Annotated in this window: 51 protein-coding genes and 10 pseudogenes (1 of these 61 cut by a window edge); 19 read left to right on the top strand and 42 right to left on the bottom strand. The window is 62.1% G+C overall.

The annotated features are described in order from the left end of the window. Positions 1-40: 40 nt before the first annotated feature. From ACVWXD_RS13050 to gspG, 12 genes and pseudogenes are all read right to left on the bottom strand, one after another. Positions 41-185 (bottom strand): annotated as a pseudogene (locus tag ACVWXD_RS13050) (type II secretion system protein GspE); the annotation flags it as partial. Positions 186-396: 211 nt separating this feature from the next. Further along, a pseudogene (locus ACVWXD_RS13055) lies at positions 397-552 on the bottom strand (type II secretion system protein GspE); the annotation flags it as partial. A gap of 226 nt (positions 553-778) precedes the next feature. Then, a pseudogene (locus ACVWXD_RS13060) lies at positions 779-923 on the bottom strand (type II secretion system protein GspE); the annotation flags it as partial. 217 nt (positions 924-1,140) lie between these two features. Continuing rightward, positions 1,141-1,293: pseudogene (locus tag ACVWXD_RS13065) on the bottom strand (type II secretion system protein GspE); the annotation flags it as partial. A gap of 226 nt (positions 1,294-1,519) precedes the next feature. Then, a pseudogene (locus ACVWXD_RS13070) lies at positions 1,520-1,664 on the bottom strand (type II secretion system protein GspE); the annotation flags it as partial. A gap of 226 nt (positions 1,665-1,890) precedes the next feature. Then, positions 1,891-2,035, bottom strand: a pseudogene (locus ACVWXD_RS13075) (type II secretion system protein GspE); the annotation flags it as partial. 217 nt (positions 2,036-2,252) lie between these two features. Then, positions 2,253-2,405, bottom strand: a pseudogene (locus ACVWXD_RS13080) (type II secretion system protein GspE); the annotation flags it as partial. A 139-nt stretch (positions 2,406-2,544) separates the two neighbouring features. Beyond that, positions 2,545-4,851, bottom strand: coding sequence for a type II secretion system secretin GspD (gspD, locus tag ACVWXD_RS13085; protein WP_122755896.1), 2,307 nt, complete (start codon positions 4,849-4,851; stop codon positions 2,545-2,547). Next, positions 4,848-5,360, bottom strand: coding sequence for a type II secretion system protein GspM (gene gspM / locus ACVWXD_RS13090; RefSeq protein WP_122681462.1), 513 nt, complete (start codon positions 5,358-5,360; stop codon positions 4,848-4,850). The genes gspD and gspM overlap by 4 nt, the downstream gene beginning before the upstream one ends. Further along, positions 5,353-6,423 (bottom strand): type II secretion system protein GspL, encoded by a 1,071-nt coding sequence (gene gspL / locus ACVWXD_RS13095; protein ID WP_181644539.1) that lies wholly within the window; start codon positions 6,421-6,423, stop codon positions 5,353-5,355. Before gspL ends, gspM begins: the two co-directional genes overlap by 8 nt. Further along, positions 6,420-7,298, bottom strand: a complete 879-nt coding sequence (gene gspK / locus ACVWXD_RS13100; protein ID WP_163034928.1) for a type II secretion system minor pseudopilin GspK — start codon at positions 7,296-7,298, stop codon at positions 6,420-6,422. Before gspK ends, gspL begins: the two co-directional genes overlap by 4 nt. 8 nt (positions 7,299-7,306) lie before the next feature. Then, positions 7,307-7,756, bottom strand: a complete 450-nt coding sequence (gene gspG / locus ACVWXD_RS13105; RefSeq protein ID WP_032885405.1) for a type II secretion system major pseudopilin GspG — start codon at positions 7,754-7,756, stop codon at positions 7,307-7,309. 148 nt (positions 7,757-7,904) lie between these two features. Here gspG and gspI point away from each other — a divergent pair, with 148 nt between their 5' ends. Beyond that, positions 7,905-8,270 carry a type II secretion system minor pseudopilin GspI gene (gspI, locus tag ACVWXD_RS13110; RefSeq protein ID WP_032885406.1) on the top strand — a complete coding sequence of 122 codons (366 nt, stop codon included), beginning with the start codon at positions 7,905-7,907 and terminating at the stop codon, positions 8,268-8,270. On the opposite strand, the gene ACVWXD_RS13115 is transcribed toward gspI, so the two are convergent. Continuing rightward, positions 8,257-8,688, bottom strand: a complete 432-nt coding sequence (locus tag ACVWXD_RS13115) for a type II secretion system protein N (RefSeq protein WP_032885407.1) — start codon at positions 8,686-8,688, stop codon at positions 8,257-8,259. The genes gspI and ACVWXD_RS13115 overlap by 14 nt on opposite strands. 93 nt (positions 8,689-8,781) lie before the next feature. Here ACVWXD_RS13115 and gspH point away from each other — a divergent pair, with 93 nt between their 5' ends. Both gspH and ACVWXD_RS13125 read left to right on the top strand, forming a co-directional pair. Further along, positions 8,782-9,234 carry a type II secretion system minor pseudopilin GspH gene (gene gspH / locus ACVWXD_RS13120; protein ID WP_032885408.1) on the top strand — a complete coding sequence of 151 codons (453 nt, stop codon included), beginning with the start codon at positions 8,782-8,784 and terminating at the stop codon, positions 9,232-9,234. Next, a complete protein-coding gene (locus tag ACVWXD_RS13125) occupies positions 9,231-9,833 on the top strand; it encodes a type II secretion system protein GspJ (protein ID WP_122752800.1) in 603 nt (200 codons plus the stop codon). The genes gspH and ACVWXD_RS13125 overlap by 4 nt, the downstream gene beginning before the upstream one ends. 967 nt (positions 9,834-10,800) lie before the next feature. Here ACVWXD_RS13125 and ACVWXD_RS13130 read toward each other — a convergent pair. From ACVWXD_RS13130 to ACVWXD_RS13140, 3 genes are read right to left on the bottom strand one after another with little or no spacing between them, the layout of a single operon-like run. Continuing rightward, positions 10,801-11,727 (bottom strand): FecR family protein, encoded by a 927-nt coding sequence (locus ACVWXD_RS13130; RefSeq protein ID WP_122752921.1) that lies wholly within the window; start codon positions 11,725-11,727, stop codon positions 10,801-10,803. Positions 11,728-11,764: 37 nt separating this feature from the next. Next, positions 11,765-12,310 carry an RNA polymerase sigma factor gene (locus tag ACVWXD_RS13135; RefSeq protein WP_032888437.1) on the bottom strand — a complete coding sequence of 182 codons (546 nt, stop codon included), beginning with the start codon at positions 12,308-12,310 and terminating at the stop codon, positions 11,765-11,767. Then, positions 12,307-12,951: a secretin and TonB N-terminal domain-containing protein gene (locus tag ACVWXD_RS13140; RefSeq protein ID WP_032888435.1), complete on the bottom strand. Its 645-nt coding sequence runs from the start codon at positions 12,949-12,951 to the stop codon at positions 12,307-12,309. The genes ACVWXD_RS13135 and ACVWXD_RS13140 overlap by 4 nt, the downstream gene beginning before the upstream one ends. Positions 12,952-13,168: 217 nt before the next feature. Between ACVWXD_RS13140 and ACVWXD_RS13145 the strand changes: the two genes are divergently transcribed. Next, complete coding sequence (locus ACVWXD_RS13145; RefSeq protein WP_032888433.1) at positions 13,169-13,480, top strand: hypothetical protein; 312 nt, start codon at positions 13,169-13,171, stop codon at positions 13,478-13,480. A gap of 221 nt (positions 13,481-13,701) precedes the next feature. Continuing rightward, on the top strand, positions 13,702-14,265 hold the full coding sequence (gene mntP, locus ACVWXD_RS13150; RefSeq protein WP_032888431.1) for a manganese efflux pump MntP: 564 nt from the start codon (positions 13,702-13,704) through the stop codon (positions 14,263-14,265). 137 nt (positions 14,266-14,402) lie between these two features. Here the strand turns inward: mntP and ACVWXD_RS13155 are convergent, their stop codons facing one another. After that, positions 14,403-15,470 (bottom strand): NAD(P)-dependent alcohol dehydrogenase, encoded by a 1,068-nt coding sequence (locus ACVWXD_RS13155; RefSeq protein WP_181644476.1) that lies wholly within the window; start codon positions 15,468-15,470, stop codon positions 14,403-14,405. A gap of 148 nt (positions 15,471-15,618) precedes the next feature. Between ACVWXD_RS13155 and ACVWXD_RS13160 the strand changes: the two genes are divergently transcribed. Next, complete coding sequence (locus tag ACVWXD_RS13160; protein WP_457371103.1) at positions 15,619-16,437, top strand: alpha/beta fold hydrolase; 819 nt, start codon at positions 15,619-15,621, stop codon at positions 16,435-16,437. Positions 16,438-16,480: 43 nt separating this feature from the next. Here ACVWXD_RS13160 and ACVWXD_RS13165 read toward each other — a convergent pair whose 3' ends face one another. Further along, positions 16,481-16,867 (bottom strand): DoxX family protein, encoded by a 387-nt coding sequence (locus ACVWXD_RS13165; protein WP_457371104.1) that lies wholly within the window; start codon positions 16,865-16,867, stop codon positions 16,481-16,483. Positions 16,868-16,941: 74 nt separating this feature from the next. Next, positions 16,942-17,817: a LysR family transcriptional regulator gene (locus ACVWXD_RS13170; protein WP_032888423.1), complete on the bottom strand. Its 876-nt coding sequence runs from the start codon at positions 17,815-17,817 to the stop codon at positions 16,942-16,944. 112 nt (positions 17,818-17,929) lie between these two features. On the opposite strand from ACVWXD_RS13170, the gene ACVWXD_RS13175 reads away from it, so the two are divergent. The 3 genes and pseudogenes from ACVWXD_RS13175 to ACVWXD_RS13185 all read left to right on the top strand — a co-directional run. Beyond that, entirely contained in the window at positions 17,930-19,156 is a 1,227-nt protein-coding gene (locus ACVWXD_RS13175) for a YbfB/YjiJ family MFS transporter (RefSeq protein WP_457371105.1), read from the top strand. Continuing rightward, a complete protein-coding gene (locus ACVWXD_RS13180) occupies positions 19,153-20,151 on the top strand; it encodes an NAD(P)H-quinone oxidoreductase (protein WP_122681475.1) in 999 nt (332 codons plus the stop codon). The genes ACVWXD_RS13175 and ACVWXD_RS13180 overlap by 4 nt, the downstream gene beginning before the upstream one ends. Positions 20,152-20,285: 134 nt before the next feature. Continuing rightward, positions 20,286-20,477: pseudogene (locus ACVWXD_RS13185) on the top strand (zinc-binding dehydrogenase); the annotation flags it as partial. Positions 20,478-20,600: 123 nt separating this feature from the next. Here the strand turns inward: ACVWXD_RS13185 and ACVWXD_RS13190 are convergent. From ACVWXD_RS13190 to ACVWXD_RS13200, 3 genes and pseudogenes are all read right to left on the bottom strand, one after another. Beyond that, the gene (locus ACVWXD_RS13190) at positions 20,601-21,725 is read right to left on the bottom strand and encodes an alkene reductase (RefSeq protein WP_095186011.1); all 1,125 of its coding nucleotides are present in this window, start codon (positions 21,723-21,725) and stop codon (positions 20,601-20,603) included. A 77-nt stretch (positions 21,726-21,802) separates the two neighbouring features. Then, the gene (locus ACVWXD_RS13195) at positions 21,803-22,480 is read right to left on the bottom strand and encodes a type 1 glutamine amidotransferase domain-containing protein (RefSeq protein WP_457371106.1); all 678 of its coding nucleotides are present in this window, start codon (positions 22,478-22,480) and stop codon (positions 21,803-21,805) included. After that, a pseudogene (locus tag ACVWXD_RS13200) lies at positions 22,477-23,104 on the bottom strand (TetR/AcrR family transcriptional regulator). The gene ACVWXD_RS13195 and the pseudogene ACVWXD_RS13200 overlap by 4 nt, the downstream one beginning before the upstream one ends. A gap of 173 nt (positions 23,105-23,277) precedes the next feature. On the opposite strand from ACVWXD_RS13200, the gene ACVWXD_RS13205 reads away from it, so the two are divergent. After that, positions 23,278-24,222 carry a GlxA family transcriptional regulator gene (locus tag ACVWXD_RS13205; protein ID WP_457371107.1) on the top strand — a complete coding sequence of 315 codons (945 nt, stop codon included), beginning with the start codon at positions 23,278-23,280 and terminating at the stop codon, positions 24,220-24,222. Here the strand turns inward: ACVWXD_RS13205 and ACVWXD_RS13210 are convergent. Beyond that, a complete protein-coding gene (locus tag ACVWXD_RS13210; RefSeq protein ID WP_032888441.1) occupies positions 24,200-24,706 on the bottom strand; it encodes a GNAT family N-acetyltransferase in 507 nt (168 codons plus the stop codon). The genes ACVWXD_RS13205 and ACVWXD_RS13210 overlap by 23 nt on opposite strands. A gap of 178 nt (positions 24,707-24,884) precedes the next feature. Between ACVWXD_RS13210 and ACVWXD_RS13215 the strand changes: the two genes are divergently transcribed. Further along, entirely contained in the window at positions 24,885-25,760 is an 876-nt protein-coding gene (locus ACVWXD_RS13215) for an undecaprenyl-diphosphate phosphatase (protein WP_122763606.1), read from the top strand. 1,213 nt (positions 25,761-26,973) lie between these two features. Here ACVWXD_RS13215 and ACVWXD_RS13220 read toward each other — a convergent pair. The 4 genes from ACVWXD_RS13220 to ACVWXD_RS13235 are packed head-to-tail and all read right to left on the bottom strand — an operon-like array spanning position 26,974 to position 30,444. After that, the gene (locus ACVWXD_RS13220) at positions 26,974-27,798 is read right to left on the bottom strand and encodes a sugar phosphate isomerase/epimerase family protein (RefSeq protein ID WP_095186014.1); all 825 of its coding nucleotides are present in this window, start codon (positions 27,796-27,798) and stop codon (positions 26,974-26,976) included. Position 27,799: 1 nt separating this feature from the next. After that, on the bottom strand, positions 27,800-28,999 hold the full coding sequence (locus tag ACVWXD_RS13225; RefSeq protein WP_457371108.1) for an NAD(P)/FAD-dependent oxidoreductase: 1,200 nt from the start codon (positions 28,997-28,999) through the stop codon (positions 27,800-27,802). 2 nt (positions 29,000-29,001) lie between these two features. Next, positions 29,002-29,322: a MocE family 2Fe-2S type ferredoxin gene (locus tag ACVWXD_RS13230; RefSeq protein WP_032888397.1), complete on the bottom strand. Its 321-nt coding sequence runs from the start codon at positions 29,320-29,322 to the stop codon at positions 29,002-29,004. 27 nt (positions 29,323-29,349) lie between these two features. After that, the gene (locus ACVWXD_RS13235) at positions 29,350-30,444 is read right to left on the bottom strand and encodes a fatty acid desaturase family protein (RefSeq protein WP_095186016.1); all 1,095 of its coding nucleotides are present in this window, start codon (positions 30,442-30,444) and stop codon (positions 29,350-29,352) included. Positions 30,445-30,605: 161 nt separating this feature from the next. On the opposite strand from ACVWXD_RS13235, the gene ACVWXD_RS13240 reads away from it, so the two are divergent. Then, positions 30,606-31,655, top strand: coding sequence for a LacI family DNA-binding transcriptional regulator (locus ACVWXD_RS13240; RefSeq protein ID WP_181644484.1), 1,050 nt, complete (start codon positions 30,606-30,608; stop codon positions 31,653-31,655). A 116-nt stretch (positions 31,656-31,771) separates the two neighbouring features. Here ACVWXD_RS13240 and yghU read toward each other — a convergent pair whose 3' ends face one another. Together yghU and ACVWXD_RS13250 are read right to left on the bottom strand one after the other, a co-directional pair. Beyond that, a complete protein-coding gene (gene yghU / locus ACVWXD_RS13245) occupies positions 31,772-32,605 on the bottom strand; it encodes a glutathione-dependent disulfide-bond oxidoreductase (RefSeq protein ID WP_179179210.1) in 834 nt (277 codons plus the stop codon). A gap of 44 nt (positions 32,606-32,649) precedes the next feature. Continuing rightward, positions 32,650-33,885: an MFS transporter gene (locus ACVWXD_RS13250; protein WP_181644485.1), complete on the bottom strand. Its 1,236-nt coding sequence runs from the start codon at positions 33,883-33,885 to the stop codon at positions 32,650-32,652. Between the two features lie 100 nt (positions 33,886-33,985). Between ACVWXD_RS13250 and ACVWXD_RS13255 the strand changes: the two genes are divergently transcribed. Genes ACVWXD_RS13255 through ACVWXD_RS13265 form a run of 3 tightly spaced genes read left to right on the top strand, consistent with a single transcriptional unit; the run spans position 33,986 to position 36,092 of the window. Next, the gene (locus ACVWXD_RS13255; RefSeq protein ID WP_457371589.1) at positions 33,986-34,948 is read left to right on the top strand and encodes a cupin domain-containing protein; all 963 of its coding nucleotides are present in this window, start codon (positions 33,986-33,988) and stop codon (positions 34,946-34,948) included. Then, entirely contained in the window at positions 34,945-35,457 is a 513-nt protein-coding gene (gene mug, locus ACVWXD_RS13260) for a G/U mismatch-specific DNA glycosylase (RefSeq protein WP_260366551.1), read from the top strand. Before ACVWXD_RS13255 ends, mug begins: the two co-directional genes overlap by 4 nt. A gap of 38 nt (positions 35,458-35,495) precedes the next feature. Continuing rightward, positions 35,496-36,092, top strand: coding sequence for a glutathione S-transferase (locus ACVWXD_RS13265; protein WP_457371109.1), 597 nt, complete (start codon positions 35,496-35,498; stop codon positions 36,090-36,092). 137 nt (positions 36,093-36,229) lie between these two features. Here ACVWXD_RS13265 and ACVWXD_RS13270 read toward each other — a convergent pair whose 3' ends face one another. Further along, positions 36,230-36,997, bottom strand: a complete 768-nt coding sequence (locus tag ACVWXD_RS13270; protein WP_032888373.1) for an SDR family NAD(P)-dependent oxidoreductase — start codon at positions 36,995-36,997, stop codon at positions 36,230-36,232. Between the two features lie 137 nt (positions 36,998-37,134). On the opposite strand from ACVWXD_RS13270, the gene ACVWXD_RS13275 reads away from it, so the two are divergent. Then, positions 37,135-38,283 carry an aldose epimerase family protein gene (locus ACVWXD_RS13275; protein ID WP_122681465.1) on the top strand — a complete coding sequence of 383 codons (1,149 nt, stop codon included), beginning with the start codon at positions 37,135-37,137 and terminating at the stop codon, positions 38,281-38,283. Between the two features lie 355 nt (positions 38,284-38,638). On the opposite strand, the gene araH is transcribed toward ACVWXD_RS13275, so the two are convergent. From araH to ACVWXD_RS13310, 7 genes are read right to left on the bottom strand one after another with little or no spacing between them, the layout of a single operon-like run. Further along, complete coding sequence (gene araH / locus ACVWXD_RS13280; RefSeq protein WP_122681215.1) at positions 38,639-39,607, bottom strand: L-arabinose ABC transporter permease AraH; 969 nt, start codon at positions 39,605-39,607, stop codon at positions 38,639-38,641. A gap of 9 nt (positions 39,608-39,616) precedes the next feature. Then, complete coding sequence (gene araG / locus ACVWXD_RS13285) at positions 39,617-41,119, bottom strand: L-arabinose ABC transporter ATP-binding protein AraG (protein WP_095186530.1); 1,503 nt, start codon at positions 41,117-41,119, stop codon at positions 39,617-39,619. Further along, on the bottom strand, positions 41,116-42,102 hold the full coding sequence (locus tag ACVWXD_RS13290; protein ID WP_095186531.1) for a substrate-binding domain-containing protein: 987 nt from the start codon (positions 42,100-42,102) through the stop codon (positions 41,116-41,118). Before ACVWXD_RS13290 ends, araG begins: the two co-directional genes overlap by 4 nt. Positions 42,103-42,140: 38 nt before the next feature. After that, positions 42,141-43,004 carry an SMP-30/gluconolactonase/LRE family protein gene (locus ACVWXD_RS13295; protein WP_181644511.1) on the bottom strand — a complete coding sequence of 288 codons (864 nt, stop codon included), beginning with the start codon at positions 43,002-43,004 and terminating at the stop codon, positions 42,141-42,143. Between the two features lie 16 nt (positions 43,005-43,020). Continuing rightward, positions 43,021-44,601 carry an aldehyde dehydrogenase (NADP(+)) gene (locus ACVWXD_RS13300; RefSeq protein ID WP_181644510.1) on the bottom strand — a complete coding sequence of 527 codons (1,581 nt, stop codon included), beginning with the start codon at positions 44,599-44,601 and terminating at the stop codon, positions 43,021-43,023. A 10-nt stretch (positions 44,602-44,611) separates the two neighbouring features. Then, on the bottom strand, positions 44,612-45,601 hold the full coding sequence (araD1, locus tag ACVWXD_RS13305) for an AraD1 family protein (protein WP_032885422.1): 990 nt from the start codon (positions 45,599-45,601) through the stop codon (positions 44,612-44,614). Between the two features lie 15 nt (positions 45,602-45,616). Then, complete coding sequence (locus ACVWXD_RS13310; protein ID WP_032885423.1) at positions 45,617-46,939, bottom strand: MFS transporter; 1,323 nt, start codon at positions 46,937-46,939, stop codon at positions 45,617-45,619. 191 nt (positions 46,940-47,130) lie between these two features. On the opposite strand from ACVWXD_RS13310, the pseudogene ACVWXD_RS13315 reads away from it, so the two are divergent. Both ACVWXD_RS13315 and ACVWXD_RS13320 read left to right on the top strand, forming a co-directional pair. Next, a pseudogene (locus ACVWXD_RS13315) lies at positions 47,131-48,872 on the top strand (IlvD/Edd family dehydratase). A 48-nt stretch (positions 48,873-48,920) separates the two neighbouring features. Continuing rightward, positions 48,921-49,643 (top strand): FadR/GntR family transcriptional regulator, encoded by a 723-nt coding sequence (locus ACVWXD_RS13320; RefSeq protein ID WP_032885425.1) that lies wholly within the window; start codon positions 48,921-48,923, stop codon positions 49,641-49,643. Between the two features lie 123 nt (positions 49,644-49,766). On the opposite strand, the gene ACVWXD_RS13325 is transcribed toward ACVWXD_RS13320, so the two are convergent. Further along, positions 49,767-51,893: a TonB-dependent siderophore receptor gene (locus ACVWXD_RS13325; RefSeq protein WP_457371110.1), complete on the bottom strand. Its 2,127-nt coding sequence runs from the start codon at positions 51,891-51,893 to the stop codon at positions 49,767-49,769. Between the two features lie 190 nt (positions 51,894-52,083). Next, positions 52,084-53,175 carry an NADH:flavin oxidoreductase/NADH oxidase gene (locus ACVWXD_RS13330; protein WP_099603349.1) on the bottom strand — a complete coding sequence of 364 codons (1,092 nt, stop codon included), beginning with the start codon at positions 53,173-53,175 and terminating at the stop codon, positions 52,084-52,086. Between the two features lie 89 nt (positions 53,176-53,264). Between ACVWXD_RS13330 and ACVWXD_RS13335 the strand changes: the two genes are divergently transcribed. Next, positions 53,265-53,564 (top strand): ArsR/SmtB family transcription factor, encoded by a 300-nt coding sequence (locus ACVWXD_RS13335; protein WP_032885428.1) that lies wholly within the window; start codon positions 53,265-53,267, stop codon positions 53,562-53,564. 7 nt (positions 53,565-53,571) lie between these two features. Here ACVWXD_RS13335 and ACVWXD_RS13340 read toward each other — a convergent pair whose 3' ends face one another. The 3 genes in view from ACVWXD_RS13340 to ACVWXD_RS13350 are tightly spaced (at most 11 nt apart) and all read right to left on the bottom strand, a layout consistent with a single transcriptional unit that may run on beyond the window. After that, on the bottom strand, positions 53,572-54,030 hold the full coding sequence (locus ACVWXD_RS13340) for a metallophosphoesterase family protein (RefSeq protein ID WP_181644508.1): 459 nt from the start codon (positions 54,028-54,030) through the stop codon (positions 53,572-53,574). Further along, on the bottom strand, positions 54,027-55,073 hold the full coding sequence (locus ACVWXD_RS13345) for a GGDEF domain-containing protein (protein ID WP_099603346.1): 1,047 nt from the start codon (positions 55,071-55,073) through the stop codon (positions 54,027-54,029). Before ACVWXD_RS13345 ends, ACVWXD_RS13340 begins: the two co-directional genes overlap by 4 nt. Before the next feature lie 11 nt (positions 55,074-55,084). Continuing rightward, positions 55,085-55,799 carry the 3' portion of a hypothetical protein gene (locus ACVWXD_RS13350; protein ID WP_457371111.1) on the bottom strand. The gene runs 137 nt beyond the window's last position, so 715 of the gene's 852 nt are visible here — the last part of the coding sequence; the start codon falls outside the window, past its right edge; its stop codon occupies positions 55,085-55,087.

Genomic DNA, 55,799 nt, shown 5'->3' on the forward strand with positions numbered 1-55,799 from the left:
CCGGCTGCTGCCCCCCCCGGAATCGCCTTCTTCACCTGCTCAATCCGCGACTGGCCGAACTGGCGCTGCACTTCGCTGATCGACCAGCCGGGAGTTGAGGGGCAGACGGTCAGCAACATGCCGTCCTCGCCGGGGCGCAGGAGGATGCGTTGGGATTTGGCCCAGGCGTAAGGGAGAAGGCTCACAAGGTATCCTCCTGACCGAGCACGGTCCAAATGTGGGAGGGGGCTTGCCCCCGATAGCGTTGGGTCAGTGTGTACATCTGTGGCTGAAACACCCTCATCGGGAGCAAGCCCCCTCCCACATTCAAATCTTCATTTGGATTCATGGCCGTGCACCTACAGGTACAGCCCGAATCACCGCCCTCGGCCCCGGCTGCTGCCCGCCCGGAATCGCCTTAACCTGCTCAATCCGCGACTGGCCGAACTGGCGCTGCACTTCGCTGATCGACCAGCCGGGGGTTGAGGGGCAGACGGTCAGCAACATGCCGTCCTCGCCGGGGCGCAGGAGGATGCGTTGGGATTTGGCCCAGGCGTAAGGGAGAAGGCTCACAAGGTATCTTCCTGACCGAGCACGGTCCAAATGTGGGAGGGGGCTTGCCCCCGATAGCGGTGGGTCAGTGTGTACATCTGTGGCTGAAACACCCTCATCGGGGGCAAGCCCCCTCCCACATTCAAATCTTCCTTTGGATTCATGGCCGTGCACCTACCGGTACAGCCCGAATCACCGCCCTCGGCCCCGGCTGCTGCCCCCCCCGGAATCGCCTTCTTCACCTGCTCAATCCGCGACTGGCCGAACTGGCGCTGCACTTCGCTGATCGACCAGCCGGGAGTTGAGGGGCAGACGGTCAGCAACATGCCGTCCTCGCCGGGGCGCAGGAGGATGCGTTGGGATTTGGCCCAGGCGTAAGGGAGAAGGCTCACAAGGTATCCTCCTGACCGAGCACGGTCCAAATGTGGGAGGGGGCTTGCCCCCGATAGCGGTGGGTCAGTGTGTACATCTGTGGCTGACACACCCTCATCGGGAGCAAGCCCCCTCCCACATTCAAATCTTCATTTGGATTCATGGCCGTGCACCTACCGGTACAGCCCGAATCACCGCCCTCGGCCCCGTCTGCTGCCCGCCCGGAATCGCCTTCTCCACCTGCTCAATCCGCGACTGGCCGAACTGGCGCTGCACTTCGCTGATCGACCAGCCGGGGGTTGAGGGGCAGACGGTCAGCAACATGCCGTCCTCGCCGGGGCGCAGGAGGATGCGTTGGGATTTGGCCCAGGCGTAAGGGAGAAGGCTCACAAGGTATCTTCCTGACCGAGCACGGTCCAAATGTGGGAGGGGGCTTGCCCCCGATAGCGGTGGGTCAGTGTGTACATCTGTGGCTGAAACACCCTCATCGGGGGCAAGCCCCCTCCCACATTCAAATCTTCCTTTGGATTCATGGCCGTGCACCTACCGGTACAGCCCGAATCACCGCCCTCGGCCCCGGCTGCTGCCCCCCCCGGAATCGCCTTCTTCACCTGCTCAATCCGCGACTGGCCGAACTGGCGCTGCACTTCGCTGATCGACCAGCCGGGAGTTGAGGGGCAGACGGTCAGCAACATGCCGTCCTCGCCGGGGCGCAGGAGGATGCGTTGGGATTTGGCCCAGGCGTAAGGGAGAAGGCTCACAAGGTATCCTCCTGACCGAGCACGGTCCAAATGTGGGAGGGGGCTTGCCCCCGATAGCGGTGGGTCAGTGTGTACATCTGTGGCTGACACACCCTCATCGGGAGCAAGCCCCCTCCCACATTCAAATCTTCATTTGGATTCATGGCCGTGCACCTACCGGTACAGCCCGAATCACCGCCCTCGGCCCCGGCTGCTGCCCCCCTCGGAATCGCCTTCTTCACCTGCTCAATCCGCGACTGGCCGAACTGCCGTTGCACTTCGCTGATCGACCAGCCGGGGGTTGAGGGGCAGACGGTCAGCAACATGCCGTCCTCGCCGGGGCGCAGGAGGATGCGTTGGGATTTGGCCCAGGCGTAAGGGAGAAGGCTCACAAGGTATCCTCCTGACCGAGCACGGTCCAAATGTGGGAGGGGGCTTGCCCCCGATAGCGGTGGGTCAGTGTGTACATCTGTGGCTGACACACCCTCATCGGGGGCAAGCCCCCTCCCACATTCAGATCTTCATTTGGATTCATGGCCGTGCACCTACCGGTACAGCCCGAATCACCGCCCTCGGCCCCGGCTGCTGCCCGCCCGGAATCGCCTTCTCCACCTGCTCAATCCGCGACTGGCCGAACTGGCGCTGCACTTCGCTGATCGACCAGCCGGGAGTTGAGGGGCAGACGGTCAGCAACATGCCGTCCTCGCCGGGGCGCAGGAGGATGCGTTGGGATTTGGCCCAGGCGTAAGGGAGAAGGCTCACAAGGTATCTTCCTGACCGAGCATGGTCCAAATGTGGGAGGGGGCTTGCCCCCGATAGCGGTGGGTCAGTGTGTACATCTGTGGCTGACACACCCTCATTGGGAGCAAGCCCCCTCCCACATTCAGATCTTCATTTGGATTCATGGCCGTGCACCTACCGGTACAGCCCGAATCACCGCCCTCGGCCCCGGCTGCTGCCCGCCCGGAATCGCCTTCTCCACCGAAGGCAACTGCGGCGCCTGCACATCCGGCATCGCCCAACTGTGTTCCGGCTGCAACCCACCCTGCGCCCGGCGCATAAACTCATAGCGGTTCAAGGTAATACTGCGCCCCGCCCCACTGTCGCGAATGATGTAAGGCCGCAAAAACACCATCAAGTTGGTCTTGCTCACACTGCGCTTCTCATTGCGAAACAACGCCCCCAACCCCGGAATGTCCGATAGCCACGGCACCGCGTCGTTGCTCTGGCTATAGCCATCCTGCAGCAACCCACCCAGCACCATGATCTGCCCGTCATCCAGCAGAATGCTGGTATCAATCGCACGTTTGTTGGTCACCGTCCCCGCCGCCACCGACGCCCGGGAATCCACACTGCTGACTTCCTGATAGATATCCAGCTTCACTGTGCCACCCTCGGAGATCTGCGGGCGCACGTTCAGCTTGAGCCCCACTTCTTCGCGCTGCACGGTCTGGAACGGGTTATTGCTGGTGCCCCCGCCGCCGGTCACATAACTGCCGGTGACAAACGGAATCGTCTGCCCCACAAAAATGCTCGCCGCTTCGTTATCCAGGGTCAGCAGGTTGGGCGTGGACAGCACGTTGGTGCCGCCCTTGCTCTTCAAGGCGCGGGCCAGCACCTTGAGGTCGAGCACCTTGCCGATCCCTGGAATATCCACGGTGCCGTTGACCAGACCGATGTTCAGGCCCTTGGGCAACACATCAATGCTGGTGGGACTGGTGGGCGTGCCATTCACACCGCTGCCGCCGAGGTTGACACCGCCAAACCCGCCTTTGCCCGCTAGGTTGCCGGCCTGCCATTGCACGCCGAATTCCGTGGCGTCGTCCTCGCCAACTTCGACGATCAGGCTTTCGATCACCACTTGGGCGCGGCGTTGATCGAGCATGTCGATCACTTCCCGCAGGTTGCGGTACAGCGGGTCCGGCGCGGAGATCAGCAAGGTGTTGGTGGTGGCGTCGGCCTGGATGGTTACGCCGCCGGCGCTGAACGCAGTGTCCTGATCCTTGGACGGGCTGGCGGTGGAGGGTGAATCCTGGCCATAGCTCGATTGCACCCCACTGCCGGTGGGCGTACCACTGCTGTTCTGCGCATTGCTGGCTGGGGTGGTGTTCTGGCCATTGCCGCCCATGGCGCTGAGTTTGCTGCGCGCCTCGTCGCTGACCCCGGCGTCACTCTCGCCGGTCAGCAACCCGCGCAGCGACTGGGCCAGCTTGCCCGCCTGGGCGTTGCGCAGGTACACCACGTGCATGTTGCTGGGGTTGCTTTGGGCGTTGTCGAGCTTGTAGATCAAGTTGCGCGCCAGCTCCGTGCGCTCGGGGCTGCCGGAGCGAATGATGATGGAGTTGGAACGCGGATCGCCAATCACATTGATCTTCTGGGTCTGGTCGGCCCCTTGGGTTTCCAGGAGCTCGGCGACCATGGCCGCGATATCGACAGCAATGCCGTTCTGGATCTGCACCACGTCAGTGTCGATGGCGCTGGGTGTGTCGATGCCACTGATGATCTGCGCGACCCGCGCGAGGTTTTCCGCGTAGTCGGTGATGACGATGCTGTTGTTACCGGGATAGGCGTTGATCGGGTTGTTTGGCGACACGATGGGGCGCAGCACCGGGATCAGGTTCACCGCGTTTTCGTATTGCAGCCGAAAGGTACGGGTCTGCATGCCGCTGCTGCCGGCGCTGTAGATCGGCCCGCCGAGCAACTTGGCATCGGCCTCCGGCACCACCTGGGCCACGCCGCCGACATCAACCACGCTGAACCCCTGCATGCGCAGCGCCGCCAACAGCATGTCGTAGGCCTGATGCGCGGGGACCTGGCCTTCGCTGACCAGGGTCAGGTTGCCTTTGACACGTGGGTCCACCAGGAACTGCTGACCGGTAGCACGGGACAGTGCGCGCACCACGGCCTGAATATCGGCGTCGACAAAGTTGAGCTGCACCGGTTGGTCGCCCAGCGGATTACGTGCCTTGACGGTCGTCGGGGCCTGGCCTCGGGCGCTGTTGGTCACCCGGTGCTGTATGGCAGGTTTGGGGACAAGTTCGCGCTGGCGATCCAGCACGGTATCGCCGCCGCGGCGGGTCTCGGCCAACGGCTGGCCGAGTTCGCTGTCCACCAACAACGGCTTGGTGGCCTGCTGGGTGCTGCACGCACTGAGCGCCAGCAACAGCAGTGGCGCGGCCATACGAAAAGGGGGGACTGACCACTTCATGAAGCTTCCTTAGCGCCAAGCGCCTGATCCATGCGAACGGTCCCGGACACAGTGCCGGCCGAAGTGTCGACGGTGTCCGGGGCACGCTGCAAACGTGCCTCGGACACTTCCAGAGAAAAGGTTCGGGGATTGCCCAACAACCAGCCCACCACAGCGTCCGCCGGGGCGTTGTCGAAGGTCAGGCGCCAACCGCCAGCATCCAGCGCCTGCAACTGGTAATGCTCGCGCAGACCGGCGCTGTCCAAGGCCTGGCGCAGCGCAGCTTCGTCGGCGGGCCGAGGTGCTGTGACGTCCTGCAACAGCACCTGCAACGCGGCAGCCTGGGCGCGCAGCTTGGGGGTTTCGGCTTGCCAATAGTCGATCTTTTTAAGCGCGGGCTGGACCAGAATCAGCCAGGTCAACAGGCTCGCCAGCACCAGACCGGCCCCCACCAGCATGCGTTTTTCACGCAGGGCCAGGCCGTTCCAGAACACATGGGTCTGGCTGCGTACGCGGTGCCATTTATTCATCGCCGGCTCCAGGTTTTTCCGCGATCTGGGCGGGCGCAATGCTCCACCCACGGTCGTCCCGTGTGGCGGCAAAACCTGCCTGGGCCAACGCGGCTTGCCACTCGCCCTCGGCCGCCGGGCTGCGGCTGTCAGCCAGCAGTTCCAGGTGCAATCGCCCCTGCTCGAAGGTCAGGGTGTCGACGCTGCCCACCATAAACGGCAGATGGCTGCCCACCAGTTGCAGCAGGCTGGGAAAGCGCTGGCCGGGGTCGGCGGCGGCGCCAGTCTGGCGTGCAGTCAGTTGCTGACGGGCCTGCTGCAACGGGTTGAGCACCACCGGCAATTCAGGAAACGCCTGGCGTACCTGCTGGCTCATCAACGCCTTGAGCCGCTGGCCTTCATCCGCCTGGCGGGCGGCGTACAGGTTGAGGCCGACCGTCCACACGACGGCAGCCAACGCGACACAGCCCAGCGCCCTGCCCCAGCCACCGCTGGACGCTTGGCTGAGACGCGCGTGCAGGCCCCAGCTCGGCACGGCACCGGCCCAACGCTGCGCCGCGTCCACCAGCGGCACATCGAGCGCCTGCAAACCCAGCGGGTGCACCGCTGCTTGTTGCAGGCTGTCGCGCGTCAACAAATAGCCTTCATCCAACGCCGCAGCCCCTACCGGCAAGGCATAGGGCGCGGGATACAGGCCGCGCAGTTTGAGTGGCGCCTGCGCCAGGACCTGGCTGAGTCGCTCCAGCCCAGCCTTCGGCACCCAACCAACCTGCACGCGGCCATCGCTTTCGCGCGGGCCGTGAGCCACTTGCATCTGTTCCACTGGGCCGAGGATCAACGCCTGGGCCGCGCAGGCCACGGCGGCATGGGTTTTGGCGGCAGGCAGTGGCGGCAATTCGAGGCTTGTCAGCAGGCTGTCGCAGGGGTGCAGAAAGCAGTCCACCGCGTGGCGGCCCTTGCCCAATTGCGCCAGGCTCTCATGGCCTTCAGAGGCCACCGTGCCACGCTCCCACCAGGCCCATTTCACCCGGCTGTCCACACTCAATTCAGCCAGCGGCGGCAAGGCAATGCGCAAGCGTTTCATACGCCCACCCGCGACCAGATCACCTGGGGCCGGCGGTTTTCCGGACGGTGCAGCAGCGCGTCGAGGGTCACCCGACGTTGCTCCTGCCGCGCCTGGCCTTGCAGGCGAAACCACTCGCTGGTGATGCCGACCTGCACTGAGTCCACCGCCACCTGGGGCAAGTGCAGGCGATTGACGAAATCCCCCCGGTTGATAAACCAATGCCCGCCGTCACGCTCAGCCACCAGCGCCTGGGCCTGGGACAGACTCAGTTGGGGCACCACGGCGCTGAGCACTTCGGCGCGGGCGGTGTTGCCGTTGACCCAAGTCATGTCGGGCAGCACGCTGATATAGGTCTGCATGCGCTGCAACACCGCGGCGTCGAGGCCTTCCACACCGCTCAAGTCATCCAGGCTGCGCAGCATCGGGTACTTGGCGGGCGTATCGAGTTGCGCATAGGACGCGATGACCCGCTGGCTGATACGCCGGCTCACCGCCGGGTCAACGCCGATCAGGCGGCACAGGCGTTCAAAACTCTGCAGTTGCTCGGCATCCACCCGCTGGCGATTGACCAGGTTGCGCAGGTTGAACTTGCCCTGCTCGTCTTCAACCCGACCTTCGAATGTGCCGCCCTGAGCGCGGGCCCAAGGTTGGTCAAGGCGGGTCAGCACGTCTTTCTGGCGCGCCTCCCACAGCATCTGTCGGCTGCGCTCAAGCCCTCCCTGCAACAGCCACTGGCCCTGCGTGCGCATCTGCTCGGCTTCCAGGCTGCGGGTAAACACGGTCTGGCGCGTGAGCATGGCGCCGGCGATCACCGCGACCACGGCGGCGATCAGCAACGCGCTGATAATCGCCATGCCGCGCTGCTTCGCCGCTGGGGGCGAATACTGTTTCATGGCGCGCCTTACAACTGCCAGGAGCCAATATCGGCATTCACGCCATCGCCATCCGGCTGGCCATCGGCGCCGAGGGAGAACACATCGACTTCACCATTGGCGCCCGGGTTGAGGTAGTGATACGGGTGGCCCCACGGGTCATTCGGCAATCGGTCAAGGTAGGCGCGCCAGGTGTTGGTCTTGGCATCCGCCGGGCGTTCCACCAGCACTTTCAGGCCCTGGGTCATGTTCGGGTAAGTGCCGTGGTCGAGGCGGTAGAGTTTCAGCGCCTGCATCAAGCCGCCGATGTCCTGCCTGGCCGCCGTGGCCCGCGCCTGGTCCGGCCGGTCGAGCACCTTGGGCACCACCATCGCCGCCAGAATCCCGAGGATGACCACCACCACCATGATCTCGATCAAGGTAAAGCCACGCTGGCCGCGAGGGCCTGGCAATGGGGACGTTAGGCGCGCGATATCCATCTCGACATTCCTTGGGTTGGGTGCATTTCGTGGCGCAGTGTTGCAAGAACATATGTCAGTCGTATTGAAAATCCTCGGGAGGTTCGGTCGCCAATCGGTCAACTCGCGGCGCTAGTCTGCGGGCCTGTTTACGGGCTTTGAGAGCGCCATGTACGGCCATCGCAACGAGCAAGGATTTACCCTGATTGAAGTGCTGGTGGCGCTGGCGATCATTGCCGTGGCCATGGCCGCCGCTGTGCGTGTGGCCGGATTGATGACCCAGAGCAACGGGCTGCTGCGGGATAAGTCGATGGCGTTGCTGGCGGCCCAAAGTCGCCTGGCGGAGGTGCGCCTGGAGGGCGGCCTGCGCAGCGGCAAGAAGACCTTCGAGTGCGACCAGGGCCGCTTGAAGCTGCGGTGCGAACAGACCGTCAGCGCCGATGGCCCGCTCTTTCAAATTAGCGTGTTGGTGCTCGACGCCAGCCGTGAGGCGCCGCCCCTGGCGCGGCTCGCCACCCAGGTCATGGCCGAGTGAGGCGCGGCAACGCAGGGGCATCCGGCAACTTATCGAGGTTGACGCGCAGCTTCTCGCCACCGCGCTCAATCTCCACGCCATCGCCTTCGATAGCCGTCAGCCGCACGCCAGGGCTGAGGCGTTCACCCAAAAGAAAACTGCGCGGCGGGCCGTCGTTGAGGCTGAGGATCGCCACCGCACCGCGCGCGCCAGCGAGTACGCCAGTGACCTTGACCTGCAACGCCGTCGGCGCATTGGCAAACCATTGCAGCGCCGGGTTATCGCTGCGCGCCGCCAGAGCCTGCGGGGTGGCCTGGGGCGTGTGGGATTCGGCGGACGTGAGTAGCAGCGGCGTCCACACCACCCCGCCAGCCAATGCCGCCAGCAACGCACCGATCTGCACGCCCTGGGCGGGTGAAAATCGCAGGGAAAAAGCCATGAGTGGGACCTCCTGTTTGTCCGTGTCTCCAGCGTACAGGCCAATTCGCACGTTTTTATTTCACAACCTCGCCAGTTCAGCAGGTGCCCCACGATGAAACAGCACGGCTTCACTCTGATCGAGCTAATGGTGGTGCTGGTAATCATCGGCATCGCCAGCGCGGCCATCAGCCTGAGCATCAAGCCTGACCCGCTGCACCTGCTGCGCAAAGACGCCGAACGCCTGAGCCAATTGCTGCAAGTGGCCCAGGCCGAAGCCCGCGCCGACGGCCGCCCGATTACCTGGCGCGCCGATGCCAAGGGGTTTCGCTTCAACCGTCGCCGTGATGACGGGATGGGCATGGAGGCGTTCCAGGGCGATGCCCAATTGCGCCCACGCTTATGGGAGAGCACGCCGATGCAAATCAACATCGAACCCCGGCAAACCCTGGTGCTCGATGCCGAGTGGATCAACCCACCCGTGCGTGTGGTGCTGTCCGACGGGCAACACAGCCTCAGCCTGCAACGCGATGCCGCCGGTTTGATGCGCGTGGTGAGCCAGCCATGAGTTCAGCGCAGAAGGGCTTCACCCTGATCGAAGTGATGGTGGCGATCATGTTGATGGCGGTGGTCAGCCTGATCGCCTGGCGCGGCCTCGACAGCGTGACCCGCGCGGATCATCACCTGCAGGCGAGCACGGAACAGACTGAGGCGTTGTTGCGAGTGCTGAACCAGCTGCAGCGGGACATCAGCCTCAGGGCCAGCGTCGAACTGACCGCACCGACAGACGACGCCGATGGACTGGCCGCGGTGACGGTGCGCAGCTCTGACAGCAAGGGGTTTGAGTTGGACGTGATTCGTCGTGCACCGGTCGCTGGGGATGGGCTGCAACGGGTGCGCTGGTGGCTCAAGGGCGACAACCTGTATCGCGCGGCGGCGCCTGCGCGGGATCGGTTTCCGTTGCCGGCGGCCAAGGATGGCGTGGTGGTGTTGACGGGGGTGAGCGATCTGCAGGTGCGGGTGTGGGAGACGGATAAGGGCTGGCGGCAGTTGAGTGGGAATCGGCGGGGGGATCCTTTGGGGTTGGAGGTTAGGCTGGTCAGGCAGACCGCTCAGGGGGTTGAGCGGTATCGGCAGGTTTTGGGGCCTTTGCGGGTGGGGGAGTGATTGGGGGCATATCCGTTATTTGGGTGATGGCCGCTTAGGGTTCCGCCCTTACGGCGGCTCACTTTGGAAAAGCCCCAAAGTAAGCAAAGGGCTCTTGCCCCAACACTCGGCACCTCGCCTAGGCTCGGTGTGCCCGCACTCCGGCTTGAATCCGTGGGCCGCCGCGATGGGCCATCCATGGCCCAGCGCGGCTAACCCGGCGTCCTGCCGGGTTACCCACGGATTCAAGCCTGCGTTCGGCCAGCGTGTTTGACGGGGCGCCTGAGATCAAGATCAAAAGCGCAGATCAAAAGACCGCTGACTTCGTCAGCGAAAAGGATGTAAGAGCCAGATCAAAAGCACATCAAAAGCACATCAAAAGCAGAGCAAAAGCAGAGCAAAAGCAGAGCAAAAGCAGAGCAAAAGCAGAGCAAAAGCAGAGCAAAAGCAGAGCAAAAGCAGGACAGCAGGCTAGGACCTATCTGTCTGATCTATGGAGATCAAACTGTGGGAGGGGGCTTGCTCCCGATGGCAGTGGGTCAGTCACAACTGCATCAACTGACACACCCTCATCGGGAGCAAGCCCCCTCCCACATTTGAAATGAGGTCGACCTGAGAACCCGGTCGGCTCTAAGGCCGCCGCGCTCTTGCTTTTGATCTGAAATCGCCCCGTCAACCACGATGGCCGGAATTCGACGTTGATTTGGGGGGTAAACCGGCAGGGATGCCGGTTTAGCCGCCCTGCGCCATGGATGGCGCGTGGCGGCGGCCCCCCAAATCAATGTCGTATTACGGGCATGCCGAGCTTAGGCGAGGCACCGAGTGGTGGGGCGAAGGCCTTTTGGTTACTTTTGTCTGGGCCGGCATTCCGGCCTTTACAAAAGTGACCCGCTGTAAGAGCGGAACCACAAGCCGTCGTTACCTAAATAACGGATATGTACACCCTAACGGATACGTACACCCTAACGGATATGTACGCCGACACACCTCAACTCAACAAAACAACCCCCCCAGGCAACTCCGTACACTTAGCCCCATAAGCATCCCGTATCAACAACGCCACGCCCGCCAACTGCTGCAAACTAAACCGCGCCTGCACCCGCCGCTGCCCCAGTTCCTTGTTAAGCAACACCAACATCCCCGGCCGATAGCGGTTGATCTCATCCACCACCGTCGCCAACGTCGCGTTGTCAAACACCAGCACCTGCTCACGCCAGGCCACCACCGACTGCGTATCCACGGTGATCACGTCACTGACCCCGGCAGCGCCGTAGCTCATTTGCCGACCACGGCCCAAACTCACGCTGTTGCCGCCAACGTCCACCGACAGCGACCCTTCGATACAGGTGACACACACCCTGTGATCGGTATGACGCACATTGAACCGCGCCTGCGCCGCACTGACCCAGCCCTCCCCGGCCTGGACCTTGAGCGGCTGCGCAATATGGGCGACGACCTCGACCTCGCCTTCGAGCAATTCAATCCCCTGACCCACCCGGCTGATGCGCGTCTGGGTATTGAGTTCCAGGCTCACGCCGTCACTCAACAGCACTTGGCGCTGCTCGCCGACCTCAGTGCGATAGTCCGCCGTCAGCCCGGAAAACCCGCCCGGCACGCCGACGCGCACCATCACCACCGCCGCCGACGCGGCAATCGCGGCCCCCAGAAATGCGCGACGCCCGAACTGACGCGGCGCAGACGGTTGCTCAAGCGCCGGTGCCAATTGCTGCCACAACCCCTTCGCCTGCTCAAACGCCTGGGCATGCTCCGCGCTCTGGGCGCACCAGGCTTTGAGGGCCTTGGCATCGGCCACGGTGGCGCGGCCCGAGGTCAGCAGGAGCAGCCAGTCGCGGGCTTCATCGTGCAAGGGGCTGGCGGCGGATTGCCGGGCGATGGAGAGGCTAAAAATGTTCAAGCGCGCACATACTCACGGTTTTATCAGGGACTCAACACTAAGACGGTTTTCCGGCGCCGGGACCGAACCGCTGGATCACTTTTCTTTCCAGTCGTTTGGCGCAATGACCCAGTGCGGCCTTGATTTCCTTCTCGACCATGCGCGTGGAAATGCCGAAGCGCTGGGAGATTTCCAGGTGCGGCGCCTCTTCCAGGCGGGCGGCGATCAGGATCTTGCGTCGGCGCGAGGGCAGTTCATACAGGGCTTTGACCAGGGACTGGATTTCACGTTGACCGCCCACCACCCGCGACGGGTCCTGGGCTTCGTCGGCGCTTTGCAGCAGTTCTTCCACCTCGCTGCCGGTCAGCAAACGGGCGTCGGCCTCGCGGCGGTCGGCAGCGATGTTCAGGGCCATGCGGTACAGGTAGGCATTGGGTTGCGCCAGGTTCGGCGGCATCTCCATGCGGTCGACTCGCAGGTAGGTTTCGTGCAACACGTCATTGGCCAGGTCCTCGGAGCCCAGACGCTTGCGCAAACGCACCTTGAAATCTTCGTAAGAGGCCAGGAACAAGCTGACCATCGTGCTGTGCCCGGTATTTTTCATCCGCCCGAGGCTCCTTTTACGGCTGTGCATTCCATGCGTGTTCCTGTGGTGTCGGGCATCAAGAGCAAAGTCACCGGTTGACGCAGTGAACTCGGCGCCGGGCGTTCCACCCGTGCAGCGCCCAAGCTGCGGACCAGTGCTTCATCGCGTTGTTCATCGCCGGTGGAGCTGACCAGCCGGCTGTGTTCGATCATGCCGTCGCGGTTGACCCACACCTGCACCAGCGCACGAAAACTGCCGGGCCGAGTCAGGGGCGAACGGCACAGGCTGGTCTCGATGGCCTGCTGCAAGGCCGTGGCGTAGCTGTTATTGATCCGTGCAGCACTGCGGGCCGCCGCACCATGCGCCGGGGGCGGTTGGCTGACCTCGGGCAACTGCAAGGTAAACGCATCGCTGCGTGCATAACGTGCCATCAGGCCGCTCCCTGTCAGCAACATCGCCAGAGCCTCCTGCGCCGTGAAGCGACCGCGCACGGCGAGGGAGCGTCGGCCCTGCGTCAACTCGCGGTCCACGAGCACCGCTATCCCCGTCGCGCGGCTATAGGCCTGCAGGGCGTGTTCAAGGTCTTGCGCGGGCAGGTTCAGCAGCAACAGCGGCGACTGCGCTCGCGCAACCCCGCCGCCAGCCAGCAGCAACAGCAAGACCAGGGCGCATACGGCGCGCCTCCAGGCTCCCTGTTCACCCCCTGCGTAGCATCGCTGCACGGCCGACGCGCCCTAGAAAACCGTCATCCTGAGGCCCGTTTATGAACCTGATGTTACGGTGATAGCAAAAAAAACATCACGGTGACGAGAAGCCCGCTGCACTAGACTCTCAAGCCATACCGGCCCACTCCTTCGGGCCTGCCAGGAGGCCATGATGAAGCTGCTCCCGACCCTCGCCAGCCTGTTGCTGTGCGCCGCCCTGCCCTTACTCGCCCACGCCGACAATGCGCCAAGCGGTTGCACCGAGGTCACGGTGGATGGGTACAAGGCGCCGGATTACGGCTGCCTGGGCCAACAAATGGGCAATGACACGAATGCAACCAAAGCGGCGAAGAAAAACCGTGAGGCACAGCATCTTTCTATCGAGCAGCGGCCGCCGAACGCCGTGGGCTTATCCACCCCGGCGGCAACCAGCGTGCGCATGGGCAATACGTTTGGTACGTCGGTCAAGCCGCAACGGCCGTGAGCCTTTTGACGAAATTTTCATCTTTGCCCCCCTATGATCGGCCACCTCGTTGGGGAGTAACCGGCTTCTGACCCCGTTGGAAGCGTTCGTATCAACATATTCGGCAACCTGCCGTGGTGCGAACACCGTTTTTCGGTTGGTGAGACCAGCGACACATCCATGCCTAAAGTCGGGCGCGTGGTTGTGTCGTTGTGTCCTATAGCCCGACTGGAAGCCTCACCGTGAACCCCATTTCCCTGATTCTTCTCGCCCTGGCCATGTCCACGGACGCCTTCGCGGCGGCCATCGGCAAAGGCTCCAGCCTGCACAAACCGCGTTTGACCGAAGCCCTGCGTGCCGGTGTGATTTTTGGTGTGATCGAAGCCATCACCCCGATGATCGGCTGGGCGATCGGCCACGTGGCCACCCGTTGGGTGGAAAGCTGGGACCACTGGATCGCCTTCACCCTGCTGGTCGGTTTGGGCCTGCACATGATCTGGAACGGGCTCAAGGCCGATGACGAAGAAGCCGAGAAACCGACCCAGCACTCGTTCATGATCCTCGCCGTCACGGCGTTTGCCACCAGCATCGATGCGATGGCAGTGGGTGTTGGCCTGGCGTTCGTCGACGTGAATATCCTGGTGGCCTCCGCCGCGATTGGCCTGGCGACCATGACCATGGTGACCATCGGCATGATGCTCGGGCGGGTGCTGGGCACCGTGGTGGGCAAGCGTGCCGAGATGGTCGGCGGCGTGGTGTTGATGCTGGTGGGTGCGACGATTCTTTACGAGCATCTCTCGGTCTGACGTGCACACATAACAAATGTGGGAGGTGGCTTGCCACCGATGGCGGTGGGTCAGTCAATGATGCTGTGACTGTACTACCGTTATCGGGGGCAAGCCCCCTCCCACAGGGGTTCTACGGTGGCTTGGAGGTCGAGTTTTCAGGCCGCGTGGCTTTCCTTCTTCAAACTCTCCATATCGATCACGAACCGATACTTCACATCGCCCTTGAGCATCCGCTCATACGCTTCGTTGATGCCTTGGATGTCGATCATCTCCACGTCCGAGACAATCCCGTGCTTGGCGCAGAAGTCGAGCATGTCCTGGGTCTCCTGGATCCCACCGATCAGCGAACCAGCCAGGCTGCGGCGCTTGAAAATCAGGTTGAACACGGTCGGCGACGGGTGCGGGCTGTCGGGGGCGCCGACCAGGGTCATGGTGCCGTCGCGCTTGAGCAGGTTAAGGAACGCATCGAGGTTATGCGGCGCGGCGACGGTGTTGAGGATGAAGTCCAGGCTGTTGGCGACCTTGGCCATTTCGTCTGGGTTCTTCGACACCACCACGTGGTCGGCGCCCAGGCGCAGGCCGTCTTCGCGTTTGTTGGGTGAGGTGGTGAACAGCGTGACCTCTGCGCCCATGGCGTGGGCGATCTTCACCGCCATGTGGCCGAGGCCGCCGAGGCCGACCACACCGACCTTCTTACCGGGCCCGACCTTCCAGTGATGCAGCGGTGAATACGTGGTGATGCCCGCACACAACAACGGCGCCACGGCGGCCAGGTTGGAATCGTCGTGGGAGATGCGCAGCACGAACTTCTCCTTGACCACGATGCTGTCCGAGTAGCCGCCAAAGGTATTTTCACCGCCGAACACCGGGCCGTTGTAGGTGCCGGTAAAACCGCTCTCGCAGTATTGCTCTTCGCCCTCGGCGCACGAGGCGCAGTGCTGGCAACTGTCGACCATGCAGCCGACACCGGCGAGATCGCCGACCTTGAATTTGCTGACATTGGCGCCGACTGCCGTCACACGGCCGACGATTTCATGGCCGGGGACCGACGGGTAAAGGGTGTTGTTCCACTCGTTGCGCACGGTGTGCAGGTCGGAGTGGCACACGCCGCAATACAGGATGTCGATCTGTACATCGTCAGCCCCTGGCGCGCGGCGCTCGAAGGTAAAGGGCTTGAGGACATCCTTGGCGTTCTGGGCGGCGTAGCTGTAAGTCTTGGCCATTTCGTTCACCTGTGTGATCTGACGGTAGAGGTCAGTGGACCAGCATAGACGCTGAACCGTTCAACCAAGCACACCCATACAAGCCCTTCGTCAGGTTTACGGCAATAGTGAGCTAGAGTCTTCTCGCCCCCTCAATCAGGAGTTTTCCATGAGCACATTCGTTGCCAAAGACGGTACCCAGATCTACTTCAAGGACTGGGGCAGCGGTAAGCCCGTGCTGTTCAGCCACGGCTGGCCGCTGGATGCCGACATGTGGGAATACCAGATGGAATACCTGAGCAGCCGTGGTTACCGCACCATCGCGTTCGACCGCCGTGGCTTTGGCCGTTCGGACCAGCCGTGGACCGGCAACGACTACGACACCTTCGCCGATGACATCGCGCAGTTGATCGAACACTTGGACCTCAAGGAGGTGACCCTGGTGGGCTTCTCCATGGGCGGTGGCGATGTTGCGCGCTACATCGCACGCCACGGCAGTGCCCGGGTTGCCGGCCTGGTGCTGCTGGGTGCAGTGACGCCGATCTTCGGCCAGAAGCCCGATTACCCACAGGGCGTGCCGACCGATGTGTTCGACGGTATCAAGGCCGGTTTGCTGAAAGACCGTGCGCAGTTCATCGCTGATTTCAACACGCCGTTCTTCGGCATCAACAAGGGCCAGACCGTTTCCGAAGGTACGCTGACCCAGACCCTGCAAATCGCGATGCTGGCGTCCCTCAAGTCGACCGTGGATTGCGTCACGGCCTTCTCCGAAACCGACTTCCGCCCGGACATGGCCAAGATCGACGTGTCGACCCTGGTGATCCATGGCGATGGCGACCAGATCGTGCCGTTCGAAACCACCGGTAAAGTGGCCGCCGAGATGATCAAGGGCGCCGAATTGAAGGTCTACAAAGATGCGCCCCACGGGTTTGCCGTGACCCACGCCCAGGCGTTGAACGAAGACTTGCTGGCGTTCCTGAAGCGCTGAAACCGCTCTCCTTATTTAGCCGGGCTTGCCCGGCTTTTTTTATTCAGGCAAAACGCTTACCGAGCACAAAACGCCCCGGCCCGGCGATCAGCAAGCTGGTAAAGAGGATCAGCAACAACCACCCAAACTGCCCTTCAAACAATGTCCACTCTGGATGCACGACCACCATGGCGATCAACAGCACCGCCAGGATGGGCAGGCATGCCAGGCGCACCAGCACGCCGACAAGGATCAGCAACGGGCACAGCACTTCGGCAAAAATCGCCAGCAGCAGCGTGACGTGTGCGCCGAGGTGAAACGGGTCTTCGATCAGCTTCAGTTGTTCGCTGTAATTGAGCAATTTGGGCAAGCCGTGTACCCACAGCAGGAACAACGCCCCGCTCGCCCGCAGAAACAACAGCCCCAGATCCTGATGTCTTGATTCGTTCATAGGTGTTCCCTGTTGGTTGACACATCGATTGTGTCCACAGAGCGCCCCCCAAGATTGCAAGCCTGTGCTGACCTTTACTCCCCCGTTCCCGCAAACCCCGCGACGATTTCATCGATGACTACCCGCACCCGCGCGGTGTGGCGCAGGTCGGCGTGGGTCACCAGCCACACGTCATAAGGCACCGGCCGCGTGCGCTCGGGCCAAAGGCGAACCAGGCCGTCACGCTCGCCGGTGTACACCGGGATCTCGCCGATACCGAGCCCGGCGGCAATGGAGCGGCGCACCAGCAGGCTGGAACTCAACGCCGCGACAATGCGCCCACGGCCCAAGGGTTCGGACACCAGGGTCAGGTCTTTGTGGGTTTGCAGATAGGGTTGGTAGACCACCAGATCGTGGCCTTCAAACAGGCTGCCGGGCTCGGGAATCCCGTGGCGATCGACGTAAGCCTGGGAAGCAAACAACCCCAGCGGCCATCGAGCGATGCGACGGGCTATCAGGTCGGGGCTGTCGGGACGGGTGTTGCGCACGGCAATGTCGGTTTCACGTTTGGCCAGGCTCAGGAACTGGGTCGATGCGTCCAACTGCACGCGCACATCCGGGTGCTGGGCGTGGAGGCGCGCAATCGCAGGGATCATAAAGTCGATGGCCAGGGAATCGGTGGTGCTGACCCGTACGGTACCGGTCAGGCGGTCATCCAGGCCTTGGATCTGCCGCTCCAGGTCCAGGGCCGAACGCTCCATTTTTTCCACCGAGTGCAACGCGGCTTCGCCCACGGCGGTCAAGGCGTAGCCCTCGGAGGTGCGCAAGAACAGCGTCGCGCTCAAGGACTTTTCCAGGGCGTTGACCCGCCGCCCGACGGTGGCCTGGTCCACCCCCAGCACCCGTGCAGCGCCGCGCAGTGTGGACTCGCGGCATACCGCCAGGAATACCCGTGCGTCATCCCAATTCATGCGTACTCCTTATGCTGCATATCTGCATCACTGTGCCGTGTAATCGCTGCATTATTGCACCGACGTTCCTCGATATGCTGGGCGCCAGAGAAAAATACTCAGGACCGCCACCATGCAAGACACTCAAGCACGCAGCACCGTCTGGCTGCCCATCTTCGCCGGCCTGTGCGCCAGCCTGGTCAGCATCGGCCTGGCGCGGTTTGCCTACACGCCGTTGATTCCATCGCTGATCCAGGCCCACTGGTTCAGCGCCAATGACGTGGTGTACCTCGGCGCCGCCAACCTGGTGGGTTACCTGATCGGCGCGCTGATAGGCCGCCCCCTGGCCCAACGCAGCTCCAACAGAAGCGCCCTGCGTCTGATGATGGTGGCGGTGACCCTGGCGTTTTTTGCCTGTGGTTTTCCGTTGTCGGTGACGTGGTTCTTCGGCTGGCGCCTGCTGTCGGGCATTGCCGGTGGCGCGATCATGGTGCTGGTGGCCGCGACCGTGTTGCCCCATGTACCGGCCGCACGCCGAGGCCTGGCCAGTGGCGCGATCTTCCTGGGCATCGGTTTGGGGATTGCCGGTTCGGGCACACTGGTCCCACCGCTGCTGAGCCTGGGTTTGCAGCAGACCTGGTTCGGTCTCGGTCTGTTGGCGGTGGTGCTGACGGCCGCCAGTTGGTTCGCCTGGCCCAACGGCACGCAGCATGAAGCACCGCAACCGGCGGGCAGCACGTTGCCGACCCCTGCTGGCGTGTACCTGCTGTTTGCCCAATACGCCTTTATGGCGGCGGGCCTGGTGCCGGCGATGGTGTTTCTGGTGGATTACGTGGCCCGCGGCCTGGGTGCCGGGGCGCATATCGGCGCGATGATCTGGGTGATGTACGGCCTGGGCTCGATTGTGGGGCCCGTCACTTATGGGTTCCTGGCAGACAAGCTCGGCGCACGCTTGAGCATCCGCGTGGTGTTGCTGGTGCAGGCGATTGCCGTTGGTATGTTGCCGTTCGCCGGCTCGTTTACGGCCCTGGCGGTACTGGCGGTCATCCTCGGCTCCTTCCCGCCGGGCATCGTGCCGCTGGCGCTGGCGCGGGTGCACGAACTGATCCCCAATCATCACCAACAGCAGGTCGCCTGGAGCCGTGCCACGGTGTCCTTTGCCACCTTTCAGGCGGTCGCGGGCTTTGCTTACTCAGCCCTGTTCAATGCGAGCGGCGGCCAGCATGCGCTGTTGTTCATGATCGCGGCCGGGGCGATAGTGGTCGCCCTTGCACTGGAACTGGTCATGCTTTTGCTGAACCGCCGGCCGCCCGACGCGGTCCCACCCCATACGCTCATCGCTGCAGGTAACTTCAAATGATGCTCCCTAACGACATGACCCTGATCGAAATCACCACGCCCGGTGGCCCAGAGGTGCTCCAACCGCGCCAGGCGCAAGTGCCCGTGGCCGGTCCCGGCGAGATCCTGATCCGCGTGCACGCCGCCGGGGTGAATCGCCCCGACGCCCTGCAACGTGCGGGCAAATACCCGATGAAGCCCGGCATGAGCCCGATTCCGGGTTTGGAAGTGGCCGGTGAAGTGGTGGCGCTGGGCGACGGCGTGACCGCGTTCAGCCTGGGCGACAAGGTGTGTGCCCTGACCAATGGCGGCGGTTATGCGCAGTTTTGCGCGGTGCCCGCTGGCCAGGCTTTGCCGATCCCCGAGGGCATGGACTGGATTCAAGCCGCCGCCGTACCGGAAACCTTCTTCACTGTGTGGGCCAACCTGTTCGGCCTCGGCGATGCGCACACCGGCCAACGCGTGCTGATCCACGGCGGCACCAGCGGCATCGGTACGACCGCGTTGATGCTGTGCCGCGAATTCGGCATCCAGGCTTTCGCCACCGCCGGCAGCGCCGACAAATGCGCGGCCATTGCGAAGCTGGGCGCCACGCCGATCAATTACCGCGAGCAGGACTTCGCCGACGTCATTGCCCAACAGACTGACGGCCAGGGTGTGGATGTGATCCTAGACATCATGGGAGCCTCGTATCTCAACAACAATCTCAAGGCCCTGGCCATGGACGGCCACTTAGTAATGCTGGGTTTCCTCGGCGGCGCCAAGGCCAACGACGTCGACCTGCTGACCATCCTCGGCAAACGCGCGGTGATTACCGGTTCGCTGTTGCGCGCGCGCAGCAAGGATGAAAAAGCCGCGATCGCCGAACAGTTGCGTGAATACATTTGGCCGGTACTGGAAGCCGGGCGCTGCTTGCCGATCATCGACAAGGTGTACGAATACACCGACGCGGCCCAGGCCCATGCGCGGATGGAAGGTGGGGATCATATCGGCAAGATTGTCTTGCGGGTCGCGTAACCAGCAGGCACTAGATAGCAAATGTGGGAGGGGGCTTGCCCCCGATTGCAGTGGGTCAGTCAATGATGCTGTGACTGTCCCGCCGCCATCGGGGGCAAGCCCCCTCCCACATTGGTTGCATGACTATCCGAGGGTTGCGCGCGCGCAGCAAGGATGAAAAAGCCGCGATTGCCGAACAGTTGCGTGAATACATTTGGCCGGTACTGGAAGCCGGGCGCTGCTTGCCGATCATCGACAAGGTGTACGAATACACCGACGCGGCCCAGGCCCATGCGCGGATGGAAGGTGGGGATCATATTGGCAAGATTGTCTTGCGGGTCGCGTAACCAGCAGGCATTAGATAGCAAATGTGGGAGGGGGCTTGCCCCCGATTGCAGTGGGTCAGTCAATGATGCTGTGACTGTCCTGCCGCCATCGGGGGCAAGCCCTCTCCCACATTGGTTGCATGACTACCCGAGGTACGTGGGGTAGTCGATATACCCTTCCTCACCCCCACCATACATCCCCTCTTCACGCAGCGGATTCAGCGGCCACCCGTTGAATATCCGCTGCGGCAGATCCGGGTTGGCAATAAACGGCCGACCAAACGCGATCAAATCCGCCAGCCCTGCTTCCACCAGTTTCGCGCCGCGTTCAGCGGTGTAGCGCCCGGCATAGATAATGCGGCCGCTGAAGGTGCTGCGCACGGCTTCACGGAAGCTGTCGGGCAGGATGGGCGCATTGTCCCAGTCGGCTTCGGCGATGGAGACATAAGCAATGCCTGACGCTTGCAGCACTTTGATCGCTTCGATGTAGGTGTGGTGCGGGTCTTCTTCCACCAGGCCGATGTACACACGGTCTTCGTCGGTGCCGCTGAACAACGGTGAAAAACGCACGCCAAGGCGTTCCGGGCCGACCACGGCGCTGACCGCTTCGACGATCTCACGCAGAAAGCGCAGACGGTTTTCCAGTGAGCCACCGTACTCATCGTCGCGGGTGTTGGAATGGGCCGAGATGAACTGGTTGACCAGGTAACCATTGGCCGAATGGATTTCCACCCCGTCGAACCCTGCGTCCAGGGCATTGCGCGCAGCCTGGGCGTAGTGCCCTACCAGTTGCTTGACCTCAGCGGTGCTCAACGCACGCGGCACGGGTGGTTGCACCAGTTCGCCGGTGCCAGGCCCGGTGGCGATAAAAGCTTTGGCTTGCAAGGCCGCCAGCGCAGATGGCGCCACGGGTGCTGCGCCGTCGGGCTGCAAGGCGTTATGGGACACGCGCCCCACATGCCACAGTTGCGCGAAGATCACCCCGCCGTCGGCATGCACCGCGTCGGTGACTTTGCGCCAGCCGTCGATCTGCGCCGGGCTGTAGATGCCCGGCGTCCAGGCATAGCCCTGGCCACGGGGTTCAATCTGCGTGCCTTCGCTGACCATGAATCCGGCGCTGGCACGCTGACGGTAATACTCAGCCATCAGATCGGTGGCGATATCGCCGGGCTGGGCGCTGCGTTGGCGGGTCAGCGGCGGCAGCACGACACGGTTAGTCAGGGTGTGATTGCCCAGTTTTACCGGGGTACTTAAAACGTTGTCAGTCATGGGTTTTTCCAAATTTTGGGCGCACGAAAGCATTGGCGACTCTAAAGAGTCGCCAACGAATCGAGCGGTTGATTAAGTTAAGCGGTGAGTTTCAGCAGAGCCTTGGCGACATCGCTGGAACTGCCGGGGTTCTGCCCGGTGACCAGCAAGCCATCAACGATAACGAAGGATGCCCAGTCGGCGCCCTTCTCATACTTGCCACCCAATTTCTTGAATTCATCTTCAATCAGGAAAGGCACCACCTTTGTCAGGCCTACGGCGTCTTCCTCAGAGTTGGAGAAACCGGTCACGCGACGGCCTTTGATCAACGGCTCACCGTTGACCGCCTTGACGTGACGCAGCGCGCCCGGTGCGTGGCAGACAAAACCAATCGGCTTGCCGGCACGCTCAAAGGATTCGATCAGCGAGATGGACACCGGCGATTCCGCCAAGTCCCACAGCGGGCCGTGGCCGCCTGGGTAAAACACCGTGTCGAAGGCGTCCACGTTGACCGTGTCCAGCTTGACGGTGTTGGCCAGCGCCTGCTGCGCCGCCGAGTCGGCCGCGAAGCGATGGGTCTGCTCGGTTTGCGCATCCGGCTCGTCGCTGACCGGGTCCAACGGCGGCTGGCCACCGGCTGGGGATGCCAGTACCACGTCGGCGCCGGCGTCCTTGAACGCGTAATACGGAGCGGCAAACTCTTCGAGCCAGAAGCCGGTCTTGCGGCCGGTGTCGCCAAGCTGGTCGTGAGAGGTCAGTACCATTAATACTTTCATTTTCCAGTGCCTCGATCAGTGAATGTCAGTGTGTTCAGGGTGACCCAACAACTGTCGGGTCAGCAGCAACGCCTCATCAAACGGCGCGGATGTAAGGGTGATCTTGCTCATGACACTGCTTCCCAGCCACAGCGCATACAACTGCTGGGCCAAGTCCTGTGGGCGGTGTTGAAGCCGCAATGAGCCGTCTTCTACGCCGCGCTGCAGCGCCACGGCGAGTAATGCAATGGTGCGCGAAGTGCCGCGTTGCAGGGCCAAACGCATCGGCTCTGAAAGGTCAGACACCTCCGCACCCAGTTTGACGGCAAGGCATTTGCCCGCTTCGGTGCAGCCGGTCTGATTGTCGATCCAGGCGTCCCAATAGCGCATCAACTTGGCGTGCTGGGATAAACCCGGTTGGTCGAACAGTTGCTGCATACCGTGCACGTAGTGGTCGAAGTAGGTGTCGAGCAACACAACACCGAAGCCATCTTTAGAGGTGAAGTAGTGATAGAACGACCCCTTGGGCACCTCGGCCGCTTGAAGGATTTCGTTCAGGCCCACCGCAGAAAATCCCTTGCGGCCGACAAGCACTTGCGCCGCATCCAGAATGGTCTGTCGTGTATTTTTGGTTTCGCTGCTCATGCTTGACTCCAACCGATTAGACCAGTCGTCTAGTTCGTTGAGGCAATGTTAGGGGCCGAGTCGAACCCTCACAATGTCAGATACGCAAGGATTCCGGACATCGCCCGAGGCGGGTTGCCGTTTACCCGGCACGCGCCGACAATCCACCCTCCCGCGCCCCTTGGAGAATGACGATGCACAGCGTTGCGCTGATGGTTTACCCGAACTTTCAATCCCTGAGCCTCAGCCTGGGCTCGGTGTTCGAGTGCGCGAACCTGTTGCGGGCCGAGCCCGCCTATGAATTTCACCTGGTGTCAGAGCGTGGCGGCGCGGTGATGACCTCCCAGGGTTTTTCGGTGAACACCTCGCCGATTCGGCCCGAGGGCTATGACACCCTGATTGTGAGCGGCTACCTGGAATTCCGCCTGCCGGAGGCCAACCTGCTGGAGTTGGTCAAGGCCGCTTCGGCGCAATCACGCCGAGTGGCCTCGTTGTGCATGGGCATCTTTGTGCTGGCCGAAGCCGGATTGCTGGAGGGCAAGCGCACCACCACTCATTGGATTCACGCCCCGGCGTTTCGCAAGCGCTACCCGGATATCCATCTGGAGGAAGACAAGCTGTTTGTGGTGGACGGCCAAGTGTGGACCGGCGCCGGCATGAGCGCCGGTGTGGACATGGCGTTGGCCATGGTGGAGAACGACCTGGGCAGCGACCTCGCCCGGCGCATTGCACGCAAATTGGTGATCGCCCAGCGCCGCGGCAGTGAGCAGTCGCAATTGTCGGCGTTGCTGGAACTGGACCCCAAGTCCGACCGCGTGCAACTGGCCCTGGCCTACGCCCGCGAGAATCTCACCCATGACCTGTCCGTGGAAGCGCTGGCGGATGTTGCCCGTTTGAGTCCACGCCAGTTCAGCCGGGTGTTCCGCGAAGAAACCGGACAAACCCCGGCCAAGGCCATCGAAGCCCTGCGCGTGGAAGCGGCGCGGGCGATGATGGAAACCAGTCGTCACCCGGTTGAAGTGGTGGCCCGCGAAACCGGCTTTGGTGATCGCGAGCGCATGCGTCAGGCGTTTCTACGGGCGTTCGGGCAGCCGCCCCAAGCGATGCAGCAGGCGTTTAATGCAGCGCCGCACGCGTAATCAAATAGCTCACCAACTGCGGCTCATCGTCCAGCTCGATGGTCTGCACCGGGCGCGGCAGGTTGTCCAATACCGCGCGCCAGAACGCCTGGGACACTTCGTCCTGGTCATAAAACCGCACCAACCAATCCGACACGCCGCTGCACAGCACTTGGGTGGCGATGGCGCGGCCGATGCCTTTGCGACGATAGCGCTTGAGGATAAACAGGTCGGCCAGTTCCAGGGCGTCGATGCCAGGCAACTCACTGCCTTCGATCAGCAGAAAGCCGGCGATATAGCCGTCGACCAGCAACAGGTTGGCGCTCCACTGCGGGTCTTGCCAGTAGCGCGTCAGGTGTTCGTCATGGATATAGAAACGGCCGTCCGCCTCGACATCTTCCTGCTCCCAGTCCGACGACTCGTAGGCGTAGTACTGGTAAAGATTGCGGATCAACTCGGATGCTTCAGGGCCGGTCTGGATCAGTTCCACTGTAGTTTCAGGCATTAGGCTCTCGATCAAAAAACGCAGGGCGCCATTGTTCACAAAACCTCGGCGCAGTCCAATAGCGCCGCGAACCTTTCTACTTGCTGAACCGATTGCAAATAGCCGTTGGCCCTGCCGAAGCGCTGAAACATTTCGAATAGACTTCGCCGAAATCTCCCTTTTCTGAAGGACACGTATTTTGACGAACGTCTGTTCCGCCGGCCTGGATGTGGGCTTTGCGTCCCTGGATTACCTGCAGATTTTTATCCTCGGTGTGATCCAGGGTTTTACCGAACTGCTGCCGGTCTCCTCCACCGCCCATATGCGCGTAGTGCCCGCCCTGCTCGGCTGGCAGGATCCCGGCTCGGCCTTTTCGGCGGCTATGCAATTGGCCGCACTGGCGGCGGTGGTCAGTTATTTCTGGCGCGATGTGCGCCAGGTGACCACGGGCAGCATCGGGGCGGTGCGCCGGGGCGACTACAACGACCGTTGGTTCAAGCTTGCGGTGGCGATCGTGCTGGCGACGATCCCTATTGGCATCGCCGGCCTGGCGTTGTCGTCGACGTTGAACGCCTGCAACTCGCCATTGCGCGGTTTGATGGTGATCGGCATTTCCTGCCTGGTGATGGCGGTGTTACTGGCGGCGGCCGAGCTGCGTGCCCGGCATACCCGCGAGATGAGCGAGATGCGCCTGCGCGATGCGCTGATCGTCGGTGTGGCACAGATTGGCGCGTTGATTCCTGGGGTGTCGCGTTCCGGCTCGACCCTCACTGCGGCGCTGTTCCTCAACTTCAAACGTGAAGAAGCCGCGCGGTTTTCCTTCCTGCTGGGCCTGCCGGCCATTGCCCTGGCCGGTTTGAAAGAACTGTGGGTGCTGCTGCGCGCCGACCTGCCGGCCCACGCATGGCCACACCTGTTGTTTGGCCTGGTGGTGGCGAGCGTCTCGGCGTTTTTTGCAATCTGGGGCCTGATGAAGTTTTTGGAGCGGTTCTCCACCTGGCCGTTCGTAATCTACCGGGCGCTGCTGGGGGTGTTCCTGATTGTGGCGGTGAGTACCGGGTTATTGGCCGGGTAAGGCGGTGTGCGCTTAAGGAATGAGCGGGCTTCGGTGGGGAGATTGCTTCTGTGGTGGGTTTGCTTCTGAGATGGGTTGCTTCTGTGGTGAGCTTGCTTCTGAGATGAGTTGCTGTCGCTTCTGTGGTGAGCGGGCTTGCCCCGCGCTGGGCTGCGAAGCGGCCCCATTGAGACCACCGCATTTCTTCAGATAAATCCCGGGGGCAGGGTTTGGGGCCGCTTCGCAGCCCAGCGCGGGGCAAGCCCGCTCACCACAAAGAATGTGCCCGCTCTCGTAATGCCGCCTTCAGCCCCGGCTTTAGCAATCGCTCCAAACCTGGCGAATCAACCCCTGCAGCCTCAACGCCTCGGCCCAGTGTGAGCTTGCTTCTGAGATGAGTTGCCTCTGTGGTGAGTTTGCTTCTGAGATGAGTTGCTTCTGCGGTGAGCTTGCTTCTGTGGTGAGCGGGCTTCTGTGGTGAGCGGGCTTGCCCCGCGCTGGGCTGCGAAGCGGCCCCATTGAGAACACCGCGTTTCTTCAGATAAATCACGGGGGCAGGTTTTGGGGCCGCTTCGCAGCCCAGCGCGGGGCAAGCCCGCTCACTACAAAGAACATGCCCACTCTCGTAATACAGCCTTCAGACCCGGCTTTGGCAATCGCTCCAAACCTGGCGAATCATCCTCTGCAGCCTCAACGCCTCGGCCCAGTGTGAGCTTGCTTCTGAGATGGGTTTGCTTCTGCGGTGAGCTTGCTTCTGTGGTGAGCGGGCTTGCCCCGCGCTGGGCTGCGAAGCGGCCCCATTGAGAACACCGCGTTTCTTCAGGTAAATCCGGGGGGCAGGTTTTGGGGCCGCTTCGCAGCCCAGCGCGGGGCAAGCCCGCTCACTACAAAGAACATGCCCACGCTCGTAATGCAGCCTTCAGCCCCGGCTTTGGCAATCGCTCCAAACCTGGCGAATCATCCTCTGCAGCTTCAACGCCTCGGCCCAGTGTGAGCTTGCTCCTGAGATGAGTTGACTCTGTGGTGAACTTGCTTCTGTGGTGAGTTTGCTTCTGTGGTGAGCTTGCTTCTGTGGTGAGCGGGCTTGCCCCGCGCTGGGCTGCGAAGCGGCCCCATTGAGAACACCGCGTTTCTTCAGGTAAATCCGGGGGGCAGGTTTTGGGGCCGCTTCGCAGCCCAGCGCGGGGCAAGCCCGCTCACTACGAAGAACATGCCCACGCTCGTAATACAGCCTTCAGACCCGGCTTTGGCAATCGCTCCAAACTTGGCGAATCATCCTCTGCAGCTTCAACGCCTCGGCCCAGCGATCACTGATTTCACGCCCGTCCGCACCGGTAATCGCATACGGCGGCGGGCCCAGTTCGCAGGTGAACGACAGACTCTGCCCTGTGTCCGGGCGAGCCAGCCAGTCTTCAATACCGTAGCGCCACCAGCCGGTAAACCGTTCGACCCAGGCGTGATGCTGGGGGAACTCCATTGAGACCTGAACCTGCTCGCTGCTGGCCACGCGCCCATGAAAGCCCCAACTGTGACGCAGGATCGTGCGGATCTGTTCATCGTCCTCCACCGCGCCCGGTTCGGGCAATTCGCGTCCGACCACGTAGTGGGACAGGTCGGCCAGCAACTTCAAGTCGGGCATTTGCGCCAGCAGGTCGAGGGTGAACAGCAGGTCGTTGGTCAGGCGATAACGGTGGGTTTCCAGCAGTACCGGGAAATCCACCTGCTCGGCCAGGCGCTGCCAACCTTCGACCAGCCGCGCCGCGTCGGCCTGGGTGCGCGGGCGTACGTCGGCTTGCAGGGTGAGGTGGTGGCAGCCGTAGCGGCTGATCACATCCAGTGCAGCGGCCAGGTCGTCCACCGACTGAGGGAAAAGCTGGCCTTCGATCTGTAAGCCCCGCGCCGTGGCCGCGGCGTGCAGGCGTGTCACCGCGGCGGGCTTCCAGTAGTGATCGGTGATGCCGTCGAAGCCGGCAGCGGCGATTCGATCCAACTGCGCTTCTAGCGGACCGGGCTCGGTTTGCATGGCCCACAGGGATTGGAACACTAGGAATCGGCGCATATCAGCTCCGCAGCAATTGTTTAAGGGACAGTTCAGGGTCCGCCAGGCTGGACGGGTTGAGCACCGTGCGCGCGGTGATCAGGCGCTCACACAGCTTGATGTCCTTGGCGACGCTGTTGCCGGGCGCCCAGCCGCACGCACCTTGCAACCGCGCGTCCGCATCGAGGTAGAACAGCAACAGGCCGCCGGCTGGCAAGACGCGACTGATCATGTGCGGGGTGATCACGCCCACGGTCTGCAAGCCCCAGTCGTACTGGTCGGACCAGAAGCCGGGGATCGCCTCAAAGGGGACCTCGCGCCCCAGCATATTGAGTGCGGCATGCCGCCCCTGAGCCTCGGCGTTGCGCCAGGTTTCCTGGCGTTGGTACTCGCCGCCGAGGCGAAACTCGCAAACGTCACCTGCCGCGTAGATGCCCGGCGCACTGGTGCGCAAATGCGCGTCAACGCGAATGCCCTGCCCCACCTCCAGCCCCGCCGCCACGGCCAGCTCGATGTTCGGTTGCATGCCGATGCCGACCACCACCAGGCCACACGGCAGCACCTGCCCGTCGACCAGTCGCACGGCATCGCCATGGATGGATTCCAGCGCCACGTTCAAGCGCACGTCCACGCCTTGCAGGCGGTGCAGATCCAGCAGCGCCTGGCTGATCACCGGCGGCAACACGCGGCCGGCCAGGCGCGGCCCAGCTTCGAGCACCGTGACTTCGCAGTCCATGCCTCGGGCAGTCGCGGCCACTTCCAGGCCGATAAAGCCGCCGCCGACAACCACCAGTTTCACGCCGGGCTGCAACGCGGATTTCAGTGCCAGCGCTTCATCGTGGGTGCGCAGGTACAGCACGTTGGCCTGTTCCTGGGGCAGACGCCGCGCCCTGCCCCCGGTAGCCAGCAACAGGCCGGCGTAGGACAGCCACTGGCCGTCGGCCAATTGCAGACGCTGTTGAAGCGGGTCCAATTGGCTGACCGGGTTACCCGCGATATGTTCGATGCCCAACTCAGCCAGCCGGGCGCTGTCGCACAGGCTGCATCCCGCCAGGTCCATGCTGCCCTGCAACAACCCCTTGGACAGGGGCGGCCGTTCGTAGGGCAAGTGCGGCTCGTCGCCGATCAGGATCAGGCGTGCGGTATAACCCTCTTCGCGCAGGGTCAGCGCCGCACGGCCACCAGCATGGCCGGCGCCGACGATGATCAAGGGTGCGTTCATGATCACGCCGTGACAGCGAGCAGTACCCGCCCCGCTTCGACCCGCACCGGGTAGGTCTTGAGATTGACGCACACCGGCGCGCCCATGGCCTTGCCGGTGCGGTAATCGAAGCGTCCGTTGTGCTTGGGGCATTCGATGATGTGGTCCATCACCAGGCCATCGGCGAGGTGGATTTTCTCGTGGGTGCACAGGCCTGCTGTGGCGAAAAACTCATTGTCCGCCGAGCGGTAAACCGCGTAGGTGTGCGGCCCGTGATCGAAGCGCAACACATCTTCTTCGTCTATTTCGCCCACGGCGCAGACGTCGATCCATTGATCGTTCATGGCGTTTTCTCTTGTTATAGATGAGGTTCAGCTGGCGGCGGCTTCGGCATGCATTGGGGCGCGGGCAGTCGGTTCCGCACTCGGGCCAATCGGCCTCTGGATGAAATACGTCGGGTCGCTGCGCTGCTTCAGGATCGTCGGAATGATCTCCCTGTACGCCTCGAAAATAGTGGCGTATGGCGGTGGGCAGTCATTGCGGATTTCCTCGTGCAACTGCGCAAGGGCGTGGTACGGCACCATCGGGTACATGTGATGTTCGAGGTGGTAGTTCATGTCCATGTAGAGAAAGCGCAGCACGCGGTTCATGTAGATGGTGCGGCAGTTGCTGCGGTGGTCGAGCACGTCTTCGGCCAGGCCCACATGCTGGGTGAGGCCAAACAGGTAGCCGAGCCAGGCGCCGTAGATACTCGGCAGCCCAACCAGCATCAGCGGCAACCAGCTGTGCAGGTACAACGCGGTGCCGATGACCACCGCATAAATGCCGACCCAGATCCGCGCGGCGCGGAACACCTTGGGCCATTCGGACTCGGGGATAAAGTCCGCTTCCTGGGCACTCATCTGGCCGGCCGCATGGCGCGCCACCCCGCTGAAGGTCTTCCAGGCCAGCGGCAAATTGAACAGGCTCAGAAACATCATCAAGAAGCTCGGCGGACGCGGTTCGACAATCTCCGGATCGCGGCCGACCACAATGGTGTCGGTGTGGTGCCGGGCATGACTCCAGCGCCAGACGTGGGGTTCGAAGATGCACATGAAACTCGCGACCTGGTACAGCACGTCGTTCATCCAGCGGGTCTTGAACGCGGTGCCGTGGCCGGTTTCATGCCAGCGCGGGTTGGACGCGGTGCCGTAGAGCACCCCATAGGCGAGGAAAAACGGCACGCAGGCCCAAGTGCCCCAGAACCAGTAGCCGCCGAAGCCGGTGGCGAACAGCGCGCTCACCCAGAGGGCGGTGTCGCGCAAGGCTGGGCCGTCGCGGCGCTGCATCAGTTCTTTCATGCGTTTACGGGAAATCGGCGATTGGTACCAACTGGCCGAGACCAGGCCTTTTTCAGCGGCGCGGGCGGCTTCGGGGCCGGTGAGGCTGTAGTCGCGCCGAGCGCTATGAACGGTGTGTTCGGGCATTGTTATTGTTCTCCGCAAGCGGTGGTTTCAGGTGCTTTGCGAAACCAACGATAGAGCGCAGCTAAATCACCCTCAAGGCCTTGAATCCATTCCCTATCAAGCTATCATCCAGGCCCAGCGGGGCTTGATAGTTTTCTATCAAGACGCTCAAGGGGGCTGTCATGAACAACAATAAACGCCCAACCATCGCCACCGTCGCCGCCCAGGCGGGCCTGAGTGTGGCCACGGTCGACCGGGTATTGAACGCACGCGCGCCGGTTAATCCGCAGACCGCCGAACAGGTGTTCCAGGCCGCCGAAGCCGTGGGCTACTTTGCTGCGCGGCTGATCGGCCAACGCATCCGCGAACGCCGGCCCACCTATCGCTTCGGCATCCTGTTGCTGGGCACCGCCCAGGCGTTCTATGCCAACTTGGCGCAGGCGATTGCCGACGCCGCCGAGCATCACGGCACCGCCAACCTGACCTGCCAATTCGACTACATCAACGACCGCACACCCAGCGCCATCGTCACGCAGATCGAACAACTCGCCGTGCAGTGTGATGCCCTGGCGGTGGTCAGCTTTGCCCACCCGTTGATCAATGCTTGCCTGGCGCAGATCCGCGAAGCTGGCGTGCCGGTGGTCGCCCTGCTCTCGGATATCCACGAGCACGCCTTGGAACCTTATGTCGGCCAGGACAACCACGTGGTCGGACGCACCATGGGCTGGTTACTCGCCCGCACCTGTGGCGCACGCAAAGGCAGCGTCGGGATTTTATTGGGCGGCCACCGGTTTCTTGGGCATCAGGCACGGGTCGAGGGCCTGCACAGCTACCTGGCCGAACACGCACCTGGGCTCAAGCCACTTGAACCACTGATCAACCTGGACAACTGCGACATCACCGAAGAAGCCACCCTCGATCTGCTCACCCGCCACAGCGACCTGCGCGGCCTGTGCGTGGTGGGCGGCGGCGGCGACGGCATCATCAGCGCCCTGGCGCAGTTGCCCAAGCGCCCGGCGTTGTGCTGCATTTTGCAGGAGTCCACGGAGCTGTCTCGCCAGGCGCTGCGCCAGGGGTTGGTTGATGTGGTGATGGACTCGCAGCCACGGCAGACGGCGGTGGCACTGGTGGAGTTGTTGGTGCAATTGCAGAGTGCCGAGGGGTTTGATCCGGTGCGGCATCGGGTGCATATAGCGCCGCAGATTGTGACCTCCGAGAACATGGGGGCCTGATACATGAAGATCAGCAGGTGGGAGGGACTTGCTTGCAATAGCAGTGGATCAGTCGACATCTATTGATCTGCACCACCGCTATCGGGGGCAAGCCCCCTCCCACACTTGGATCTCAATCAGTCCAGGTCGCTCGCGTCATGCCGCTCGGCCAACTGTTCCTGGGGTTCGCCAGACACCCGATTCACCCGCCGGCCACGCTGCACTGCCGGCCGTGCATCAATCGCATCGGCCCAGCGCTGCACATGCTTGTACTCATGCACCGACAAAAATTCCGCAGCTCCATACAAGCGGCCTTTGACCAACCCGCCGTACCACGGCCAGATCGCAATGTCGGCAATGGTGTATTCATCACCGGCAATGTACTCACTCACCGCCAGGCGCTTATCCAGCACGTCCAGCTGACGCTTGGCCTCCATGGCGAAGCGGTTGATCGGGTATTCCATCTTGCTCGGCGCGTACGCGTAGAAATGCCCGAAGCCACCGCCCAGGTAGGGCGCGCTGCCCATCTGCCAGAACAACCATGACAAACACTCCGCACGGGCCGCAGGCTCGGTGGGGAAGAACGCGCCGAACTTCTCAGCCAGGTATTGCAGGATCGCGCCGGACTCGAACACACGAATCGGCGTGGGGCCGCTGTGGTCCATCAAGGCGGGGATCTTGGAGTTCGGGTTCACGCCGACAAAGCCGCTGCCAAACTGATCGCCGTCGCCGATCTTGATCAGCCAGGCGTCGTATTCCGCACCGCTGTGCCCCAGTGCCAGCAACTCTTCGAGCAGGATAGTGACCTTCTGCCCGTTGGGCGTGGCCAGGGAGTACAGCTGCAACGGGTGCTTGCCGATGGGCAGTTCTTTGTCGTGGGTCGCACCGGCGATGGGCCGGTTGATGCTGGCGAAGGTGCCGCCGCTTTCGGTTTCCCAGGTCCAGACTTTCGGGGGTACATATTCGGTCATGCTTACGGCTCCAGAAGCGTTTGCGATCAGCGAAGCGCTTGAGACTAAACCAAAGACGGGTGGTGCGTCACACTCCCCGCCGCAGCGTGCCGGGGCACCTGCACTCGCAGCGCGATCAACAAGGCCGCCAGCAGCATCAAGCAGCCCGCGCCCAGAAACACCCCGTCGATGCCGGTGGCACTGAACATCGCGCCCCCGCCCGCCGCACCCGCCGCGATGGCCGATTGCACCGAAGCGACCACCATGCCACCGGCACTTTCGGCCTGATCCGGCACCGCACGCGCCACCCAGTTCGACCACGCCACCGGCACCCCGCCAAAGGCCATGCCCCACAGCGCCAGGAGCAATGCCTGACCCGGCAGTGACGCGGGCAGCAACACCAGGGCCAACGCAGCGACGCCTACCAGGACCGGCATCAACACCAGGGTTCCCCGCGGGTTGCGCACCAGCAACCACCCGGCCAGCAGCGTACCGACAAAATTCGCCGCGCCAAACCCCAACAGCATCAACGCCAGCCCTTGAGTGCCGACCCCGGTGGCGCTTTCCAGAAACGGGCGAATGTAGGTAAACAGCGCGAAGTGCCCGGTGTGCACCAGCACGCAGCCGAACATGCCGATGGCAATGCCGGGGCGCAGTAGTACATCAAGCACGGTGCGCAGGCGCGCGGTGCCGCTGGGTGCCAGGCGCGGCAGCGTGAACAGCTGGAAGGCCAGGGTCACCACGCCGACGGCGGCCGCAGCCACAAATGCACTGCGCCAGCCATACAGGTCCCCCAGGTAGCTGCCCAATGGCACCGCGACCACGGTACCCACCGCAATGCCGCTGAAGATGATCGACAAGGCACGTGGCAGCAACGCCGCCGGTACCAGGCGCATCGCAACGGCCGCCGCCATGCTCCAGAAACCGCCGAGGGCAATGCCCAGCAGGATGCGCATCAACAACAGCACCAGGAGGCTGGACGAGAACGCCACCAGCAGGTTGGACGCAATCATCAGCGTGGAGAACCCCAGCAGCACCAGGCGCCGGTCAATGCCGCGCGTCAGGCTAGGCAGCAGCAAACCGGCGAACAACGCCACCACCGCCGTGACCGTGACCGCTTGCCCGGCCAACGCTTCCGACACGCCCAAGTCCAAGGCCATCGGCGTCAGCAGGCTGGCCGGCAGGTACTCCGCCGTGAGCAGGCCGAACACGCCCATCGCCAGGGAAAACACCGCCATCCAGGCCGGCGTGGTCGGTTCTGCCCTGCCATCGACAGGGGCATGGGACACACAATCATTCATCACAGGACATCCTCAGGCATTTACGTGATGGCCAGTCTAGGTATGCCCATCAGGATGATCTATGATTCAAACCCTTGAGTTCTTGACCGAAACCCCGAACATGCCAGCCGACAATGCATTCAACCTGTCCTCCGAGCTGATCAATGAGCTGCTGCGCAGCATGCGCCTGCGCGGCGTGCAGTACCGGCGCATCCAGGCCGGGCCGGTGTTCGGCATCAGCTTTGCGGCCAAGCCCGGCCACGCGTATTTCCATTTCCTGGCCGCCGGCTGCGCGACCCTGCGCCTGCACGACGGCAGCCTCTTTGAGTTGTCGGCCGGCAATGCGGTGTTTATCGCCCACGGTGGCGCCCATGCGCTGCTGTCCAAACCGGATGACCCCGTGCAGGACATCGCCAGCTTCGACGCTGCACCGCTGGGCGATACCGTGTGCGCGGTGAATGCCTCGCCCTTTGCTCCCTCCAGCACCCTGCTGTTCAGCGCCTGCATGGAGTTCGAGCTCGACAGCATCCAGGGCCTCGGCAACCTGATGCCGGCCTTGATGCTGATCGACGCCGGCGGCCAGCGTTACCCCGGCTTGATGCCGATCCTGGCGGTGATGGAACGCGAAGTCTCCAGCGCCCGCGTCGGTTATGCCGGCATCCTTGCGCGCCTGGCCGATGTGGTGGCGGCGATGATCGTGCGGGGCTGGGTCGAGTGCGCCTGCGCCAATGCTTCGGGTCTCGCGGCCGCGTTGCGCGACACCCGCCTGGCCGGCGCCCTGCTCGCCCTGCACCAGCAACCGGGGCGCGACTGGAGCGTGGCCGAACTGGCGGCGCACTGTCATACCTCACGCTCGGTGTTCGCGGATCGTTTCCAGGCGACCCTGGGGGTACCGCCGCTGCGTTACGTGACCGAGCTGCGCATGCGCCTCGCCAGCCAGTGGCTGACCCTGGAGCGGCTGCCCATCGAAGAAGTGGCGTACCGCCTCGGCTATACCTCCCAGGCGGCCTTCAGTCGCGCCTACAAACGCATCACCGGGCAACCGCCGGGCGCCAGCCGCCAAGGCTTCAGGAACCCGGCATGAACGCCGGGCTGGAAGACATCCTCGCCGACCACCTGAACGTGGTGTTCTGCGGCATCAACCCCGGCAAGGGTTCCGCCGCCCTCGGCCTGCACTTCGCCAACCGCAGCAACCGCTTCTGGCGCGCCTTGCATCTGGCCGGGTTCACCCCCCACGAAATCCGCCCCGAACACGGCCGCACGCTGTTGCACTACCACTGCGGCCTGACCACGTTGGTGGAACGCCCCACGGCCAGCGCGGACGAATTGGCACCGCATGAGTTCACCCAGGCCGCGACGGGCTTCGAACAGAAGATCCGCCACTGCGCGCCGCGCTTCGTAGCGTTCCTGGGCAAGCCCGGCTACAGCGCATTGAGCGGCCAGCGCGAGATCGCCTGGGGCTTGCAGCCAACGGTGTTGGGCGGTGCGTCAGTGTGGGTGCTGCCCAACCCCAGCGGACGCAACCTGGCGTTCAGCCTGGAGCAGTTGGTGCAGGCGTATCAACAATTGCGCCGGGCGACCGAGTGCCCTTAATCTCTTGAGCTCATCACCCTGATAGCAATGGAGGCTTCATGAAACTGGTCGGCATGCTGGACTCGCCTTACGTACGCCGCGTGGCAATTTCCCTGGATCTGTACGGGGTGAGTTTTGTGCATGAACCCTTGTCCGTGTTCAGCACCTTCAACGAATTTGCGCAGATCAATCCGGTGGTCAAGGCCCCTACCCTGGTGCTGGACAATGGCACGGTATTGATGGATTCCAGCCTGATCCTGGATTACCTCGAAGCCTTGGCCCCGTCGGACAAAAAGCTGCTGCCCCTGCAACCTGCGGCACTTGCCAAAGACTTGCACGTTCTGGGACTGGCGCTGGCGGCCTGTGAGAAGAGCGTGCAGATCGTCTATGAGCACAACCTGCGCCCGGCCGAGAAGCTGCATGCGCCGTGGCTTGAGCGCGTGACCGGCCAATTGCTCGCGGCTTTTGCGTTGCTGGACAAGCAACTGGGCGACAGCGAAGCACTGACCCAGGCGTCGATTACGGCGGCGGTGGCGTGGTCGTTCAGCCAGTTCACAGTGGCGTCGGTGGTCAAGGCGGATGCGTTCCCCAACCTGGCCCGGCATACCGAACGGCTGGAGCAGCATGCGGCGTTCAAGCGTTACCCCATCGCCTAAGCACCGCAGTTCAAATGTGGGAGGGGGCTTGCCCCCGATAAGGGTGGGTCAGTCATAGAAGTACTGCCTGAACCACCGCTATCGGGGGCAAGCCCCCTCCCACATTGGTCTGTGTTGTCTGAGAGAGGGTGTTCGGCTCAGACCCAACCGCCATCCACAATAAAGTTCTGCGCCGAACACATCGCCGAGGCATCCGAGGCGAGAAACAACGCCATATTGGCGATGTGTTCCGGCAGGACGCTGCCGGGCAGGCACTGGCTGCGGGCGATCAGTTCCTTGGCCGCATCGTCCACCCACATCGCCAGTTGCTTCTCGGTCATGACCCACCCCGGCACCAACGTGTTGACGCGGATATGGTGAGGCCCCAACTCCCGCGCCAACCCCCGGGTCATGCCGTGGGCAGCGGCCTTGCTGGCGGCGTACACCGGGTAGCCGGCGGAAGCCATCATCCAGCCGACCGAGCCGAGGTTGATGATCGCGCCGCCGCCGGCAGCTTTCATCATCGGCACCACGGCCTTGGCCGCAAAGAAGGCGTGCTTGAGGTTGACTGAGATCAGCTTATCGAAGGTGTCCGAGTCGACTTCCTCCAGGGTGTGACGCACGTCGTTGGCGGCGTTGTTCACCAACACGGTGATCGGCCCCAACGAATGCTCGAAACGCTCGATGGCGGCCTTGTAGGCGATTTCATCGGTGATGTCGCAGCACACGAATTCCACCGTATGCCCCTTCGAGCTCAACAACGCGGCCAGCCGATCGCCCTGGCTTTGCGCGCGGTCCACAAAGCCGACCTTGGCGCCTTGCGCGGCAAAGGCCCGCACCATGAACTCACCGATGCCCGAAGCACCACCAGACACCAGCACGGTTTTGCCTTCAAGGTCCGGATAAACAGCCTGCGCAGTACTCATATAACGGTTGCCTCGATCAATTAGTCTTATTTTATTTTACGAAATTGGCGTTAAAGGCTATAAATTCGCTGTCACACCAACAAAATATCGCTATTAGTAGAACTATTCCACTCAAAACAACAAAAGGAAGTTCGACCATGAAGCACCCTCGATACCTGCTGTCTGGCCTGGCGCTGTCCATGATGATCGCCAGCGGCGGCGCCCAGGCGGCCGGCCTGAGCAGCGAGCAAAAACCTTTCGGTAAAACCAACGACGGCACCGCCGTCGAACAATACATTTTGCGCAACAGCCACGGCATGCAAGCCACGGTGATTACCTACGGCGGCGTCTTGCAGTCGCTGAAAGTGCCGGACAAACACGGCAAGGTCGACGATGTAGTGCTGGGCTTTGACGACGTGCAAGGCTATCAGAGCGGTACGGCATTCTTCGGCGCGACCATCGGCCGCTTTGGCAACCGCCTGGCCGGTGGCGCCTTTGAACTCGACGGCAAGCGCTTCCAGGTGCCGCTCAACGATGGCCCCAACTCGCTGCATGGCGGCGCCCAGGGCTTCGACAAGCAGGTGTGGAAGGCCGAGACGGTCAAGGACAAGGACTCAGTCGGCGTGAAGCTGAGCTACCTGTCCAAGGACGGCGAGATGGGTTTCCCCGGTAATCTGAAAACCGAGGTCACATACCGCCTCAACGACAAGAACGAACTGCACATCGACTACACCGCCACCACCGATAAACCTACGGTGCTCAACCTCACCAATCACAGCTACTTCAACCTCGCCGGTGCAGGCAATGGCGACATTCTCAAGCAAGTCGCGACCTTGCACGCCAGTCATTACACGCCAGTGAATGCCACCCTGATTCCGACCGGCGAACTGGCGCCCGTCAAGGGTACGCCGATGGACTTCCTGAAACCGACGCCGATCGGCCAGCACATCAAGGAGGATCATCCGCAGCTCAAATTTGCCGAGCCAAAGCAAGGTGGGTTTGACTTCAACTGGGCGCTGGACACCAAGGGGGACGTGAAGCAACTCGCCGCCGAGGTGCATGACCCAGAGTCAGGCCGGCGTTTGCAGCTCTACACCAGCGAACCGGGCGTGCAGTTCTATACCAGCAACTTCCTTGATGGTTCGGTGAAGGGTAAAGGCGGCAAGACTTACCTGCACTGGAGTGGTTTCACCTTGGAGACCCAGCACTATCCGGATGCACCTAACCAACCAAACTTCGCCTCAACTCGCCTGAACCCAGGACAGACCTACACCCAGAACACCGTCTTCAAATTCACCGCCGATTAAAACTGTGGGAGGGGGCTTGCTCCCGATTGCAGTGTGTCAGCTATATATTCATTACCTGACCCACTGCTATCGGGAGCAAGCCCCCTCCCACATTTTGGGCTTCACATGGCGAGGGTTCAGCGTTGTTTCATGCGGTCGATGACCACCGCCAGTAGCAGGATCAAACCGCAGATCACGTATTGATGAACCCAGGACAAACTTACAACCAAGACACCGTATTCAAATTCTCCGCCGATTAAAACTGTGGGAGGGGGCTTGCTCCCGATGGCGGTGTGTCAGCTACATATTCATTACCTGACCCACTGCTATCGGGAGCAAGCCCCCTCCCACAGTTTGAGCTTCACATGGCGAGGGTTCAGCGCTGTTTCATGCGGTCGATGACCACCGCCAGTAGCAGGATCGAACCGCGGATTACGTATTGATAAAACGTGTCGATGTTCTTCAGGTTCATCGCGTTCTCGATGATCGCCAAAATCAACACCCCCGCGATCACATGGCGGATCATGCCAATCCCACCACTCAACGACACCCCGCCCAGTACACAGGCCGAGATCACCGTCAGCTCAAAACCCTGCCCGATCATCGGCTGGCCCGAGGTCATGCGCGAGGCGAGGATCACGCCGGCCAGCGCGCCGATCAGACCGTGCACGGCGAAGATCAGGATCTTGGTGCGGTCAACGTTCACCCCTGCCAGCAACGCCGCTTCCGGGTTGCCGCCGATGGCCATGGTGTTGCGCCCGTAGGTGGTGTAGTTCAGCAGCCAGCCGAAAAACACAAAGCACACGATGGTGATCAAAATAGGCACCGGCACGCCGAACAACTGGCCGTTGCCGAACACAAAGAACTGCTCCTGGGACACGCCAACCGCCTTGCCGTCGGCAAAGATGTAGGCCAGGCCGCGCACGATCTGCATCGTGGCCAAGGTGGTGATCAACGCATTGACCCGCAGCTTGGCGATGACGATGCCGTTGATCAGCCCGACGATCAGGCCCATCAGCAGCGCGGCGCCGATGCCGAGCATGACGCTCTCGGTGTCGCGCATCACAATCGCCGCCACCACGCCGGCACAGGCGATCACCGAGCCCACCGACAAGTCGAAGTGCCCCGACGCCAGGCAGAACAGCATGGTGCACGCGGCAATGCCCACGGTGGAAATCGCCAGGCCCAGGCCGCGCATGTTCAGCGGTGAGAGGAAGTTGTCGATCAGCAAGGCGCACAGCACAAAGATGCTCACCGCCGCCAACAGCATCGCCCAGTTGTCGAGCAGTGCGCGCAGGTCGAAGGGTTTGCGTGCGGTGGGCAACGCGTTGTTTTGAGTGTTCATGGTCGTCTCTCAGTTCGTCACGCGGCGCGGCAGGGCCAGCTGCAGCAGGTTGGATTCGGTGGCGTTTTCACGGGTTTGTTCACCGCGCAGGGCGCCTTCGCACAGCACCAGGATGCGGTCGGAAATACCCATGACTTCCATCAAGTCGCTGGACACTACGATCACCGCAATGCCGCTGGCCGCCAGGTTATGGATGATCTGGTAGATCTCCGACTTGGCGCCGATGTCGATGCCCCGCGTCGGTTCATCCAACAGCAAGACCTTCATCGGCATCGACAGCCAGCGCCCCAAAATGGCCTTCTGCTGATTGCCGCCGGACAGGTACATGATTTTCTGTTGCGCATCCGGGGTTTTGACTTTCATCGCCTTGATTTGCTGGTCGGCGTTGCCTTTCTCCCAGGGCTCGCGCAGCAACCAGCCGAACGAGGAATGGGCACCACGGGCGCTGATATTGATGTTCTCGGCGACGCTGGAAAGCGGAATGATGCCTTCCTTTTTGCGGTCCTCGGGACACAGCAACACACCGGCGGCGATGGCGTCGCGAGGTGAGCGCAGTTGCAGGTTTTCACCGCACAATTGCAGGCTGCCAGCGCTGCTGCGTTCCAACCCGCTGAGCAAACGAAAAAGCTCCGTGCGCCCTGCCCCGACCAACCCGAACAAGCCAAGAATCTCGCCTTTGCGCACGTCGAAACTGATCGGCTCACGCAGGCCAGGCCCCAGCAACCCGTCGACCTTGAGTGCGACCTCGCCATGCTCTCGCGGGCGGTAGTCGTAAATATCCTGAATGTCGCGACCGACCATGCAGGTCACCAACTGGTCGTGGCTGAGCGCACTCATATCATCAAAGGTGCGCACGTAACGCCCGTCTTTGAACACCGTCACGGCATTGCAAATCCGGAACACCTCTTCCATGCGGTGCGAGACGTACAGCACCACTTTGCCCTCATCCCGCAGGCGCGTGATGATCGCCATCAAACGGTCGATCTCCCGCGCCGACAGGCTGCTGGTCGGTTCGTCGAACGCGATCACATGGGCGCCACGGGACAACGCCTTGGCGATTTCCACCAGTTGGCGCTGGCCCAGGGACAAGCGCCCGAGCTTTTCTTCAGGATCGATTTCATCGGCCAGACCCTTGAGGCACGCCAGGGCCTGCTTGCGCAGCAGGCTCCGGTTGACCACCCCAAAACGCGACGGAAGGTGCCCAAGGAAAAGGTTCTCCGCCACGGTCATTTCCGGCACCAGGTGCAGCTCCTGGTGGATCACCGCGACGCCGCTGGCGATGCTGTCCGCAGCGCATTTGAACGCCATGGTCTGCTCGCCGATCTGCACCGTGCCGCTGCTGGGAATGTAGGCGCCGCCGAGGATTTTCAGCAGCGTCGACTTGCCCGCGCCGTTCTCGCCCATCAAGGCATGCACCTGCCCCGGCTGGGCGCTGAAGCTGATGCCGTCCAGCGCCTTGACCCCGGGAAAGGTTTTGCCGATACCCTCAAACCGCAGGGCCGCCGCACTCATTTCCACAGCCCGATCTTGGTCAGTTCTTCCTGGAAGTTGGCGCGGGTGATCAGGGTGACTTCATCCATCGCGGTGTACTTCGGTGGCTCGGTACCTTTGGTGACCCACTCGTACATCATCAGCGCCGTGTTATAGCCCTCGATATGCGGGCTTGGCAGCATGGAGCCGAAGAAGCCGCTGTCGGCCTTTTTCAGTTCGCCGATGGCGTCGGTGCCATTGATGCCGATGCCAATCACGTTGGCCGCTTTGAAGCCTGCGCTTTCGGTAGCGCGCACGCCGCCGAGCACGGTGTTGTCGTTCATGCCGCCGATGATCAGGTTTTTCGCACCGCTGGGCAGCTTGACCAGCGCCGAGTTGGTGGCGTCCATGCTGCCGGGGACGTCGAGGGTTTTCAGTGCGGCGGTGAGGATGTGGTCTTTCGGAATGCCGGCTTCTTCAAGGGATTTGATCGAGCCGTCGGTGCGTTTTTTACCGGTGTCGAGTTCGTTGAAGGTGTTAATCACCGCGTAGGTGTCCTTCCAGTCCCAGCCACGTTTTTTCGCTTCGGCAGCCATGGCGGCGCCTTGTTTCTGACCGACTTCAAAAGCGGCCATGCCCAGGTACGGCACGTCCTCCATGAAGTTGCCTTTGGCATCGACGAAGCGGTCATCCACGGCCATGACTTTCAAGCCATTGAGCTTGGCCTTGGCCACGATGGCTGGGCCGAGGGACACGTCCGGCGGGCAGATCACAAAGCCCTTGGCACCGTTGGCGGCCAGGCTGTCGATGGCGGAAAGGGTTTTCTCACCATCGGGCACGGCAATTTTGATCACGGTGAAACCGTGTTCCTTGCCGGCTTTTTCGGCGAAGGCCCATTCAGTCTGGAACCAGGGTTCTTCGGCCTGTTTGACCAGAAAGCCGATCTTCACTTCTTCGGCGGATGCGAGGCTGCTGAGGCTGCTTAAAGCAACGGCGGCGGCAAGGACGCGTAGGGCTTTTTTCATGAACGACACCTTTTGTTGTTGTTTTTGAGTCTTGGGGTTTAACCGGCAAAGCGATGGCACGGTTTGCCAGGGACATCGACTTCGATAGCCAGCACCGCACCATCCAGAGGGTGATCCAACGGGCTGGCGGCACTGGTGATGTACAGCGTGGTGAGGTTGGGCCCACCGAATACACAACTGGTGGGACGGCTGACGGGCAGTTCGATGATGCGATCCACCTCGCCATCAGGCGTCAGGCGCAGCAGGCAACTGCCGTCCCAACGGGCATTCCAGATGTAGCCTTCGGCATCCATCGCCGAGCCATCCGGCCCGCCGCGTGCGTGTGGACCGAACCACACTTGTGCCGGTTCGAGCTGACCGTCGGGCTGGATGACATGCCGATAGAGCGTGCCATCCATGCTGTCGCCAAAATGCACCAGGCTGCCGTCCTCACTCCACAGCAACGTGTTGGGAATGCCCAGGCCGCTCAGCAGAGGCGCGACCTGCCCATCGGCATCAATGCGAAACAAGCCACCTGAACGCCGCGTAATCGGCAGGTCTTCGCCCTGCTCACCGATGTTGTTCTGCATGGTGCCCAGCCACAGCCGGCCTTGGGCATCGCAGCGCGCTTCATTGCCACGGTTGCCCGGTTGCGGGTCGGCCACGCACAGCAGGGTCAAGGCTTCGGTGACCAGGTCCAGGCGGTAGACACCGCTGCTCAAAGTCACCAACGCATCGCCGCTTTCACACGGGATAAAGGCCGAGACATGCTCGGGCAACTGCCAGATCTGCAATTGCCCGCCCATCAGGCGCAAGGCCTGTTTGCCGGCGATATTGACCCAATACAGCGCCTGGGTGGGCGCGTCCCAGAATGGGCCTTCGCCCAATTGCGCACGGTGTGCAGTGACGGCCTTACACGACATGAAACCTCCGGATTCCTTACAGCGAATCGCGCGATGGCGTGCCATCGACCAAGCGCTGGATACGCAACGGGTTAGCGTTTTTCAACGCGTCGGGCAGCAGGCTATCAGGGTAGTTCTGGAAGCACACCGGGCGCAGGAAACGGTCGATGGCCAAGGTGCCGACCGACGTGCCACGGGCATCGGACGTGGCCGGGTACGGGCCGCCATGCACCATCGAGTCGCAGACTTCCACGCCGGTCGGGTAGCCGTTGAGCAGGATGCGCCCAACCTTCTGTTCCAGCAGCGGCGTGAGCTCGGCGAACTGTTGAAAATCCGCCGGTTCGCCAATGATCGTGGCCGTCAGTTGACCGTGCAGGCCGTGCAACGCCGCGCTGAGTTGGGCTTGATCAGCCACTTCGATAAACACCGTGGTGGGGCCGAAGACTTCTTCTTGCAGCACTTCATCACCATCGAGCAACAGGCGCACGTCGGCCTTGAACAGCTGCGGTTGCGCCTGGTTACCAGCCTGGGTGCTGCCGGCCAAATGCTGAATGCCAGGGTGTGACAGGAGTTTTTCCAGGCCCTTGCCATAGCTGCTCAAGGTACCGGCGTTGAGCATGGTTTGCGCCGGTTGCTCGCCGATCAATTGCGCCACCTGTTGGGTGAACGCGGTGAATTCCGGCGATGCAATACCGATCACCAGGCCGGGGTTGGTGCAGAACTGGCCGCAGCCTTGTACGACCGACGCGGTGAGGTCACGGGCGACGGTCTCGGCCCGCGCCTGCAAGGCCTGGGGCAAGACAATCACCGGGTTGATGCTCGACATTTCGGCAAACACCGGGATCGGTTGCGGGCGCGCCGCGGCCATATCGCAGAGGGCACGACCGCCCTTGAGCGAGCCGGTAAAGCCCACCGCCTGGATCGCCGGGTGCTTGACCAGCGCCTCACCCACGCCACCGCCGAAGATCATGTTGAACACGCCAGCCGGCATCTCGGTGGCCTCGGCCGCGCGGAGGATTGCATTGGCCACCTGTTCAGCCGTCGCCATGTGGCCGCTGTGGGCTTTGAACACCACCGGGCAACCGGCCGCCAGCGCGGCGGCGGTGTCGCCGCCTGCCGTGGAGAATGCCAGGGGGAAATTGCTCGCACCGAACACCGCCACCGGGCCGAGGCCGATGCGGTATTGACGCAGGTCCGGACGCGGCAGTGGTTGGCGATCCGGCAGGGCTTTGTCGATGCGGGCACCGTAGAAATCACCGCGACGCAACACCGTGGCAAACAGGCGCATCTGCCCGCTGGTACGCCCGCGCTCGCCCTTGATACGGGCGGCAGGCAATGCGGTTTCGCGGCAGACCAACTCAACGAAGTTATCGCTCAGCGCATCCAACTCATCGGCGATCGCATCCAGGAACTGCGCGCGACGTGCGGCGCTCAAGGCCCGGTACGCCGGATAAGCCTGCGCGGCGGCGTGGGCGGCGGCGTCGACTTCCTGCGGCGTGGCCTGGTAGAAATCCTGGGGCAAGGCTTCGCCGGTGGTGGCGTCGACGCTTTGCAGCTTCACACTGCCGTTGGCGCTGCGCTGGCCGCCGATAAAGTTGTGGCCGAGAAACTGGGTCATGTGGGTCTCCTTAAAGGGTGATGACATTGCCGGGTTCGAACGCTGCATCGACGCTGCCGACACTGTTGATCAACGGCGCGCCGAACTCAGCCTGGCTGATCTCGAACACATCCCCCGGTTGGGTACGTATACCGTCGGCGAATGATAAGGTGGCGGTGCCGAAGAAATGAATGTGCACATCGCCCGGCTTGAGGAATTGGCTGTATTTGAAGTGGTGGTATTCGAGGTTTTCCAGGCTGTGGCACATATTGGCCTCGCCACTGAGGAATTCGTTCCGCCAGATTTCCTCGCCGTTACGCAGGATGCGGCTGGTGCCGGCCAGGTGCTGGGGCAATTCGCCGACACGCAGTTCCGGGCCGTAGCTGCAACTGCGCAGCTTGGAATGGGCCAGGTACAGGTAGTTCTTGCGCTCCATCACATGGTCGGAAAACTCGTTGCCCACCGCGAAACCCAGGCGGTAGGGTTTACCGTCGTGGCCGATCACGTAGAGGCCGCCGATCTCCGGTTCTTCACCAGCATCTTCGGCAAACGGTGGCACCGGGAAGGCTTGGCCTGGGCGCACCACAATGCTGCCGTCGCCCTTGTAGAACCACTCCGGCTGCACGCCGGCCTCACCGGCGGCGGGCTTGCCGCCCTCCACGCCCCACTTGAAGATGCGCATGGTGTCGGTCAGGGCGCTGTCGTCACCGCCCTGGTGCATTTTGTCCCGCGCCGAGGCGCTGCCCAAGTGGGTCAGGCCGGTGCCGCTGATCAGCATGTGGGCCGGGTCCGGGTGATCCAGAGGCGGCAGGATTTTTTGTTCGGCCAGCAAGGCGGCGTAGTCGTGGCTGTCGCCCAGACCGAGGCTGTCCACCTGCTGCTGCAACTTGACGCCCGCTTCGATGGCGGCCAGGGCCAGCTCACGCACGCTATGGGCGCTGCGCACTTCACGCAGTTGCTTGCCTTCCACTACGCCAACGCGGCGCTCGCCATTATTGAGTTCGAACTGCACTAAACGCATGAAGGTTCTCCTAGATTAAGTACGTGTGGCGCCACGGGCGCTGGCGGCGAACTGGTCGACGGGCAGCACGTGCTTGCGCTCCAGCAGGCGATAGACCACGCCGGTCAGCACCAGCCCGAACACCATCACACCGGACAGGAAGTACAAGCCCGAGGCCAGGTTGCCGGTGTATTCCTTGAGCGCACCAATCACGAACGGGCCGATATAGCCGCCGAGGTTGCCCACGGAATTGATCAAGGCAATGCCGGCCGCCGCACTGGCGCCGGCGAAGAAGCGGCCCGGCAAGGTCCAGAACACCGCCGTACAAGAGAACATCGCGAACGCTGCCAGGCACAGCGCGGCCATTTGCAGCACCGGCACACTCAGCCAGGCGCTGAAGAACAGGCCGATCGCACCCAGCACATAGAGCACGGCGAGGTGGCCATAACGGTCATTCAGGCGGTCGGAACTGCGCGGGATAATCAGCAAACCGATGATGCCGAAGATATACGGCACCGCCGATATGAAGCCGGTGGTGAGATCGCTGCCGCCGAACTGCTTGATCAACGTGGGCAGCCACAAGCCCAGGCCGTAGATGCTCAGGGTCACCGGCAGGTAGAACAGCGCCAGCAGCAACACGCGCTTGTCTTTGAGCGCATGCAATGGATTGCCGTGGCGGGTCTGGCCGTAGGCTTGCAGGTCTTTGTTCAGTTCGTCGGTCAACCAGGTTTTTTCGGCGTCGGTCATCCACTTGACCTGCTTGGGACCATCCGGCAGGTAACGCAGCACCGGCCAGGTCAGCAGGATCGCCGGGGTGCCGATCACGATAAACAGCCACTGCCAGCCGTGCAGGCCGAGGATGCCGTCCATACCCAGCAGGCCGCCGGACACGGGGCCAGTGATCATCATCGCGATGGGCTGCGAGAGGATAAACAGCCCAAGGATCTTGCCGCGATGGCGAACCGGGAACCATTGGGTGATGTAGTACAGCACGCCCGGGAAGAACCCGGCTTCGGCCGCACCGAGCAGAAAGCGCATCACATAGAAGCTGTGAGGCCCCTGCACGAACGCCATGCCGATGGTGATGGTGCCCCAGGTGATCATGATGCGTGCGAACCAGCGCCGCGCGCCGAAGCGGTCGAGCATCAGGTTGCTGGGAATCTCGAACAGGAAGTAGCCAATGAAGAACAACCCAGCACCCAGGCCATAAGCCGCATCACCGATGCCGACGTCGGCGCCCATGTGCAACTTGGCAAAGCCCACGGCGGAACGGTCCACGTAGGCGATCAGGTACAGCAAGATCAGGAAGGGAATCAGTTTCAGCGTGATGCGCCGGATTAGCCGCAATTCCTCGCTCATGGGGTCGATCTCCGATTGTTGTTCTTATAGGAATCGGGGATGCCTCTCGCAGAAAATCCGCCAGGGTCATACCTCAGTTAAGCCAGACTATATAGTAGGACTATTTGCAAAACAACTCTTCCAAAGCGAACATTTTGCGCTTATGTTTAGCCGCAGAGAGAACATATAGTCATACAATAAGAGAATCGATCATGTCTGATAAAAAGCCCGGCCTACGCTCTGCCCAGTGGTTTGGTACCGCCGACAAAAACGGCTTCATGTACCGCAGCTGGATGAAGAATCAGGGCATTGCCGACCATCAGTTCCATGGCAAGCCGATCATCGGTATCTGCAATACCTGGTCGGAGCTGACCCCGTGCAACGCGCATTTCCGCCAGATCGCCGAGCACGTCAAACGCGGTGTGATCGAGGCCGGTGGCTTCCCGGTGGAGTTCCCGGTGTTTTCCAATGGCGAATCCAACCTGCGACCCACTGCCATGCTGACGCGCAACCTGGCGAGCATGGACGTGGAGGAAGCCATTCGCGGCAACCCGATTGATGGTGTGGTGCTGCTGACCGGCTGCGACAAGACCACCCCTGCCCTGCTGATGGGCGCCGCCAGTTGCGACGTGCCGGCCATCGTGGTCACCGGCGGGCCGATGCTCAACGGCAAGCACAAGGGCCAGGACATCGGCTCGGGCACCGTGGTGTGGCAGCTCAGTGAACAGGTCAAGGCCGGCACCATTACCCTGGACGACTTCCTTGCGGCCGAAGGCGGCATGTCGCGTTCGGCGGGTACCTGCAACACCATGGGCACCGCGTCGACCATGGCCTGCATGGCCGAGGCACTGGGCACTTCCCTGCCCCACAACGCAGCGATTCCGGCGGTGGATGCGCGGCGCTATGTGCTGGCGCATATGTCGGGCATGCGCGCGGTAGAGATGGTGCGCGAAGACTTGAAGCTGTCGAAGATCCTCACCAAGGAGGCGTTTGAAAACGCTATTCGCGTGAACGCGGCCATCGGTGGTTCGACCAACGCGGTGATTCACCTCAAAGCCATCGCCGGGCGCATCGGCGTCGAGTTGGACCTGGACGACTGGACCCGCATGGGTCGTGGCATGCCGACCATCGTCGACTTGCAGCCGTCCGGGCGCTTTCTAATGGAAGAGTTCTACTACGCCGGCGGCCTGCCTGCCGTGTTGCGCCGCCTCGGCGAAGCCAACCTGATCCCGCACCCGAACGCCTTGACCGTGAACGGCAAGTCCCTGGGCGAGAACACCAAGGACTCGCCGATCTACGGCCAGGACGAAGTGATCCGTACCCTGGATAACCCGATCCGCGCCGACGGCGGTATCTGCGTGCTGCGCGGCAACCTCGCCCCGCTCGGCGCAGTGCTCAAGCCGTCAGCCGCCAGCCCGGAGCTGATGCAGCATCGCGGTCGTGCGGTGGTGTTCGAGAATTTCGACATGTACAAGGCGCGCATCAACGATCCGGAGCTGGACGTGGACGCCAACTCGATCCTGGTCATGAAAAACTGCGGGCCCAAGGGTTACCCGGGCATGGCCGAGGTCGGCAACATGGGCTTGCCGGCCAAGCTGCTGGCCCAGGGTGTGACCGATATGGTGCGTATTTCCGATGCGCGCATGAGCGGCACGGCGTACGGCACGGTGGTGTTGCACGTCGCACCGGAAGCAGCAGCCGGCGGGCCGTTGGCCACGGTGAAGGAAGGCGACTGGATCGAACTGGACTGCGCCAACGGCCGCTTGCACCTGGACATCCCCGATGCAGAGCTGGCGGCGCGCATGGCAGACCTGGCGCCACCAGAAAAACTCATCGTCGGCGGTGCGGCTACCGCCAGCTGTACATCGACCATGTGTTGCAGGCAGACCAAGGCTGCGACTTTGACTTCCTGGTGGGCTGCCGGGGGGCGGAAGTCCCGCGTCATTCCCACTAATTGGGATGCTATGATGCCGCGTCTTTAAGCCAGAGCCTCCCCGTCGTTATGGATCACCAGCCGCCCAAGCCGCGCAAGAGCATGCATGCCCAGATCGTTCAGGACTTGGGCATGCACATCGTTTCCGGTCGCTTCAAGCCGGAAGAAAGACTGCCCATGGAGGCCACGCTCTGCGAGGAGTACAAGGTCAGCCGCTCGGTGCTGCGCGAGGCGACCCGGGTGCTCAGCGCCAAGGGCCTGGTGTATTCCAAACCACGGGTGGGCGCCGTGGTGCGGCCGCGCTTGAAGTGGCACCTGCTCGACCCGGATGTGTTGTCCTGGCTGATGCAATCCACGCCCCACAGCGAATTCTTCAATACCCTGGCCGGCGTGCGGCGCATCCTCGAACCGGAAATCGCCGCCATGGCCGCCACCACGGCGACCGATGACGACATCGCCACCATCGAAAAAGCCTACCAGGGCATGGAAACCGCGAAGACCCACGAAGACCTGTTGCAGGCCGACCTGGATTTCCACCGCGCCATTGCCGACGCCACGCGCAACGACTTGCTCGCCTATATGTGCAACATGCTGTCGTTGCCGTTACGCGAGTCGATCAACATCACCAACCGTCGCCCGGACATCCAGGGCCTGAGCCTGCCCCGGCACAAGGCGATTCTCACCGCAATCCAGAACCGCGATGCGCTGGGTGCACGGCATGCCTCACTGGTGCAGTTGGATGACACGCGGGTGGCGTTGGATACGGTGATGAATGTGCTGACGCCGCTTTAATGTAAACGCAATCAAATGTGGGAGGGGGCTTGCCCCCGATGGCGGTGGGTCAGCTGCAAATAAGCCAGCTGTTACACCGCTATCGGGGGCAAGCCCCCTCCCACATTGAAGCTGTGCGGGCCTTTACAGGGTGTAGGCGATGCCGACCTGCACAGTGCGGGGTGCGCCTGGGTAGGCGTATATATTGCCGAACGCGCCCTCTTCATACTCGCGGTTGAACAGGTTCTTTACATCCAGGTTCAGTCGTACCTTGTCATTGACCTTGTAGTAGCCCAGCAGGTCCACAACGGTGTAGGCGTCCATCGAGAACGCCGTATTGGCGGTCTGGCCGGCACGCTGGTCGACATACTTGCCACCCGCGCCCAGGCCCAGGCCTTTGAGGGCGCCGTCCTGGAATTCGTAGACGTTAAGCAGGCTGAAGCTGTTGCGGGGGATGTTCAGCAGGCGCGTGCCGGAGCGAATGGTGTTGTCTTTGGTGACTTCGGCATCCACGTAGGCATAGCCGCCGATCACGCGCCACTCGGGGGTGATATTGCCCGCCACATTCAGGTCGAAACCACGGCTACGGACTTGGCCAGCGGCGACGCTGAAGGTTGAGTCGATAGGGTCGGTGGTGAGGACGTTTTTCTTCTCGATCTGGTAGATCGCCGCGTCGACGCTCAGTTGACGGTCCAAGGCTTCCCATTTGACGCCCATCTCATAGGACTTGCCCTTTTCCGGCTCAAACCCGCCACCTTGGCGAGCAGCGCCAGTGTTCGGCTTGAACGAACGTGCGGCGTCAGCGTAGACCGCGACGGTATCGGTAAGGTCGTAGATCACGCCCACACGTGGGGTGACGGCGTTTTCAGCGGCTTGCCAAGGTTTAACCCCGGTCACGTAGCTTTCGTAGTCATGCTCAAAACGCTCAAAACGCGCACCGGCCAAGACTTTCAGGCGCTCGGTGAGGGCCACTTGGTCCTGCACAAAGGCTGCGTAGGTCTTGAGGTTTTCTTTGTCGTGGGTCGGTGTTCGCGTCAGCGGTGGGCGTGCCTGGCCGTAGACGGGATCAAAGATATCGATCGGGTAAGTGCCCTCGGTGGCGCTGGAACGCTGGATGATCGACTTGTAGTCGTAATCCTCATACTCGATGCCGGTCAGCAAGGTGTGCTCGAAACCACCGGTGGTGAAATGCCCGGTGAGGTTGAGTTGGTAGTCCTTGTCGGTCCATTCCAGCTTGCGATAGTTGAAGTTGCGTTGCAGCGTGCGGCCATCGGCGCTCAGGCCGTTGGCTTCAATGGCGTTGCCCTGCAAGGTGCCGTCCAGCCACTGGAAACCGCCGCCCAGGGTCCAGTTTTCGTTGAGCAGGTGTTCGAAGCGCAACTGCGCCATGCTGTTGTCGTTGTGCAATTTGCCGACGTCTTTATCGCCCCAGAAGGTATCGCGCGATGCGTTGCCTTTTTGGGTGGGATAGCGCGTCAGGCCACGGTCCAGCGGGTGGTTGTTACGCATGAAGTCGCCTTCGAAGATCACCTTGGTGTCGTCGGTGGCTTGCCAGGTGATGACAGGCGTCACGCCGTAGCGTTCGGTTTCCACATGGTCCCGGAAGGTGTCGCCGCCCTCGCCCACCACGTTCAGGCGATAAGCGAGGCGACCGTCTTCATCCAACGGGCCGGAGGCATCCAGGGTGCCGCGTTTCATGCCTTGATCATTCAACTGGCTGCCCAGGGTCACGGTACGCTCTGCCAGCGGCTGCTTGGACACCACGTTGAACGTGCCGCCTGGATCGCCACGGCCATACAGCATGGTTGCGGGACCGCGCAGTACTTCGAGGCGTTCGATGGTGTTGGCGTCCGGCATGTTCGGGTAGCCGCGGTTGATCGGGAAACCGTTGCGGTAGAACTCGCCAGTGGTAAAGCCGCGCACGGTGAAGGTGGTCAGGCCCTGGCCGCCGAAGTTGTTGGCGCGGCCGACGCCGCCGGCATAGTCGAGGGCATCCTGCAGGCGGGTGGCGCCAATGTCTTCGACCACATCCTTGGACACCACGCTGATGGACTGCGGTGTTTCATGAATCGACGTGTCGGTGCGCGTCGCGCTGGCTGAGCGTGTGGCGTGGTAGCCCTTGACCGGCCCCTGAGCTGTTTCATAGTCCGCCGTGCCCGTCACAGTGATCGCTTGCAACTCCAGACTGGTTTGCTCGGTGGGCGCCACTTCTGCCCAGGTGAACGGGGAAAACGCCTGCAACACACAGATGGAAATCAGGGTACGACGCATGGATGTTGGACCTAGTGAATGAGCCAGATGGGACGGCAAACCTGCCAAGAATTCGCGGCGCATGGTATATCAACGCATTCTCGTTTGACATCCATTCTCATTCGTTATTTTTTGCGTATCAGCCTTGTATCAATACTCAGATAAAAAAAAGCCACTCGATTGAGTGGCTCCATAAACCGCTTGGCTCGCCTCAGCGATAGCGTTCCAACCAATGCGCATACGGCGCTGGCAAGGTCCAGGAGGACTTATCCACGCCCAGCTCTTTGGCGGCAAAGTACGCCCAATGCGGGTCAGCCAGGTGCGCGCGGCCCACTGAGACCAGGTCCAGATGCCCCGCCTGCAACGCGCCTTCTGCCAATTGTGGCGTACCAAAACCCCACGCCGAGGTCACCGGGATACCGGCTTCGCGGCGCACGCGTTCGGCAATCGGGCCCATAAAGGCCGGGCCCCACGGGATGTTGGTGTCGGGGATGGTGAAACCGACGCTGACGCTCAGCAGGTCCAAGCCACCGGCTTTGAAATTACGCGCCAGTTCGATGGATTCGGTGAGGGTTTGCTCGTCACGACCGTCGTATTCGATCACACCGAAACGCGCGGTCAGCGGCAGGTTTTCCGGCCAGACTTCACGCACGGCGGCCAGGGTTTCCAGGAGGAAACGGCTGCGGTTGTCGAAGCTGCCACCGTAGGCATCGGTACGTTGGTTGGAATGTTCGGAGAAAAAGCTTTGAGCCAGGTAACCGTGGGCGAAGTGCAGTTCGATCCACTCGAAACCGGCGTCACGGGCGCGACGGGCGGCGTCGACGAAATCCTGTTTAACGCGAGCGATGTCGTCCAGGGTCATGGCGCGCGGCACATTGGGCAGGTTGGCACCGAAGGCGATGGCCGACGGCGCAATAGTTTCCCAACTGCGTGCGTCGGAAGCCGGAATATGGTCATCCCCTTCCCATGGACGGTTGGCACTGGCTTTACGCCCGGCGTGGGCAATCTGAATGCCGGGCACTGAACCTGCGGCCTTGATCGCCTTGACCATCGGCACGAACGCCTGAGCATGTGCATCGCTCCAGATGCCGGCACAGCCCGGAGTGATGCGGCCTTCAGGCGCAACGGCAGTGGCCTCGACCACTAACAAACCGGCACCGCCACGGGCCATGCCGGCCAGGTGCACGTGGTGCCAGTCGTTGACGATGCCGTCTTCGGCCATGTATTGGCACATTGGCGGGATGGCGATGCGATTGCGCAGGGTTACGTCTTTGAGTTTGAAGGGTTCGAACAGAGCGGACATGGGAACTCCAGCAGCGAGTGAGTGATTCGATAGTTCGATGGTAATCGAACTATGGTATTCGGCGATACCCCCCTGTTATCATCCGATCCATGCGAGCCTTCAAACACCCTACCCCTGAAGATCTGACCCTGGAGCGTCTGTTGTACGCCCTGAGCGACCCGGTGCGCCTGGAAATCGTGCGCTGCCTGGCCGGCGTGCCAGAAGCCACTTGCGGCGAACTGGACGGCGGGCGCCCCAAGTCCAGCATGTCCCACCACTTCCGCGTACTGCGCGATGCCGGCCTGGTGCACACCCGCAGCGTGGGCACGACCCATATGAATTCGTTGCGCGGCGATGTGCTTGAGGAACGGTTTCCAGGGTTGTTGCAGAGCATCCTGGCTCAAGCATAAACCCCGATCAGTCCAGCAGCGTGATCAGTTGCGACTCGATCGTCAGCGCCTGCACCTCCAGCACCGCCAACGTCACCGGCAACTTGAAGCGCCGCCGCCCTGCACTGCCGGGGTTCACATACAGCGTTGCGCCCCGCCATTCGATCACGGGCTTGTGCGAATGACCGGTGATCACCAGCCGCACATGCGTATCGAGTCGTGCGGGGACGTCGGCGATGTCATGCACCACCAACGTCCGCCATCCGTCCACATCCAGCATCAGATGGTCGGGCACCTGCCGTGCCCACGGCGCGTCCTGGTCATTGTTGCCGCGCACCACGTACAGGGGTGCGATCTGCGCCAATTGCTGAAGAATTTCAGGGCTACCGATATCGCCGGCATGGATGATCTGTTCGCATCCCTGCAAGGCCGCCACGGCTTCAGGCCGCAGCAGGCCGTGGGTATCGGAAATCACGCCAACTTTCATAGGGCCTCCGGGGTGGACGTCGACCCCTGAAACACCGGCGCGCCATCCAAATACACGCGGTCTTTACCGTTGCCCTTGGCAGCGTAGAGGTTGCGGTCGGCACGCTTGAGGACCGCCGACATTTCGGCCCCGGCCGTAAAGCGCGCCATGCCCGCACTGCAAGTGTAGTCATGGGGCGGCGCGACACTGCTGCGGATCGCTTGCAGCAGGCGCAGCGCGTAATCGGTGGCGAGACCTGGGTCATCGCCCACCAGCAGCACCCCGAATTCTTCGCCGCCAATCCTGCCGAAACTGTGGCTGCCTGGGGTGGATTTAAAGCACGCGGCCATGGCGCAGAGAATCCTGTCGCCGACGTCATGGCCGAACTGGTCATTCTTCAATTTGAAACTGTCGATATCCAGCATCATGAAGTAGCCGGTATCACCGGCCGCAATCAGTTTGGCGAAGCTCTCCATAAAGGCCCGCCGGTTCAGGATGGAGGTCAAATAATCGGTCTCGGCCAACTCCCGAAACTCACTCTCCACCAGTAACACGGAACGCAGGTTCTTCAGGTAGTAGACATTCAAGATAAATCCGATCGCCACCGACGCGGCGCAAAAGATGAACACGTAGGTGTCGACGCCTGCATAAAGGCTCAGCTGGATCTGGGGCCATGTCAGTAACCACACCAATGCGGCGCAGAATAGAAAATCCTGAACCACGATAAACAGGATTGCGCTGCTCATTACCAAGGTCACGGCCAGCGGCAAGGCGAACACCTGCAGGTCGGGGCGGGTGTGAACCACATAGGCAAAACCCGCGGACAGCAGCACCATATAACCCACGCCCAGCGCCCGCCACAGCACATACTGAGTCACCACCCGGTGAACCCCATACACCACGCACAGCCCCATCGTGACCAGCACGACCGGCCAGCCGAACATCCCCCCGCGATCAACCAGCAACACCGCCAGCCAGGCGAAAATCCCGATCAATTCCGCCTGGGCAATTGCGGGCGACAACAGCCTTTGCATCCGTGGCCTGAGCTTCACATTAGCCGGCATCCCGTCACTCCCTATGCATGAGTGGCCGCTTTGGTATCGACACGACTCAGTTGAAGACTGTGCAGGCAGGTCGCAAACGAATACGCCATGAAGCGCCTTACCAACACGATAAAAGGTGGCAGGACTTCAAGCAATGTCTTGGAATGAATCTTGAAATAGCCCCGGTCAGCCCCCTCTTGCACCAAGCGAATAACATGGGTCTTGGACACCGAGAGTTGCTCAGCGATGGAAAGGTAGGACGAAGACCTGAAACTTGCCCCCTGGTTATCCAACGCACACGCATCGTTATAGATCGCCAGCATCAACATATGCCCGGCATCGCGCTTTACCAGCCAATAACAGTCGGGCATCAGCAGGTCGATGGTCACGTTTTGGGAGAGAAGGACCGAAAACCCTTTGAAATAACGTGCCAGATAAGCGCGATCATCCAACCCGTTCATTGAGCCGCAAACCGCGGTTTCCGGGCACATCACGCCCAGCGGCTCAACCACGGACGTGAGCATCAGCCTGATCTCCTCGCAGGCTAGGGGTGACGGACTGAATACCCGCAGACGGCTGTCATCCGCATGCCTCGACACCGTCATGAACCCCAACGCCCTGAACAGCAGGAAGATCGACTCCAGGCTGTTTCTGGAACAGAACCCGCGCGCCGTACAAAACTCTTTCACCTCGGACAGTAAAGGCACCTGCTTGGAGAAATAGGTGCTCAATAACGTAAAGGACACC

This window comes from Pseudomonas sp. TE3911 (genome assembly GCF_054062775.1).

Bases quoted from the DNA above. Each gene is read 5' to 3' on its own strand.
- ACVWXD_RS13270 (WP_032888373.1), bottom strand. From the start codon at position 36,997: ATGAGTACTGCGCAGGCTGTTTATCCGGACCTTGAAGGCAAAACCGTG.
- araD1 (WP_032885422.1), bottom strand. From the start codon at position 45,601: ATGCGTTTAGTGCAGTTCGAACTCAATAATGGCGAGCGCCGCGTTGGC.
- ACVWXD_RS13335 (WP_032885428.1), top strand. From the start codon at position 53,265: ATGCGAGCCTTCAAACACCCTACCCCTGAAGATCTGACCCTGGAGCGT.
- gspM (WP_122681462.1), bottom strand. From the start codon at position 5,360: ATGAATAAATGGCACCGCGTACGCAGCCAGACCCATGTGTTCTGGAAC.
- ACVWXD_RS13235 (WP_095186016.1), bottom strand. From the start codon at position 30,444: ATGCCCGAACACACCGTTCATAGCGCTCGGCGCGACTACAGCCTCACC.
- ACVWXD_RS13240 (WP_181644484.1), top strand. From the start codon at position 30,606: ATGAACAACAATAAACGCCCAACCATCGCCACCGTCGCCGCCCAGGCG.
- ACVWXD_RS13255 (WP_457371589.1), top strand. From the start codon at position 33,986: ATGCCAGCCGACAATGCATTCAACCTGTCCTCCGAGCTGATCAATGAG.
- ACVWXD_RS13165 (WP_457371104.1), bottom strand. From the start codon at position 16,867: ATGAACGAATCAAGACATCAGGATCTGGGGCTGTTGTTTCTGCGGGCG.
- gspI (WP_032885406.1), top strand. From the start codon at position 7,905: ATGTACGGCCATCGCAACGAGCAAGGATTTACCCTGATTGAAGTGCTG.
- ACVWXD_RS13310 (WP_032885423.1), bottom strand. From the start codon at position 46,939: ATGAGCGAGGAATTGCGGCTAATCCGGCGCATCACGCTGAAACTGATT.
- ACVWXD_RS13330 (WP_099603349.1), bottom strand. From the start codon at position 53,175: ATGTCCGCTCTGTTCGAACCCTTCAAACTCAAAGACGTAACCCTGCGC.
- ACVWXD_RS13170 (WP_032888423.1), bottom strand. From the start codon at position 17,817: ATGAATTGGGATGACGCACGGGTATTCCTGGCGGTATGCCGCGAGTCC.
- araG (WP_095186530.1), bottom strand. From the start codon at position 41,119: ATGAGTGCGGCGGCCCTGCGGTTTGAGGGTATCGGCAAAACCTTTCCC.
- ACVWXD_RS13135 (WP_032888437.1), bottom strand. From the start codon at position 12,310: ATGAAAAATACCGGGCACAGCACGATGGTCAGCTTGTTCCTGGCCTCT.
- ACVWXD_RS13145 (WP_032888433.1), top strand. From the start codon at position 13,169: ATGAAGCTGCTCCCGACCCTCGCCAGCCTGTTGCTGTGCGCCGCCCTG.
- ACVWXD_RS13225 (WP_457371108.1), bottom strand. From the start codon at position 28,999: ATGAACGCACCCTTGATCATCGTCGGCGCCGGCCATGCTGGTGGCCGT.
- ACVWXD_RS13220 (WP_095186014.1), bottom strand. From the start codon at position 27,798: ATGCGCCGATTCCTAGTGTTCCAATCCCTGTGGGCCATGCAAACCGAG.
- ACVWXD_RS13195 (WP_457371106.1), bottom strand. From the start codon at position 22,480: ATGAAAGTATTAATGGTACTGACCTCTCACGACCAGCTTGGCGACACC.
- ACVWXD_RS13180 (WP_122681475.1), top strand. From the start codon at position 19,153: ATGATGCTCCCTAACGACATGACCCTGATCGAAATCACCACGCCCGGT.
- ACVWXD_RS13205 (WP_457371107.1), top strand. From the start codon at position 23,278: ATGCACAGCGTTGCGCTGATGGTTTACCCGAACTTTCAATCCCTGAGC.
- ACVWXD_RS13115 (WP_032885407.1), bottom strand. From the start codon at position 8,688: ATGGCTTTTTCCCTGCGATTTTCACCCGCCCAGGGCGTGCAGATCGGT.
- gspL (WP_181644539.1), bottom strand. From the start codon at position 6,423: ATGAAACGCTTGCGCATTGCCTTGCCGCCGCTGGCTGAATTGAGTGTG.
- gspK (WP_163034928.1), bottom strand. From the start codon at position 7,298: ATGAAACAGTATTCGCCCCCAGCGGCGAAGCAGCGCGGCATGGCGATT.
- ACVWXD_RS13190 (WP_095186011.1), bottom strand. From the start codon at position 21,725: ATGACTGACAACGTTTTAAGTACCCCGGTAAAACTGGGCAATCACACC.
- ACVWXD_RS13340 (WP_181644508.1), bottom strand. From the start codon at position 54,030: ATGAAAGTTGGCGTGATTTCCGATACCCACGGCCTGCTGCGGCCTGAA.
- mug (WP_260366551.1), top strand. From the start codon at position 34,945: ATGAACGCCGGGCTGGAAGACATCCTCGCCGACCACCTGAACGTGGTG.
- araH (WP_122681215.1), bottom strand. From the start codon at position 39,607: ATGAACACTCAAAACAACGCGTTGCCCACCGCACGCAAACCCTTCGAC.
- gspD (WP_122755896.1), bottom strand. From the start codon at position 4,851: ATGAAGTGGTCAGTCCCCCCTTTTCGTATGGCCGCGCCACTGCTGTTG.
- ACVWXD_RS13175 (WP_457371105.1), top strand. From the start codon at position 17,930: ATGCAAGACACTCAAGCACGCAGCACCGTCTGGCTGCCCATCTTCGCC.
- ACVWXD_RS13325 (WP_457371110.1), bottom strand. From the start codon at position 51,893: ATGCGTCGTACCCTGATTTCCATCTGTGTGTTGCAGGCGTTTTCCCCG.
- ACVWXD_RS13155 (WP_181644476.1), bottom strand. From the start codon at position 15,470: ATGGCCAAGACTTACAGCTACGCCGCCCAGAACGCCAAGGATGTCCTC.
- ACVWXD_RS13210 (WP_032888441.1), bottom strand. From the start codon at position 24,706: ATGCCTGAAACTACAGTGGAACTGATCCAGACCGGCCCTGAAGCATCC.
- ACVWXD_RS13250 (WP_181644485.1), bottom strand. From the start codon at position 33,885: ATGAATGATTGTGTGTCCCATGCCCCTGTCGATGGCAGGGCAGAACCG.
- gspH (WP_032885408.1), top strand. From the start codon at position 8,782: ATGAAACAGCACGGCTTCACTCTGATCGAGCTAATGGTGGTGCTGGTA.
- ACVWXD_RS13265 (WP_457371109.1), top strand. From the start codon at position 35,496: ATGAAACTGGTCGGCATGCTGGACTCGCCTTACGTACGCCGCGTGGCA.
- ACVWXD_RS13345 (WP_099603346.1), bottom strand. From the start codon at position 55,073: ATGCCGGCTAATGTGAAGCTCAGGCCACGGATGCAAAGGCTGTTGTCG.
- yghU (WP_179179210.1), bottom strand. From the start codon at position 32,605: ATGACCGAATATGTACCCCCGAAAGTCTGGACCTGGGAAACCGAAAGC.
- ACVWXD_RS13230 (WP_032888397.1), bottom strand. From the start codon at position 29,322: ATGAACGATCAATGGATCGACGTCTGCGCCGTGGGCGAAATAGACGAA.
- ACVWXD_RS13295 (WP_181644511.1), bottom strand. From the start codon at position 43,004: ATGTCGTGTAAGGCCGTCACTGCACACCGTGCGCAATTGGGCGAAGGC.
- ACVWXD_RS13160 (WP_457371103.1), top strand. From the start codon at position 15,619: ATGAGCACATTCGTTGCCAAAGACGGTACCCAGATCTACTTCAAGGAC.
- ACVWXD_RS13300 (WP_181644510.1), bottom strand. From the start codon at position 44,601: ATGACCCAGTTTCTCGGCCACAACTTTATCGGCGGCCAGCGCAGCGCC.
- ACVWXD_RS13320 (WP_032885425.1), top strand. From the start codon at position 48,921: ATGGATCACCAGCCGCCCAAGCCGCGCAAGAGCATGCATGCCCAGATC.
- ACVWXD_RS13290 (WP_095186531.1), bottom strand. From the start codon at position 42,102: ATGAAAAAAGCCCTACGCGTCCTTGCCGCCGCCGTTGCTTTAAGCAGC.
- ACVWXD_RS13125 (WP_122752800.1), top strand. From the start codon at position 9,231: ATGAGTTCAGCGCAGAAGGGCTTCACCCTGATCGAAGTGATGGTGGCG.
- ACVWXD_RS13275 (WP_122681465.1), top strand. From the start codon at position 37,135: ATGAAGCACCCTCGATACCTGCTGTCTGGCCTGGCGCTGTCCATGATG.
- gspG (WP_032885405.1), bottom strand. From the start codon at position 7,756: ATGGATATCGCGCGCCTAACGTCCCCATTGCCAGGCCCTCGCGGCCAG.